This is a genomic window from Pseudomonas sp. IT-P253, assembly GCF_949768125.1.
In the GTDB taxonomy this organism is placed as follows: Bacteria; Pseudomonadota; Gammaproteobacteria; order Pseudomonadales; family Pseudomonadaceae; genus Aquipseudomonas.
Genome location: NZ_CATKPT010000021.1, coordinates 1 through 56,118 on the forward strand (window position 1 = coordinate 1; position 56,118 = coordinate 56,118).

The 56,118-nt window shown below is 57.6% G+C and carries 55 protein-coding genes and 1 pseudogene; 24 read left to right on the forward strand and 32 right to left on the reverse strand.

Going from position 1 to position 56,118, the window contains the following annotated elements; translation table 11 throughout:
* Positions 1-105: 105 nt before the first annotated feature.
* The 3 genes and pseudogenes from ACM6IR_RS12495 to ACM6IR_RS12505 form a co-directional block, all read right to left on the reverse strand.
* On the reverse strand, positions 106-1,218 hold the full coding sequence (locus ACM6IR_RS12495) for a GlxA family transcriptional regulator (RefSeq protein WP_414908039.1): 1,113 nt from the start codon (positions 1,216-1,218) through the stop codon (positions 106-108).
* Positions 1,219-1,322: 104 nt separating this feature from the next.
* Positions 1,323-2,723, reverse strand: a complete 1,401-nt coding sequence (gabP, locus tag ACM6IR_RS12500; RefSeq protein WP_414907974.1) for a GABA permease — start codon at positions 2,721-2,723, stop codon at positions 1,323-1,325.
* 461 nt (positions 2,724-3,184) lie between these two features.
* Positions 3,185-3,337, reverse strand: a pseudogene (locus ACM6IR_RS12505) (ion channel); the annotation flags it as partial.
* A gap of 242 nt (positions 3,338-3,579) precedes the next feature.
* Between ACM6IR_RS12505 and ACM6IR_RS12510 the strand changes: the two are divergent.
* Complete coding sequence (locus ACM6IR_RS12510; RefSeq protein WP_414907975.1) at positions 3,580-5,262, forward strand: SulP family inorganic anion transporter; 1,683 nt, start codon at positions 3,580-3,582, stop codon at positions 5,260-5,262.
* 414 nt (positions 5,263-5,676) lie between these two features.
* The gene (locus tag ACM6IR_RS12515; RefSeq protein WP_414907976.1) at positions 5,677-7,086 is read left to right on the forward strand and encodes an IS1182 family transposase; all 1,410 of its coding nucleotides are present in this window, start codon (positions 5,677-5,679) and stop codon (positions 7,084-7,086) included.
* Positions 7,087-7,348: 262 nt separating this feature from the next.
* Here ACM6IR_RS12515 and ACM6IR_RS12520 read toward each other — a convergent pair whose 3' ends face one another.
* The gene (locus tag ACM6IR_RS12520) at positions 7,349-7,732 is read right to left on the reverse strand and encodes a hypothetical protein (RefSeq protein WP_414907977.1); all 384 of its coding nucleotides are present in this window, start codon (positions 7,730-7,732) and stop codon (positions 7,349-7,351) included.
* 377 nt (positions 7,733-8,109) lie between these two features.
* Between ACM6IR_RS12520 and ACM6IR_RS12525 the strand changes: the two genes are divergently transcribed.
* A complete protein-coding gene (locus ACM6IR_RS12525) occupies positions 8,110-8,682 on the forward strand; it encodes a DUF4157 domain-containing protein (protein ID WP_414907978.1) in 573 nt (190 codons plus the stop codon).
* 44 nt (positions 8,683-8,726) lie between these two features.
* On the opposite strand, the gene ACM6IR_RS12530 is transcribed toward ACM6IR_RS12525, so the two are convergent.
* Positions 8,727-9,629 carry a LysR family transcriptional regulator gene (locus tag ACM6IR_RS12530; RefSeq protein ID WP_414907979.1) on the reverse strand — a complete coding sequence of 301 codons (903 nt, stop codon included), beginning with the start codon at positions 9,627-9,629 and terminating at the stop codon, positions 8,727-8,729.
* A 165-nt stretch (positions 9,630-9,794) separates the two neighbouring features.
* On the opposite strand from ACM6IR_RS12530, the gene ACM6IR_RS12535 reads away from it, so the two are divergent.
* Both ACM6IR_RS12535 and ACM6IR_RS12540 read left to right on the forward strand, forming a co-directional pair.
* Entirely contained in the window at positions 9,795-10,232 is a 438-nt protein-coding gene (locus ACM6IR_RS12535) for a DoxX family protein (RefSeq protein WP_414907980.1), read from the forward strand.
* Positions 10,233-10,308: 76 nt separating this feature from the next.
* Entirely contained in the window at positions 10,309-11,232 is a 924-nt protein-coding gene (locus ACM6IR_RS12540) for an NADP-dependent oxidoreductase (protein ID WP_414907981.1), read from the forward strand.
* Between the two features lie 51 nt (positions 11,233-11,283).
* On the opposite strand, the gene ACM6IR_RS12545 is transcribed toward ACM6IR_RS12540, so the two are convergent.
* Positions 11,284-11,904: an isochorismatase family protein gene (locus ACM6IR_RS12545; RefSeq protein WP_414907982.1), complete on the reverse strand. Its 621-nt coding sequence runs from the start codon at positions 11,902-11,904 to the stop codon at positions 11,284-11,286.
* A gap of 149 nt (positions 11,905-12,053) precedes the next feature.
* Between ACM6IR_RS12545 and ACM6IR_RS12550 the strand changes: the two genes are divergently transcribed.
* Positions 12,054-12,191: a LysR family transcriptional regulator gene (locus ACM6IR_RS12550; RefSeq protein ID WP_414907983.1), complete on the forward strand. Its 138-nt coding sequence runs from the start codon at positions 12,054-12,056 to the stop codon at positions 12,189-12,191.
* A 298-nt stretch (positions 12,192-12,489) separates the two neighbouring features.
* On the forward strand, positions 12,490-13,395 hold the full coding sequence (locus ACM6IR_RS12555) for an NmrA/HSCARG family protein (protein WP_414907984.1): 906 nt from the start codon (positions 12,490-12,492) through the stop codon (positions 13,393-13,395).
* 18 nt (positions 13,396-13,413) lie between these two features.
* Here ACM6IR_RS12555 and ACM6IR_RS12560 read toward each other — a convergent pair whose 3' ends face one another.
* A complete protein-coding gene (locus tag ACM6IR_RS12560) occupies positions 13,414-14,325 on the reverse strand; it encodes a LysR family transcriptional regulator (protein ID WP_414907985.1) in 912 nt (303 codons plus the stop codon).
* Between the two features lie 127 nt (positions 14,326-14,452).
* Between ACM6IR_RS12560 and ACM6IR_RS12565 the strand changes: the two genes are divergently transcribed.
* From ACM6IR_RS12565 to ACM6IR_RS12575, 3 genes are all read left to right on the forward strand, one after another.
* Complete coding sequence (locus ACM6IR_RS12565; protein ID WP_414907986.1) at positions 14,453-15,367, forward strand: pirin family protein; 915 nt, start codon at positions 14,453-14,455, stop codon at positions 15,365-15,367.
* Positions 15,368-15,623: 256 nt separating this feature from the next.
* Positions 15,624-15,929: a panthothenate synthetase gene (locus tag ACM6IR_RS12570; RefSeq protein ID WP_414907987.1), complete on the forward strand. Its 306-nt coding sequence runs from the start codon at positions 15,624-15,626 to the stop codon at positions 15,927-15,929.
* A 441-nt stretch (positions 15,930-16,370) separates the two neighbouring features.
* Positions 16,371-16,730: a DUF6124 family protein gene (locus tag ACM6IR_RS12575; RefSeq protein WP_414907988.1), complete on the forward strand. Its 360-nt coding sequence runs from the start codon at positions 16,371-16,373 to the stop codon at positions 16,728-16,730.
* A gap of 102 nt (positions 16,731-16,832) precedes the next feature.
* Here the strand turns inward: ACM6IR_RS12575 and ACM6IR_RS12580 are convergent, their stop codons facing one another.
* The 6 genes from ACM6IR_RS12580 to ACM6IR_RS12605 all read right to left on the reverse strand — a co-directional run bounded on the left by ACM6IR_RS12580 (position 16,833) and on the right by ACM6IR_RS12605 (position 24,208).
* Positions 16,833-17,993: an iron-containing alcohol dehydrogenase gene (locus ACM6IR_RS12580; RefSeq protein WP_414907989.1), complete on the reverse strand. Its 1,161-nt coding sequence runs from the start codon at positions 17,991-17,993 to the stop codon at positions 16,833-16,835.
* Between the two features lie 3 nt (positions 17,994-17,996).
* A complete protein-coding gene (locus ACM6IR_RS12585; RefSeq protein WP_414907990.1) occupies positions 17,997-19,388 on the reverse strand; it encodes an aldehyde dehydrogenase family protein in 1,392 nt (463 codons plus the stop codon).
* 22 nt (positions 19,389-19,410) lie between these two features.
* The gene (locus tag ACM6IR_RS12590; RefSeq protein ID WP_414907991.1) at positions 19,411-20,784 is read right to left on the reverse strand and encodes a glutamine synthetase family protein; all 1,374 of its coding nucleotides are present in this window, start codon (positions 20,782-20,784) and stop codon (positions 19,411-19,413) included.
* A gap of 377 nt (positions 20,785-21,161) precedes the next feature.
* Complete coding sequence (locus tag ACM6IR_RS12595) at positions 21,162-21,512, reverse strand: RidA family protein (protein ID WP_414907992.1); 351 nt, start codon at positions 21,510-21,512, stop codon at positions 21,162-21,164.
* A 28-nt stretch (positions 21,513-21,540) separates the two neighbouring features.
* Positions 21,541-22,785, reverse strand: a complete 1,245-nt coding sequence (locus ACM6IR_RS12600; protein ID WP_414907993.1) for an NAD(P)/FAD-dependent oxidoreductase — start codon at positions 22,783-22,785, stop codon at positions 21,541-21,543.
* A 4-nt stretch (positions 22,786-22,789) separates the two neighbouring features.
* Positions 22,790-24,208, reverse strand: a complete 1,419-nt coding sequence (locus ACM6IR_RS12605) for a PLP-dependent aminotransferase family protein (protein ID WP_414907994.1) — start codon at positions 24,206-24,208, stop codon at positions 22,790-22,792.
* A gap of 339 nt (positions 24,209-24,547) precedes the next feature.
* Between ACM6IR_RS12605 and ACM6IR_RS12610 the strand changes: the two genes are divergently transcribed.
* The 5 genes from ACM6IR_RS12610 to ACM6IR_RS12630 all read left to right on the forward strand — a co-directional run bounded on the left by ACM6IR_RS12610 (position 24,548) and on the right by ACM6IR_RS12630 (position 29,190).
* Positions 24,548-25,981: an amino acid permease gene (locus ACM6IR_RS12610; RefSeq protein WP_414907995.1), complete on the forward strand. Its 1,434-nt coding sequence runs from the start codon at positions 24,548-24,550 to the stop codon at positions 25,979-25,981.
* An 85-nt stretch (positions 25,982-26,066) separates the two neighbouring features.
* Positions 26,067-27,032, forward strand: a complete 966-nt coding sequence (locus ACM6IR_RS12615; protein WP_414907996.1) for a substrate-binding periplasmic protein — start codon at positions 26,067-26,069, stop codon at positions 27,030-27,032.
* A gap of 48 nt (positions 27,033-27,080) precedes the next feature.
* Positions 27,081-27,857 (forward strand): amino acid ABC transporter ATP-binding protein, encoded by a 777-nt coding sequence (locus tag ACM6IR_RS12620; RefSeq protein WP_414907997.1) that lies wholly within the window; start codon positions 27,081-27,083, stop codon positions 27,855-27,857.
* Between the two features lie 3 nt (positions 27,858-27,860).
* Positions 27,861-28,541: an amino acid ABC transporter permease gene (locus ACM6IR_RS12625; RefSeq protein ID WP_414907998.1), complete on the forward strand. Its 681-nt coding sequence runs from the start codon at positions 27,861-27,863 to the stop codon at positions 28,539-28,541.
* A gap of 1 nt (position 28,542) precedes the next feature.
* Positions 28,543-29,190, forward strand: a complete 648-nt coding sequence (locus ACM6IR_RS12630) for an amino acid ABC transporter permease (RefSeq protein ID WP_414907999.1) — start codon at positions 28,543-28,545, stop codon at positions 29,188-29,190.
* Positions 29,191-29,262: 72 nt separating this feature from the next.
* On the opposite strand, the gene ACM6IR_RS12635 is transcribed toward ACM6IR_RS12630, so the two are convergent.
* The gene (locus ACM6IR_RS12635; RefSeq protein WP_414908000.1) at positions 29,263-30,177 is read right to left on the reverse strand and encodes a LysR family transcriptional regulator; all 915 of its coding nucleotides are present in this window, start codon (positions 30,175-30,177) and stop codon (positions 29,263-29,265) included.
* A gap of 109 nt (positions 30,178-30,286) precedes the next feature.
* Between ACM6IR_RS12635 and ACM6IR_RS12640 the strand changes: the two genes are divergently transcribed.
* Together ACM6IR_RS12640 and ACM6IR_RS12645 are read left to right on the forward strand one after the other, a co-directional pair.
* Positions 30,287-31,099: a phytanoyl-CoA dioxygenase family protein gene (locus tag ACM6IR_RS12640; protein WP_414908001.1), complete on the forward strand. Its 813-nt coding sequence runs from the start codon at positions 30,287-30,289 to the stop codon at positions 31,097-31,099.
* Positions 31,100-31,186: 87 nt separating this feature from the next.
* Positions 31,187-32,158: an ABC transporter substrate-binding protein gene (locus ACM6IR_RS12645; RefSeq protein ID WP_414908002.1), complete on the forward strand. Its 972-nt coding sequence runs from the start codon at positions 31,187-31,189 to the stop codon at positions 32,156-32,158.
* A gap of 66 nt (positions 32,159-32,224) precedes the next feature.
* Here ACM6IR_RS12645 and ACM6IR_RS12650 read toward each other — a convergent pair whose 3' ends face one another.
* Positions 32,225-32,491, reverse strand: a complete 267-nt coding sequence (locus ACM6IR_RS12650; protein WP_414908003.1) for a DUF1652 domain-containing protein — start codon at positions 32,489-32,491, stop codon at positions 32,225-32,227.
* 265 nt (positions 32,492-32,756) lie between these two features.
* Positions 32,757-33,200 carry a hypothetical protein gene (locus ACM6IR_RS12655; protein WP_414908004.1) on the reverse strand — a complete coding sequence of 148 codons (444 nt, stop codon included), beginning with the start codon at positions 33,198-33,200 and terminating at the stop codon, positions 32,757-32,759.
* A gap of 202 nt (positions 33,201-33,402) precedes the next feature.
* Between ACM6IR_RS12655 and ACM6IR_RS12660 the strand changes: the two genes are divergently transcribed.
* The gene (locus ACM6IR_RS12660) at positions 33,403-33,624 is read left to right on the forward strand and encodes a hypothetical protein (protein ID WP_414908005.1); all 222 of its coding nucleotides are present in this window, start codon (positions 33,403-33,405) and stop codon (positions 33,622-33,624) included.
* A 96-nt stretch (positions 33,625-33,720) separates the two neighbouring features.
* Here the strand turns inward: ACM6IR_RS12660 and ACM6IR_RS12665 are convergent, their stop codons facing one another.
* The 5 genes from ACM6IR_RS12665 to ACM6IR_RS12685 all read right to left on the reverse strand — a co-directional run bounded on the left by ACM6IR_RS12665 (position 33,721) and on the right by ACM6IR_RS12685 (position 37,863).
* The gene (locus ACM6IR_RS12665; RefSeq protein WP_414908006.1) at positions 33,721-35,085 is read right to left on the reverse strand and encodes a purine-cytosine permease family protein; all 1,365 of its coding nucleotides are present in this window, start codon (positions 35,083-35,085) and stop codon (positions 33,721-33,723) included.
* 5 nt (positions 35,086-35,090) lie between these two features.
* Positions 35,091-35,768 (reverse strand): isochorismatase family cysteine hydrolase, encoded by a 678-nt coding sequence (locus tag ACM6IR_RS12670; protein ID WP_414908007.1) that lies wholly within the window; start codon positions 35,766-35,768, stop codon positions 35,091-35,093.
* Positions 35,769-35,861: 93 nt separating this feature from the next.
* Positions 35,862-36,014 carry a hypothetical protein gene (locus ACM6IR_RS12675; protein ID WP_414908008.1) on the reverse strand — a complete coding sequence of 51 codons (153 nt, stop codon included), beginning with the start codon at positions 36,012-36,014 and terminating at the stop codon, positions 35,862-35,864.
* Between the two features lie 63 nt (positions 36,015-36,077).
* On the reverse strand, positions 36,078-37,121 hold the full coding sequence (locus ACM6IR_RS12680; RefSeq protein WP_414908009.1) for an LLM class flavin-dependent oxidoreductase: 1,044 nt from the start codon (positions 37,119-37,121) through the stop codon (positions 36,078-36,080).
* Between the two features lie 256 nt (positions 37,122-37,377).
* A complete protein-coding gene (locus ACM6IR_RS12685; RefSeq protein ID WP_056740501.1) occupies positions 37,378-37,863 on the reverse strand; it encodes a flavin reductase family protein in 486 nt (161 codons plus the stop codon).
* A 323-nt stretch (positions 37,864-38,186) separates the two neighbouring features.
* Between ACM6IR_RS12685 and ACM6IR_RS12690 the strand changes: the two genes are divergently transcribed.
* Positions 38,187-39,593: a purine-cytosine permease family protein gene (locus ACM6IR_RS12690; protein WP_414908010.1), complete on the forward strand. Its 1,407-nt coding sequence runs from the start codon at positions 38,187-38,189 to the stop codon at positions 39,591-39,593.
* 251 nt (positions 39,594-39,844) lie between these two features.
* Here the strand turns inward: ACM6IR_RS12690 and ACM6IR_RS12695 are convergent, their stop codons facing one another.
* From ACM6IR_RS12695 to ACM6IR_RS12720, 6 genes are all read right to left on the reverse strand, one after another.
* Entirely contained in the window at positions 39,845-40,777 is a 933-nt protein-coding gene (locus ACM6IR_RS12695) for a transporter (RefSeq protein ID WP_414908011.1), read from the reverse strand.
* 189 nt (positions 40,778-40,966) lie between these two features.
* The gene (locus ACM6IR_RS12700; RefSeq protein WP_414908012.1) at positions 40,967-41,713 is read right to left on the reverse strand and encodes a hypothetical protein; all 747 of its coding nucleotides are present in this window, start codon (positions 41,711-41,713) and stop codon (positions 40,967-40,969) included.
* Between the two features lie 438 nt (positions 41,714-42,151).
* Complete coding sequence (locus ACM6IR_RS12705; RefSeq protein ID WP_414908013.1) at positions 42,152-42,442, reverse strand: hypothetical protein; 291 nt, start codon at positions 42,440-42,442, stop codon at positions 42,152-42,154.
* Positions 42,443-42,635: 193 nt separating this feature from the next.
* A complete protein-coding gene (locus ACM6IR_RS12710; RefSeq protein WP_414908014.1) occupies positions 42,636-43,484 on the reverse strand; it encodes a phytanoyl-CoA dioxygenase family protein in 849 nt (282 codons plus the stop codon).
* 10 nt (positions 43,485-43,494) lie between these two features.
* The gene (locus ACM6IR_RS12715; protein ID WP_414908015.1) at positions 43,495-44,274 is read right to left on the reverse strand and encodes an ABC transporter substrate-binding protein; all 780 of its coding nucleotides are present in this window, start codon (positions 44,272-44,274) and stop codon (positions 43,495-43,497) included.
* A 46-nt stretch (positions 44,275-44,320) separates the two neighbouring features.
* On the reverse strand, positions 44,321-45,496 hold the full coding sequence (locus tag ACM6IR_RS12720; protein ID WP_414908016.1) for a M20 aminoacylase family protein: 1,176 nt from the start codon (positions 45,494-45,496) through the stop codon (positions 44,321-44,323).
* A 235-nt stretch (positions 45,497-45,731) separates the two neighbouring features.
* Between ACM6IR_RS12720 and ACM6IR_RS12725 the strand changes: the two genes are divergently transcribed.
* A complete protein-coding gene (locus ACM6IR_RS12725; protein WP_414908017.1) occupies positions 45,732-46,646 on the forward strand; it encodes a LysR family transcriptional regulator in 915 nt (304 codons plus the stop codon).
* A 127-nt stretch (positions 46,647-46,773) separates the two neighbouring features.
* Here the strand turns inward: ACM6IR_RS12725 and ACM6IR_RS12730 are convergent, their stop codons facing one another.
* Together ACM6IR_RS12730 and ACM6IR_RS12735 are read right to left on the reverse strand one after the other, a co-directional pair.
* Entirely contained in the window at positions 46,774-47,499 is a 726-nt protein-coding gene (locus ACM6IR_RS12730) for an alpha/beta fold hydrolase (RefSeq protein WP_414908018.1), read from the reverse strand.
* A 143-nt stretch (positions 47,500-47,642) separates the two neighbouring features.
* Positions 47,643-48,566: a LysR family transcriptional regulator gene (locus tag ACM6IR_RS12735; protein ID WP_414908019.1), complete on the reverse strand. Its 924-nt coding sequence runs from the start codon at positions 48,564-48,566 to the stop codon at positions 47,643-47,645.
* A gap of 309 nt (positions 48,567-48,875) precedes the next feature.
* Here ACM6IR_RS12735 and ACM6IR_RS12740 point away from each other — a divergent pair, with 309 nt between their 5' ends.
* The 4 genes from ACM6IR_RS12740 (at position 48,876) to ACM6IR_RS12755 (ending at position 53,568) form a co-directional block, all read left to right on the forward strand.
* On the forward strand, positions 48,876-49,097 hold the full coding sequence (locus ACM6IR_RS12740; RefSeq protein ID WP_414908020.1) for a hypothetical protein: 222 nt from the start codon (positions 48,876-48,878) through the stop codon (positions 49,095-49,097).
* A 10-nt stretch (positions 49,098-49,107) separates the two neighbouring features.
* Complete coding sequence (locus tag ACM6IR_RS12745; protein ID WP_414908021.1) at positions 49,108-49,974, forward strand: OST-HTH/LOTUS domain-containing protein; 867 nt, start codon at positions 49,108-49,110, stop codon at positions 49,972-49,974.
* Between the two features lie 132 nt (positions 49,975-50,106).
* Positions 50,107-51,480 carry a transposase gene (locus ACM6IR_RS12750; protein ID WP_414908022.1) on the forward strand — a complete coding sequence of 458 codons (1,374 nt, stop codon included), beginning with the start codon at positions 50,107-50,109 and terminating at the stop codon, positions 51,478-51,480.
* 486 nt (positions 51,481-51,966) lie between these two features.
* Positions 51,967-53,568, forward strand: a complete 1,602-nt coding sequence (locus ACM6IR_RS12755; RefSeq protein ID WP_414908023.1) for a diguanylate cyclase domain-containing protein — start codon at positions 51,967-51,969, stop codon at positions 53,566-53,568.
* Between the two features lie 86 nt (positions 53,569-53,654).
* Here the strand turns inward: ACM6IR_RS12755 and ACM6IR_RS12760 are convergent, their stop codons facing one another.
* The 3 genes from ACM6IR_RS12760 to ACM6IR_RS12770 form a co-directional block, all read right to left on the reverse strand.
* The gene (locus ACM6IR_RS12760; RefSeq protein WP_414908024.1) at positions 53,655-54,395 is read right to left on the reverse strand and encodes a Mut7-C RNAse domain-containing protein; all 741 of its coding nucleotides are present in this window, start codon (positions 54,393-54,395) and stop codon (positions 53,655-53,657) included.
* Positions 54,396-54,720: 325 nt separating this feature from the next.
* Positions 54,721-55,299, reverse strand: coding sequence for an S-(hydroxymethyl)glutathione synthase (gene gfa / locus ACM6IR_RS12765; RefSeq protein ID WP_414908025.1), 579 nt, complete (start codon positions 55,297-55,299; stop codon positions 54,721-54,723).
* 210 nt (positions 55,300-55,509) lie between these two features.
* Positions 55,510-55,944, reverse strand: a complete 435-nt coding sequence (locus ACM6IR_RS12770) for a VOC family protein (RefSeq protein WP_414908026.1) — start codon at positions 55,942-55,944, stop codon at positions 55,510-55,512.
* Positions 55,945-56,118 lie beyond the last annotated feature (174 nt).

The following is a 56,118-nucleotide window of genomic DNA, read 5'->3' on the forward strand; positions in this document are numbered from 1 at the left end:
CGTCTGGGTTTCGAGAGGAACACCAATGTGCACGTCAAATCTCCTGCGTGATCTTATTGAGTAAACCCAGGCACTACGGATGAATGGGGCGGCAGGGATGTCCTATCAGCACGATTCCGCCAAATCGAAACGATCAATCATTCGAACACTGGCAAAAGTCGATTCGTTTCGTGCTTGGTCGAGCGCTGTCAGTTGTTTAGTTGATGACTGCTGCGTAGTCGCAAGCGTTGCCGGTTTGCGACTCATTTCAGAGCCGGAACGCTCGTCGCTTGGTGGAACACCAAAGTACTCGCGATAGCATTTGGAAAAGTGTGGCGTGGATACGAAACCGCATACATACGCCAACTCTATGATCGACAATGATGTTTGCTTAAGCAGTTGTCGCGCTCGAATAAGACGTAACCTTAAGTAGTAGCGTGACGGCGTACAGTGAAGGTATTTCTGAAATAGCCGCTCTAGCTGTCGACGAGACAGATCAACGTATTCTGCGAGCTTATCCAGGTCGAGCGGTTCCTCGAGATTGGCTTCCATCAACGCGACGATCTCCTGAAGCTTGGGTTGATGAGTTCCTAGTACATGCCTAAGCGGAATGCGCTGATGGTCTTGTTCGTTGCGTATGCGCTCGTAAACAAACATCTCAGAGATGGCTGCGGATAATTCACGACCATGATCGCGACCAATCAGGTGCAGCATCATGTCCAGCGGCGCTGTTCCCCCGGAGCTTGTGAATCGGTTTCGGTCGAGGGTGAAGAGACTCGCGCTGATGCTGACTCGTGGGAAAGCCTCCTGCATGGCGGCCAAAAACTCCCAATGCACGCTGCACTCGTAGCCGTCGAGCAGCCCGGCTTTTGCGAGCGCCCAGCTACCGGTGCACACACCTCCCAACCGTCTGGATTGACGCGCCAGGGCTTGCAGCCAGGTAATGTGCTCGCGGGTAATCACGCTCTGGATTCCAACACCACCGCACACGATTACAGTGTCCGCCACTAATGGATTGTTCCACGAAGCATCCGGAGTGATCGGCACGCCGTCACTGGCCCAGACAGGCTCTCCATCGGGGCTGAACGTATGCCAGCGATATAGCTCTCGCCCCGACAACTGATTGGCCATGCGCAGTGGCTCTACTGCGGACGCCAGGGAAATAAGTGTGAATTTATCCAACAGCAGAAAACCAACGGATTGAGTCGTACCGTCGGACACGGTGGAGTTCGATGACATCGTGGTCATGTCCTCACAAAGAGCGATTACGGCCTGAGACGCAGGAGCCTGTAATACCCCACCTTGGCGTAGGGAGTAGGTTTGGCGCAAATACCTCCTTGGTTTTATCCCACTGACGTCACCCTCGCAGCCTGCGCAGGGTGACGCGACGTCACAAGACCGATAAAGGAAATCGCCAGCGCCAGTCCAATAGTCGAGCTCACTTCGGTACGGTGCTCTGGGGTGATCATCATGACCGCCAACGCTGCGCAAATGAATGCGATCACCAGCCACGTCAGCCATGGAAACAGCCACATGCGAAAGGTCAGCTCGACATTCTGCCGACGCAACATCCGGCGCATGCGCAGCTGTGACACCGCGATGGCCAGGTACACCAGCAAGGCAATCGCGCCGGAGCTGGCCAGCAGGAACTCAAACAGCCCGGAGGGCATGAAGTAGCTCCATACGGTGATCGCCGCGCCCAGCACGGTGCTGGCGATGACTGCTGCCCGCGGCACGCCTTCGGAGGAGGTCGCCTTCAGCGCCTTCGGCGCATCGCCACGACGGCCAAGCGAGTACAGCATGCGCGAGGCAATGTAGATCGAGGAGTTCATGCAACTGGCCACGGCGATCAGTACCACCACGTCCACCATGAACTTGGCGTGGGGAATGTTCATGATTTCGAGTGCCCGCTGGTAGGAGCCTACCTGGGCCAGCAGCGGATCGTTCCAAGGTACCACGGAGATGACCACGAAAATCGACAACAGGTAGAACACACCGATGCGCCAAATCACCGAACGCGTAGCTTTGGCAATGTTCTGCGACGGGTTGTCGGATTCGGCGGCGGCGATGGTGACCGCTTCAGTACCAATGAAGCTGAACATGATGGTGATGAAAGCGCCGACTACCGCCGACAGGCCGTTGGGGGCAAATCCGCCATGCTCGGCCATCAGTCCGCTCAATCCGCTGACTTCCCGATCGGGAACCCAGCCCATCAGCACGGCAAAACCCACGCCGATGAAACCGATGATCGCCACTACCTTGGCCATGGCGAACCAGAATTCGAATTCGCCGTACTTGGAGACACTGAACAGATTGGTGATTACCAACGCAATGATCGACACCAGGGCGAACATCCAGGCATCGATCTGGGGAAACCATTGGTTCAACACATGGCCAGCGGCCAGTGCTTCAATAGGGATCACCAGCACCCAGAACCACCAGTAAAGCCAACCGATGGTGAAGCCTGCCCATCGACCTATTGCCTGGTCGGCATAAGTGGAGAACGAGCCGGTGTCAGGGTTGGCCACCGCCATTTCACCGAGCATGCGCATGACCAGAACGACGAGCAGGCCTGAGAATAGATAGGCCAGTAGGACGGCCGGCCCAGCAGCTGCAATGGCATGTCCTGAGCCGACGAATAAACCGGCGCCGATGATACCGGCGATTGACAGCATTGTTACGTGACGAGGCTTGAAGCCCTGCGCCAATTGGCCATTCGAATCCTTGGAGCTCGGGCTAACCATTGGTTTTTTTCTCTGCTGATCGACATTTAAGCGAATTGATGGGGGGCAATGGATCATCATTATTGCCTGCTGCCGCTTCCTAAAAATGGCAACCTTCAATTGCTGCAGTTCTTATCAAACCCATCATCGCGATGTGGTTATTTCTATGAAAAGACGCGCCACCTTACCCGGCTAGTCCGACGATTCAGTTGCCTGATCACGCCACCTCCTTGCCTGATATCGACACGTGCCAATTTAACGTTCATAGCGAAGACCAATCAGTCACGAAATGGCGAGGTGGAATCATTTTGTTTTTTTGAGGATTCTGCTAAAGCAGCAACGGATGGGGATTGCTTGGAAGGTTTAAGCGGCCGAGAAGGTTTCGGGACGAGGGCCGCGAGATCTCTCCGGGAAGAGCGGATTGGATGATTACTGCCTGTCGCGACCGGCTGAAAACGGCCGTTGCGATGCTATAAGTCAGCTCAGTTCGACTCAGACGGGGTCAACGGATAGAGACCGGCAAGCCGCGCGATGAGGACACCTACGTAAAAGATGTCTGCAAACTCTTCGAGCATCACAAATGAGCGGGCATGGTTGGTTAATGGAATGACATCGCCGTAACCAGTGGTCGAAATTCACGCCCTGAATCGCCCCGGGTTTTCTAGACATTTTCCATAAATCATTGATGCAGATCATGACACCAGCTTTGCAATCTGCTTGACTGCAAGATGAGGCGAAATTTAGCCAAGAGGATGAGGGGTTTAAAGGTACACGTTGCACCGACCTTTCAATTGAGCTTATGTGTCAGTCAGGCCTCAGTGCGAATGCCGAGAGTCATTGGGCGTTCTAAGCAACTGAACCAAATAGGACAGGCCCTGTGAAACTGCATCTGAAAGGCTCGAACGCAGCTCACCCTGACACGGCTTCACTTCGCCTCAACGTAGTATCGGGCCTCACGGCTGCTGCTGTCGTACTGCCTAAAGCAATGGCCTACGCGACTGTCGCGGGCTTGCCTGTTGCCGTCGGTCTGTATACGGCCCTCGTCCCAATGTTGATTTACGCACTCCTGGGAACGTCGCGAGTGCTCAGCGTCAGCTCCACTGCCACTCTAGCGATTTTGGCCGGTGTACAGATCGGCTTGGCCGTACCCGATGGTGACCCTGGGAAGCTGATCACGGCAACGGCAACACTCACCGCGCTGGTTGGTGCCATGTTGCTACTGGCGCGACTGATACGCCTGGGATTTCTTGCGAACTTCATTTCCTCCCCGGTGTTGAGCGGCTTCAAAGCGGGAGTCGGCCTTGTGATCGTGTTGGACCAGGTGCCAAAACTCCTGGGCATTCACGTTGCCAAACAAGGTTTTTTTGTCGACTTCCTCAACATTGTGCATCACTTACCCGCGAGCTCTCTGATCACGCTCGTGGTTGCTGCAGCAGCGTTCCTGATTCTCATTGCAATGGAACGCCTGTGGCCACATTCGCCAGCACCGCTCGTTGTGGTGGGAGGAAGTATTGCCGCCTCATGGTACTTCGGCCTACAGGCTCTCGGCGCTTCGACAGTCGGTGTGATTCCAGAAGGCTTACCCCCTTTCACGCTGCCCGATCTCGCATTGATTGAACAGATGGTACCGGGTGCACTCGGGATCGCGCTGATGAGCTTTACCGAAACGATTGCGGCAGGTCGTGCTTTTGTCCGGCCAGGCGATCCACCGATCAATGCGAACCGCGAATTGATCGCTACCGGGCTGAGTAACCTCGGGGGCGCGCTGCTTGGCGCGATGCCCGCCGGTGGAGGTACTTCGCAGACGGCGGTTGTACGCGCCACCGGAGGACAGTCTCAAGTGGTCTCGGTTGTCACTGCCGGCATGGCTTTCGCCACGATGCTGCTGCTTTCCGGACTTCTTGGGTATCTGCCTCACGCCACATTGGCGGCTATTGTCATCTACTACTCGGTCGGGCTGATTCAACCACGAGAATTCCTGGCTATTCTCAAGGTGCGCCCGATGGAGTTCCGCTGGGCGCTCGTAGCCACGTTAGGCGTGCTTTTGTTTGGCACGCTGCAGGGAATCACTGTAGCGATCGTCGTATCGGTGATCGGTTTGGCCTCTCAGACTGCTCGACCGCATGTGTATGTCCTTGGTCGCAAATGTGGCACCGACGTACTGCGCCCTTTGTCGGATGAACACCCGGATGACGAGACTTTCCCGGGGCTGCTGGTCGTGCGACCGGAGGGACGTCTGTTTTTTTTTAACGCGGACTATGTGAATGAGCAGATCATCGCGCTGAAAGCGCAGTATCACCCGCGTGTAATTGTTTGCGACATGAGTGCGGTGCCCGACATTGAATACTCGGCACTGCAGGCACTGATTGAGACCGAGAAACACCTGACCGAACTGGGCACCAGTCTGTGGCTGGCGGGGTTGAATCCTGGCGTACTTGAAATGGTGCGACGTGCTGGGTTCGACGAAAAACTTGGGGATGAGCATATGTTGTTCAACGCCCACGCAGCGATCGAGCGCTTTCAAGCTCAGAAGCCAACCCTGATCAGGGCCGCACAGTAGTCAGGTCTTGGGGCCGCAGTACTTTAGGTTTTTTCGCCGTCGTTGTTTGTTTGGATGCTCTGGGGCAGCGAAGAGCTAGCCAGCCTCCTGTCGGTCGTTAACTGGGTCACTGCCGGCGCTATCGCCGGGCAGGTGCAACAAGCCGAGCCTTCCAGCAACAAGCACTGCGTACGTACCGGCAGTCGATTCAATCGGCGTTCAGGGACGTTGAAAATGCCTTGGTCACGTCGAGCAAATCCAGAGAGCAGATGGCCTACCAGTGCAGGCCGAGGCGCTGCGCACTTATGGACAGATCGTCGTCGACAGCTCTGGCACCGGCTATCCCGAAATAGTTTTGTGGTCTGATACCAGCCCTGATGTTGCGGAGATAGAAGTGCTTTTCAGATCTGGAAGCACTCTAAAAATCTGGAACGTTTGGAAAAGCACTTTTGGCATGAAAGTACCTTCCTTCCCGAGACCCTCGACGATTACGTCAGCGATACCAATCCGGTGCGCGTAGTCGATGTCTTCGTTGACGAACTTGACCTGATCTCCTTGGGTTTTGATGGCGCTGTTCCAGCTGACACAGGCCGGCCTGCTTACCACCCTGCAATCCTGCTGAAGATCTATATATACGGCTATCTCAACCGTATTCAGTCGAGCCGGCGCCTGGAGCGAGAGGCCCAGCGCAACGTCGAACTGATGTGGCTGACCGGCCGCTTGATGCCCGATTTCAAGACCATTGCCAACTTCCGAAAAGACAACAGCAAGGCCATCCGAGGCGTCTGCCGCCAGTTCGTGATGCTGTGCCAGCAGCTGGGATTATTCGGAGAAAATCTGGTCGCCATCGACAGCAGTAAATTCAAGGCCGTCAACAACCGCGACCGCAATTTCACCAGCGCCAAACTGAAGCGGCGAATGGAAGAAATTGAATCGAGTATCAATCGGTATCTGACTGCGCTCGACGAAGCCGATCGGCAAGAACCACCGATCGCACAGCCCAAGGCTGCTCATCTTCAAGAGAAAATCGACAAGCTCAAAACTCAGATGAAAGAGTTACAGGTCATTGAAACTCAGCTCAACGAATCGCCGGATAAACAGGTCTCACTGACCGATCCAGACGCCCGTTCCATGATGACGCGCGGCACGGGAATCGTCTGTTACAACGTGCAGACAGCGGTCGATACCCCGCACCATTTGATCGTTGCACATGAGGTCGGTTCCGACTGCGATCAACTCAGCTCGATGGCCAAGCAGGCCCGCGAAGCGATGGCGTTGGAAACGTTATCCATAGTGGCTGACCGAGGTTACTTCAAAAGCGAAGAAAACCTGGCTTGTCACGACGCTAACATCACCGCCTATGTGCCCAAGCCAATGACCTCTGGAGCCAAAGCAGACGGACGTTTCAATAACGATGCCTTCATCTATGACACAGCGAAAAACGAATACATTTGTCCGGCTGGAGAGGCGCTGATCTGGCGCTATACCAACATTGAAAAAGGCCTGACGTTGCACCGTTACTGGAGTTCGAAATGCCGGGGCTGCGCCTTGAAATCGCAGTGCACACCGAGTACGGAACGACGAGTTCGACGCTGGGAGCATGAAGCCGTATTAGAGGAAATGCAGGCCCGACTGAGCAACGCGCCGGACATGATGCGGATCCGAAAACGGACGGTTGAGCATCCCTTCGGGACGCTCAAGCAATGGATGGGTGCGACGCACTTCCTGACCCGAAAGCTTAACGGGGTGAGTGCGGAGATGAGTTTGAATGTGCTCGCCTACAACTTGAAACGGGTCATGAAAATCATCGGAACCACTGGTTTGATGAAAGCGTTAACGGCGTAAAAACCGGTCTTTTTTAACCCATCCAAAGAGCTTTAAGAGGCTGCTGAGCCGTTTTAACTGTTCCTGGAAGCGTCGTGACCTTGATCAGGTTGCGAAACGTGAGCACGGTCTCCTAGCGTCGATATAGAAAACCCAATCTGACGTTTTTACACACTCTGGGCCGGTAGCTGCCCTTGCCGGGTGTCCGAATTGGGTTGTGGATTCAACCTTTCTGGCGAGTTAGCAGCCAGTGCTGTCGGCGGATTTATCCCGCGGCTGCGCACTAGCGACGATAGTAGCGGTGATCGTCCTCGTAGCGGTGCTGCATGTCCCGATCATGATGGCGCTCCCAATCACGACGGCGTTCGGCTTCCCGGCGGTCTTGCTCTCTACGCCAGTTTTCTCGGCGCCAATCGTCTCTTCGATCATGCCAACGGCCGTCATGCCAGTACCCGTCGTCATGGGCAAGCAATGGTCCCGGCTGTTTGCCGACCATACTGGCCAAGGACGGCCAAGGGTTGCCGGCAGCCTGGACCGGAGCCTGAACGGCTGCGACTTCAGTTGCGAAAACAGGGTTTGAAGTCTTCATCTGTGTTGCTGATGCCGAGCTCACTGCCGCAAACGCGAACAGGCCGAGGAGCACCATCCGTGGGACATTAAATTTCATGAGCGAAGACAACCTCTGATTGATAACTGGACGTGTGGCCATCTGGTTGCGGGAAACCTTCGGGTCGCCCTTACCGAGCTTTTTGTGCTTATCCACATAGACCGATAAAGAAGAAAAAGTTCTAGCAAGCCGACACATAAATCGCCAACGGCCTTAACGCTTGGCACACTGCGCAGTCAATAATGATGGAGGCGAGAGGTACTCGCAGCAGCTGCCGCGCAAGCCTGTTTACAAAAGTGGAAGATTTGCAGGAAAGGTGGCCTGTCACTTCTTGCGATTATCCTGGGGGCGCCTGGTTCGGGACTACGCTAAAGGCATGCGGATCGTCGATTAATTGTGAGCCACTGTTCGCGCTGCGTCCGTCCCTGGAGCGCCCAATGCCGCCCATCACCACGCGCCTGGTGGCCCTGTTGGTTCTTTGCCTGACGTTTGAAGTGCCAGCCCAGACCAACGCCTGCCCAGCTGGCGAGAAACTAGTGTGCCTGGACGGCTGCATCTGTCTGGGAGTGCCTGATGGCATTTACCAGATCGCGGCACCTGCCCTGGCGCTGTGGCTGACTCAAGCCCGCGCTGAAGCAGCCAGCGCCGGCATCCAACCCATTCCACCGCACATCCGGGAGCAACTGCTGCGCTGGTACGACCCCAGCGTCCTTGATACCGCGCGCTACAACGTCAGCGACAACGGCCAATTCAGCGCCGCTACTGCCATGCTGCAAAATCCCGATGTCGGTGCCGTGACGCTGATCGACATCATCCTCTTCCGGGACGCTCAAACCGCAGAACAGAACATCGCGCTTTGGGCTCACGAATTAAAGCATGTGCAGCAGTATCAGGAATGGGGGGTAGAAGGATTTGCCCAGCGCTATACCCAAGATTTCAATGCTGTGGAGGCGCCGGCTTATGCCATACAGGCTGAGGTCAGGCGGGCGGTGCGGGAAGGGACTGACTGAAGGGCCGCGAAGCTGTCTGTCTTACAGGCCAGTGCGGATGCCTCCTACGCCGAGCTTTGTTGAACGAAGCGGTCAATCAACCACCTCGCGGCGGGTCCCGGTGGCAAGTCCGTGCGGTAGATGACGTCGAAGGAATATTTTCCGCTTTTGTATTCCGGTATGTTCAGCAGCACGAGTCGGCCGCTGTCCAGATCTTCCTGGACCATCGGGGCTGGCATGTTCCCCCAACCAATGCCTTCACGCAGCAACATGTGCTTGGCTCCCAGGTCCGCCAGCCGCCATGTGCGGTTACTGAGAACGGCGAAATCCTTGTTTTTGGTCAGGAGTGAGCGATCGGACAGTACCAGTTGAGTGAACTCCCGCCCGGCGCCCGGAACATTCAAGTCGCTTGAAGCCAGCGGATGATTCGGGGCGGCCACCGGTATCAATTCGACACTGCCGACGCCAACTCTTTCGATGCCGCTGATTCCCTCATTCATGGGGCCGCTCACGCCGACGATCGCACCGCGGTTGATCACCAGCTCAGTGACGGCACCGAGTGCTTCCATGTGCAGGTGAAGTGCAACCGTAGGGAATTCTTCTCGAAAGGATTTGAGTGCGTCCACGACACGTTCGGCGGGAAGCATCACATCGAGCACGACGTGAACTTCGGCTTCGAGCCCCTGTAGCAGGCCTTTGACCTTGGCGCGCAATCCATGGACACCGTTGGCGATGGTTCTGGCTTCGGCCAGAACAGTGCGGCCGGCATCGGTGAGCTGGGGTTTGCGGGTCGTCTGGCGGTCAAACAGCGATACGCCGAGTTGCATTTCCAGGTTGGCGATCGAGTAACTGATGACGGAGGTGGCCCGGTGCAGTTTCCTGGCCGCGGCTGCAAAACTGCCGACTTCCACGACGGTCAGGAACACACGCAGTTGGTCCAGTGTCGGTGTTCCGGGGTCAGAGATCATGCCTGTTTCCTCGAGCGTAATGGTCAATGATTGCGGGCTAGCTTGTCTATTTTATCGAATCTAATGATCTAAATTAGCCAGCTATTCAGGTTAGCTGACGAGGCGCAAGATTTTCCTCACTAGGGCGGTTCATTTCGGATCGCACTCAATTGAAGGAAATACCCCATGTCTACTTCTTCCAACATCGCTCATTCAACTTCTGAACAGAACCGGTCTGACGTGACCCAAGCCTCGGCCTCGTTGATCGGGCGCATTCTGCTCAGCGCAATTTTCATCCTGTCCGGATTTTCGAAATTGGCCGCTCCCGCCATGATGATCGGCTACATCAGTTCCGTAGGCCTTCCGCTTCCGCAGTTGGCGCTGGCGGCGGCGATCATTGTTGAAATCGGTGGTGGCTTGGCGCTGATCGCTGGTTACCGCACCCGCACCGTAGCCGCAGTCCTGGCGTTGTTCAGCGTGTTTACTGCACTGGCTTTCCATAGCGCGCTGGGCGATCAAAACCAGTTCATCCACTTCTTCAAGAACATCGCGATGGCCGGTGGCCTGTTGCAGGTCGTGGCCTTCGGCGCCGGTCGCTTCAGCCTCGACGCTCGCCGTCGTTGATACCCCGGCGCTGCGAAGGCCGGTTCCCTTCCAGCGCGGTGTTTGTCTCCGGTTTTTTTCAATAGTCGAGGTCTCCATGAAAGCCATACGCGTGTACGAATACGGCAACCCTGAAGTTTTACGTCTGGAAGAAATTGCAGACCCAGTGGCCGGTGAAGGTGAGGTTCTGATCGATGTCGCCGGAGCAGGGGTCAACCCGATTGACTGGAAGATCCTTTCCGGGGCCATGAAAGCGTTCATCCCATTGCCGCTGCCTTTTACCCCGGGAGTTGAAGTGGCCGGTACCGTTGCCGCGGTAGGGAAGGGCGTCACTGAGTTCAGCATCGGCGATGAAGTGTTCGGCTTCATCAATATCGTCGGCGGTTATGCGACCAAAGCGGTTGCCCAGGTTTCAAAGCTGGCCTTGAAGCCGCATTCTCTGAGTGCGCTGCAGGCCAGTGCTGTGCCCGCAACCGCTTTGACGGCGTGGCAAGCGCTCACTGAACATGCCGGCGTGCAACGACGCCAGAAGGTATTGATTCACGCCGCCGCCGGTGGCGTGGGCAGCATGGCTGTGCAGATTGCCAAGTACCTGGGCGCTGAAGTCTACGCCACGGCCTCTGCACAGAATCATGCTTACTTGAAAGACCTCGGTGCCGATTACACCATCGACTATACGACTCAGGCCTTCGAGGAATGTGTATCCGGTGTCGATGTCGTACTGGATCTGGTGGGCGGCGAAACACAAACCCGTTCGTTTGCGGTCCTGAAAAGAAACGGTGTGTTGGTATCGCCTGTGAGCCTGCCGAACATGTCGCTGGCCAACGACTATGGTGTGACCCCGGCCAACTTTGCCACCCGCTCGGATGGCCGGCAGCTCGCGCTGATTGCCGAACTGTTCGACAAGGGGTACCTCACGGTCGATGTTGAGGCGTACCCCTTGAGTGAGGCGAAAGTGGCGATCGAGAAAAGCATGGGCCGTCATTTACGGGGCAGGCTTGTCCTCGATACCACCCAGTAAGTTATTGCCAGGTTATTAGGAGTGCCCCACCAGCACTACTGAACCCGGTAGTCAGTGGGGCGAGAAATACTGTTTCAAGCCAAAGACAAGACCGGCGAAGGGCATGCCGAGCGCGGCGTAGACGGCCTCGGCCTCGGGCGCGGCGTTGTCGGCCAGCATCTCGACGGCGACGTTCGAGTAACCGACAGGGATCACGCCGGCTTGCTGCATGCGCGCCACGCCCATGGCGACTTGCGTCTGGGAAAAACCGCCGGACGCATCGATCACGGCATAACTGTTGTAGCCATCGGCAAGCGCCGCGATCGCCGGGAAAGCGAGGCAAACATCGGTCGAAATACCCGCCACGATCAGGTGCTTGCGACCGGTTGCCTTGACTGCATCGACCACACGACGCTCATCCCAGGCGTTGACCGTGGTGCGTTCGATACGCTCCAGGTTTGGCAGCGCTTGCGCGAGTTCGGGAATCAGCGGGCCCCACATCGACTCGGTGGTCGTGGTCACGATGACCGGCACCTTCAACGCCAGCGCTGCCTTGGCCAGGCCGACGACGTTGTGCTTGAGCGTCAAGGTGTCGATGTCGCGTACGCCGGTGAAAAGGCCGACTTGATGGTCGACCAGAAGCACAACGGCATTGTCGCGAGTCAGGCGTTGGTAAAACTGTGATTGGTTCATGGCAAGGTGCTCCGGGGTGGGATGCCTAACCTTGGAATTGGGATGATCAGAGAACAATTAGGCAAAATGAGAACTATCGTCTACCCAGTGGAACGATATCTCGACGCAAGACTTCGATTGCCAATGGGCAGGGCCGGGGAGGTTTGGCAATGCTCGATCTTAACGACGTTTATTATTACGCCAAGGTCGTCGAACACCAAGGCAGAACGGCTGCCGCTCGGGCGCTCGACGTACCCAAATCCAGCATCAGTCGGCGCATTCTCGCGCTGGAGGCTCGCCTGATGTGATGTAGGAGCGAGCTTGCTCCGGGCGGCGTTCCGACGATGGTCGTTAACGATAACGCATGTTTATTGGCTAAACGCGGCGCTCTTAAGTCCATCGTCGGAACGCCGCCCGGAGCAAGCTCGCTCCTACAGCAGCATAACCCCCATGATCGGTCATTCCTGGCGCTGGTGGACGAGTGCAATCCAGTTGTGCCGGCTAGTCAACCAATCAGCCCAACCCTATTGTTTCAGCCATCGGGAGCGATCAATGCCGTTATGAGCATCCAGGCGAGCTTCGTAGCGGGTGAATTGGAGAACAACCATGTCAAACAGCAAAAAGCTCATCGCCGTCGTCGGCGCAACCGGTCATCAGGGCGGCGCCGTTGTGCGCGCGCTGCAGGCGAACGGTCAATTCAAGGTGCGTGCGTTGACGCGCAATCCAGCCAAGCATCCGCAGTTGGCTGACGAAGTCGTGCTGGCGGATTTGAATCGACCGGAAACACTGAAAGCCGCATTTGCCGGAGCACACGGGGTTTTTCTGGTCACCAATTTCCACGAAGCGGGTACTGACGAGCACAAGCAAGCACTCGCAGCCGTTCTCGCGGCTAAAGAGGCCGGCGTTCAACATTTCATCTGGTCGACGCTGCCGAACGTAGAGACGATCAGCCGCGGCAAGTTCGATGTCCCGCATTTCACGGACAAAGCAAAAATCGACCTTATCGTGAGTGAGGCCGGATTCGCGCACCACACCTTCGTGATAGCGCCGTTCTTCTATCAGAATCTGCTCGGCGTAATGGCTCCACAGAAGCAAGCGGATGGGACGATGGGGTGGGCGATGCCGCTCGATCCGGAGCCGCGCGTCATTCACATGGGCGATATCACCGAACTCGGCCACATCGTGGTCGGTGCGTTCGCGCAGCCGGAACTCGCAGGCAATGGCGAATATTTGCCGCTGGTCGGCGACTTCCTGAGCTTTAACGAGGTCATCACCGAACTGAATCGACCAGGGCACCATTTCTCGTACAAGCACATCCCGCAAGAAACGTTTGCCGGCGGGTTCCCTGGCGCCAAGGAAATCGCAGAGATGCTTGCCTACTTCGAGGCCCACACCTACCTCGGTGCGGATTCACGCGACGCAATCGCGCTGGCCAACAGAGTCGCCGGTCGACAGCCGACGAAATTTGCTGCGTGGGCTCGGGCTAACTTCGACATCCCGGCACTCGCCTGACGCATCGTTTGCCACTCGCTATCGATACACCTCGGGTGCGTCTGCGGCGTTCATCTTCTGGATCACCAACCCGATGAACGCCGACACCGCGAGCGGCAATTGCCGACGGCTTGGATACAGCACGTTCATGCCGTAGCCGTTGGGCTGGTATTGAGGCAGCACCGGGACGAGCACGCCAGCTTCTACCTCGAGCCTGGCCATCACGGGTGGCAGCAGCGCGATACCCAGCCCGGCCACGGTGGCCTTGCGCAGGGCTTGCGCAGTATTGCCGCTGAAGCGTCCGGCAACTTGCACTTCTTCCTCACCATTGGGGCCGACCAAACGCCATGTGGCGTGGCCGCTGGGATGCGCGGAGATCACACAATCGTGGTTCACCAGGTCCTGCAGCGTGTGGGGTGATCCGCGCGCCGCGAGGTAGGAGGGACTTGCCACCATCCCGACGCTGCGGGGGTCAAGGATCTGACGACCGACATAGCCTGAATCGCGCAAGGACCCGCCGCGAAAGGCAACGTCGATCTGCTCTGCGATCAAGTCGGCCTTCGCATCGCTGAGCACGAAGTCGAGCCGCACGCGCGGGTGCGCGGCCAGAAACTCGGTCACCCACTCCATCTGGAAGAAGTCGAAGAAGTCGGCCGGAGCCGCCACGCGCACCAGGCCACTGGGTTCATTGCTGCCCGTCAGCAACGCCTGTCCCGCTTCGAACAGACCGTCGACCGCTCCCGCGCAACGCTCATGAAAGTCTTGGCCGGCACTGGTAAGCGTGAGCTTGCGGGTGGAGCGTTGCAGCAGCCGCGTGCCGAGATGCACTTCGAGCTGCTGGACCCGGCGACTCACGGTATTGGGTGGCATGCCCATCCGTCGCGCCGCCTCTGCAAAGCTGCCGCTGCGTACCACCTGCACAAAAATGGCGATGTCATTGAGGTCGATCATGGCGGGTAATTCCTGGCGCTGGTGGACGAGTGCAATCCAATTGTATCGGCTAATCAAGCAATCGCCCCGGGCCTATTGTTTCAGGCATCGAGCCGCGAGGCGTCCAACTCTCCAATGAGTAATCATCATGACCGTTCAGCAACAACCACACATCGGTATCGATCTCGGCTATACACGCGAAACCGATACCCGTCGCGCAATCAGCTATCGCACCACAGGCAGCGGGCATGGCTCTATTGTCCGATTGATGAGTCCTTCCGATTTTGGCCACCTGATCAAGCCTTTCGTTTTTCTTGACCTGTTTGAAGGCGAGAGTTCATTCATCGGTGGTATGCCAATGCACCCTCACTCGGGAATCGCCACCGTCACCGTCATTACCGAAGGTAATTTGCACTTCGAGGATGCCGAGTCGGGCACAGGGACCCTTGATTATGGTGGTGTTGAATGGATGCGGGCGGGAGGCGGGGTCTGGCACGGGAAGGAGATGTCGGTGGGGACATCGAAGCGGATTCAAGGTTTTCAACTTTGGGTTGCACTACCGCCCGCGTTGGAAAACGCCAGTGTCGACAGCCAGTACCTGGAGTCGAGCGTGATGCCTGAAGTGGGGCCTGCACGTGTGATTCTTGGCACCTATCAGGATGTCAAAAGCCCGGTCCGTGCTCCCGCTGGAATGAACTACCTGTTGGTCACGCTGCGTGCCGGGGAATCCTGGACTTATGCTCCACCCCATGGGCATGAGTCATTGTGGTTGAGTGTCAGCCGGGGAGCTCTTTTCGCCCCCGGCCTGGTCAACGCGGGAGAACTGGTCATCTTCGAACCCGGTAGCGGTGCGGTTACGCTGAAGGCCATGCAAAAAGACACGGTCTTCGTGATCGGTTCAGCGGTCCCTCATCCTTATGAACTTGCGCTGGGAAATTACTCCGTGCACACCAACCCGCAAGCCTTGCGTGCGGGAGAGGCAAAAATTGCAGAGATTGGCGTTCGGTTGCGCGAGTACCTGCAAACGCCAAACAGGTCAGCTAACGTGCCCGTATTCAAATAACCCAGCCGACCCCGCCCTGAGTAGCCGCGGTCCCTGTGGCGAGGGAGCAAGCTCCCTCGCCACAGGTTACTTATCGTTCGTTCTTGGATACAGCACGTTCATGCCGTAGCCGTTCACCTTCATGACCGCTCGTAAGCCTGCACGAGGGTTAGTGCTCACTTGGCTATTCTTGACAACACGAATGTATGGCCGACGCCGGCAGAGCCAGAAGCAAAGGTCTGGCTACAGGGTTGCAAGTTGAACAGAGGATTGAATGATGAAGATGTTACTTATGGTTGAGTGCCCTAATGAACCCTTCAACTCCCTCGTCAAAGCCGGGAAGGTGGGCGAGGTTATTGAACGCATCCTGGAAAGCATCAAGCCGGAAGCGGCGTACTTTACCGAGCAAGATGGAAGGCGCGGCGGGATTTTTCTGGTCGACGTACAAGACTCAGCCGACATCCCCGCTTATGCGGAACCGTTTTTTCTCAACTTCAATGCCAGCTGCAAATTCCGTATTGTGATGAGCCCGCAGGATCTGCAAAAGGCCGGTCTGGAGACGCTCGGGCAAAAGTGGGCGTGATGAGTTCGTCCGTTGACCCTTCGTCATAAGACGCGTATCGAGGTCCTGACCCTCTGTAGGACGTGCGCGTACGATCAATCAACATTGCGAGAGGGCGCGTGTTTAAGCGCCCTCAAGCTTACTTCCTGAAAGCTACAAAACCTTGCGCCGTTGCCTACGGTTACGCCAGAATCCGCCGGCTTGTGCGCCTTGGGGTCGCCCGGTAACTTGATTCGTGTCACTGCTCATCAGTGATCGGGTTTAGTCGCCCGGGGTGATTCGAAGCGCATTTGCAATCCAAACAGTCAGGCCATTGTATGCCTGCACTTCATGGTAGCTGTGCGTAGGGCGCCTTCGGGCGCGCCGGTTTTGAGTCTCCCCCGGTCGACTAACCTGCGTACAGCTGCCACCCCTCGTTTAGTCGCAAGTCGGTGACGGCTCCACGTTTTTGGAGACTTCAAAATGATCAAGCCTTCACCTAACCCGCCAGACACCGATCCGGCATCCCCGTACGAACCCGACTCAAACAAACTCAACGAAGCCGCCGAACGCGCCCTCGACTTTCACTTCCCCTCGACCGCCGACATCAAAGCCAAACCGCGTACACCCAGCACCCTGTTTACCGTGGACCCGGAGGCCACGACCGAAACCCTGATGGTTTACCTGGTCGAAACGCTGGCCTCGGTCGATGTGATGGTCCATCACTTGGTGGATCTTCTAGAGGGTGGGTCGCGCAATGCCCTGCTGGGTATTTCAAACAGCATCATGCTGGCGGAGATCACGGCGAACCGGGTGCTGGATCAAATCGACCCACCTGAGTAACCGCTGTCGTAGGAGCCGAGCTTGCTCGCGATGGACTCAAGGGCGACGCGTTTATTCAAAGCACGCGTTATCGTTAACGTCCATCGCGAGCAAGCTCGGCTCCTACAGACGGCCGTGGAATGCCGCTTCGAAAATTTCTGCCGCGCCGGTCCGTGTCAATGGCAGCGGGTTGCCGCCGGCCGAGGGATCGACAATTGCCATGTCCGCGATCAGATCGGCTTGCCGATCATCCACCCCCAGTTCAAACAGCGTATGGGGCACGGCGATGTCCTTGCGCAATTTGAGGACGAAGGCCAGGAAACTGTCGAAGCCGGGAGAGGGCAGGCGCAAATAGGCCGCCAGGCGTGTGATGCGTTCTTCAATGGCCGGGCGATTGAATTTCAGTACATAGGGCATCAAGGTGGCGTTCGTCATGCCGTGATGGGTGTCGTACAGCGCGCCAATCGGATGCGCGAGGGCGTGCATCCCGCCCAGGCCTTTCTGGAAGGCGGTGGCGCCCATTGCGGCAGCCGCCAGCATTTGCCCTCGGGCATCCAGATCGGAAGGAGTGTGTACGGCCCGCACCAACGCATTGGCCACCAGGCGCATCCCTTCCACCGCGATGCCATCGGCCATGGGGTGGAAACCGGGCGCGCAGTAGGACTCCAGGCAATGCGCTAGCGCATCCATGCCCGTGCCCGCGGTGACTTTTGCCGGCATGCCAACGGTGAGGGCCGGGTCACTGATCACCACGCGCGGCATCATCTTCGGGTGGAAGATGATGCGTTTGGTGTGCGTACCTTCGTCGATGATCACCGCCGCACGGCCGACTTCGGAGCCGGTCCCTGCAGTGGTCGGCACCGCGATGATCGGGGCGATGCTGCTTTCGTCGGCACGGGTCCAGTAATCGCCGATGTCTTCGAAATCCCACACCGGTCGGGTCTGGCCGCTCATGAACGCGATGAGCTTGCCCATGTCCAGGCCACTGCCGCCACCGAAGGCGACCACGCCATCGTGTTTACCGGCGCGCCAGGCATCGAGCCCGCCTGCCAGGTTGGCTTCAATAGGATTGGGCTTGAGGTCACAAAACAGCGCTACGCCAAGGCCGGCAGCGCGCAGGGCGTCCAGCGCCGCCGTGGTGATTGGGGCACGCGCCAGGCCGCTGTCGGTGACCAGCAACGGTCGCTGGATACCCTGGCTGCGACAGACTTCGGCCAGTTCGGTGATGCGACCGACACCGAAACGAATGCTCGTGGGGTAGTTCCAGTTTCCAGTCAGGCTCATGGTCTATACCTCGTGGCGCAGATGGAAGGATTTGGCGCGGGTCAGGTGCTCGTAACCCAGGCGCGACAGCGTGACGCCGCGCCCACTGTTCTTCACCCCGGTCCAGGCCAATGTCGGGTCCAGGTAATCACAGCGGTTCATGAACACGGTGCCAGTGTCGATCTCGTTGCCCAGGCGTTCGGCGGCGGCGAGATCTTGCGTCCAAATGGACGCGCTAAGCCCAAACTCACTGTCGTTCATCAGGGCGATGGCTTCGTCGTCGCTGGCCACCGGCATGATGCCGACCACCGGACCAAAGCTTTCATCGCGCATGACCGACATTTGATGGGTGACGTCGACTAACACTTGCGGGGCGAGGTAAGCGCTGCCCGGCGCGTCAGCAGGAAAAGTCGATGGATCGATCAGCGCTTTGGCCCCCTTCGACAGCGCCTCGGCGATCTGCCCGCGAACGAATTCAGCTGCACCCGGTGACACCATCGGGCCCAGTGTGGTGGCTGGGTCCAGCGGGTTGCCCAGCACGTATTGGCGGGTCAGGGCGGCGAAGCGCTCGACAAAGATCGGGTAAATTTTTGCATCGACGTAAATGCGTTCGACGGCACAACAGCTTTGCCCGGAGTTGAAGAAACTGCCGTCCACCAGATTTTCCACCGCATGCTCGAGGTGAGCGTCTGCCCGGACATAGGCCGGGTCTTTGCCGCCGAGTTCCAGCCCCATGCCGAGGAAGTGTCCCGAGGCGGCGCTTTCCATGGCCCTGCCGGTGTCCACCGAACCGGTGAAGTTCACCTGTTGCACCCGTCCAGAGGTAATGATCGCCGCGGTATAGGTATGACTCAGCAGCAGGTTTTGGAATAGCCCTTCGGGCAGCTTGGCGCGGCGAAATGCCTCGGCGAAACGCTCACCGACCAGCAGCGTTTGCGAGGCGTGTTTGAGGATGACGCTGTTGCCGGCCATCAGCGCCGGGATGATCGTATTCACTGCCGTCAGGTACGGATAATTCCAGGGTGCGACGACCAGCACCGTTCCTAGCGGCTCGCGTTTGATACAGCGCCGAAAACCCGCGACAGGTGCGGGTTCTATCGCGGCCAACGCTTCAGGCGCAATGGCGATCATATGACGGGCCCGTTCTTCGAAACCGCGCAGCTCGCCGGCGCCAAAGCGTACCGGGCGGCCCATTTGCCAGGCCAGTTCCGGCACGATGTCGTCTTTCATCGCCAGCATCGCGTCCACGGCAGCGCTGCATAAGGCGGCGCGTTCGCTCAGCGGGCGGTGTTTCCATAATGCCTGGGCGGTGGCAGCAGCCGTCAGCGCCTGCTCGACCTGCGCAGCATTGGCACGCGGGCGTTCGACGTAGACCTGGCCATCGACCGGAGAGATGAGTTGAATCATTGCAGTCACGCTCTTCTGGATAATGAAAGTCTCAATAGCGCTCGAAGCCGCGCTGCAGTTCCCAGTCGGTGATCCGGCGGTCGTACTCTTTCTGCTCCCATTCGGCGGTGTGCACGTAGTGATCGATCACGTCATCACCGAACGCCTCGCGCAACATGGCCGAGGTTTTGAGTGCGGCGCAGGCATCGCGCAGGGTCTTCGACACTTCAGGCAGATGCTCATCCAGATAGGCATCGCCTTCAAAGGGCGGCGCCAGGCTGAGCTTTTCGTCGATGCCGGCCAGGCCTGCGGCGATCAACGCGGCGAAGGCCAGATAAGGGTTGAGGTCGGCGCCGCCGATACGACATTCGATGCGGATGGCTTTGCTGCCCTCTGCACACAAGCGAAAGCCCGCAGTGCGATTGTCCAGACTCCACACCGCCCGTGTCGGCGCGAAGGTGCCCGCCTGAAAACGCTTGTAGGAATTGATGTAAGGCGCGAGAAAACAGGTGATGTCGTTCGCGTATTTGAGCTGCCCGGCCACCCAGGAACGCATCAGTGCCGACATGCCGAATTCAGCCTTTGCGTCAAAGAACAGCGGCTTTTTGGCGTTCTTGTCCCACAGCGAATTATGGATATGGCTGCTGGAACCGGCGGCGTCATAGCGCCACTTGGCCATGAATGTGATGGCCTTGCCCTGCAATTGCGCGATCTCTTTGCAGGCGTGTTTGATGATGACGTGATGGTCGGCCATGGTCAGGGCATCGGCATAACGGATGTTGATTTCTTCCTGGCCCGGCCCCCATTCACCCTTGGAGTTTTCCACGGGAATGCCGGATGCCTGTAAATGCTTGCGAATTGCCCGCAGCACCGGTTCCTCGCGGGTGGTCTGCAGGATGTTGTAGTCCTCGATGTAATGACCGGCCGTTTTCGGTTTGTGGTAGTTGCGCTTGTGGATGGCCTCGTAGCTCTCGTCGAACAGATAGAACTCCAGTTCCGAGGCGAACATGCCGGTGTAGCCGCGCTCGCGCAGTCGCTCAATCTGTCTTTTCAGAATCGCTCGAGGGCTGTGCGGCAAATCCTGTCGATGGTGATGATCGAGCACGTCGCACAGCACCAGCGCCGTGCACTCCAGCCAGGGCACGCGGCGCAGCGTGGACATGTCCGGTTTGAGCACAAAATCGCCATAGCCTTTGCTCCAACTGGCCGCGGCATAACCCGGCACCGGTTCCATGTCGATGTCGTCGGCCAACAGGTAATTGCAGCAGTGGGTTTCCTCATGACCGCTGTCGATGAAAAACTCGACCTGGAATCGCTTGCCGACCAATCGCCCCTGCATATCGACCATGCAGACCAACACGGTATCGATCTCGCCGGACGCCGCGGCGCGCTTGAGTGCTTCGAAACTGAGAAGAGGCTCGGTCATCACGTCAATCCTGCGTGAATGATTTGGGATTCCTGAAATAGCTGTTGCAGATGCTCTTCAGAAAAAACCAAAACCTGCAGACGCGAGCATCGTGAGCAATAAGCTGCTCAAAGCTTAGCCTACTGTTGCTTTTCGCAAGTCTGGGTCATCAAAAACGGATGGGCCGGGTCGGGCAGTGCGCAGGGTGCAGCGAGGTATTTGCCGTGTGTCGCCTCAGTTTTGAAGGACAGCCCATTCAACATAAGCCTGGCTGCTGCCTCCCGTCGCAAGGGGCGACGAGAGGGAGCATAACGCGTGCGTAGCCGATTGCTGCCCGTCAATAAAGGCAGCTATCGGCTGTACTGGATAGTTGAAACGTATGAGAGTGCATTAAAAATTCACGCCCTCGCCGCACAGACAATCACCTCAACCAACAACCTCGGGTCCGCGAGTTTCGCCTCGCCACAGGCCCGCGCCGGGGCATGTCCTTTTGGTACCCAGGCGTCCCACACTGCATTCATGGCGTCGAAGTCCGCCATGTCTGCCAGCCAAATGGTGGTTTGCAGCAAGCGCTCCCGCGAGGAGCCGGCTTCCAGGAGCAAGGCATCGACTCGTGCCAAGGCATCGCGAGTCTGCTCGGCGACGTTGTGTTGGGCTTCACCGACCTGGCCAGCCAGAAACACTGTATTGCCATGAATAACAATCTGGCTCATGCGCGGTTTGGTGTGCTTGCGCTCGATGGTTGGCATCAATTGCTCTCCTGTGGAATGGCGTGGATTAGAAACGTTGCACGGAAAAACTGTCGAGCCAGGCCGGGGCCTTGCCGGCGATGCAGTCGGCCACCAATTGGCCGGTCGCCCCGGCGAGGGTGAGGCCCAAGTGCTGATGGCCGAAGGCGTAGATCAGTCGCGGCTCATTTGGTGATGGGCCGATTACCGGTAACGAGTCCGGCAGGGAAGGACGGAACCCGAGCCATTTGCGCGCCACCGGTTCGGTCAGGCCCATGACCCGGCGCACATGACGTTCCAGATAATCGAACCGCTCGGGATTGGCCGGGTCGTGGATCGAGCCGAGCTCCACCGTGCCCGCTACCCTCAGGCGTCCGGCCATGGGCGTCATATAGAAGGCGCTTTCCACCGGGCAGCAAGGGCGGTTGAGCAGGGTGTCTTGCAGATCGAACTCGATGTGATAGCCGCGCTCGGTATCCAGCGGAATGTGATCGCCGACCTGACGCGCCAGCGCTGCGGACCAGGCGCCGCCGCACAGTACAACCCGGTCAGCGCGGTAGGTCTGGCCTTCGGCACTGAGCAGATGCAGGCCATCGGTCTGGCGCTGCACGCCGGTGATCGTCGCCTGACGCAGAGCGCCCTCGGCAATCAGCGGCGCCGCGAGGGCTTCGATGAAGGCGCGCGGATCGTCCATGTGCGACGACTCGGGAAACAGAATACCGGCCACGGATTTACCCGCGAGAGCCGGCTCCAGTCGTTCGACTTCTCCCGCGCTCAATACCTGCTGCGCAATACCCAGGGAGCTGCGCAACGCAATGGCTGACTGCGCGCCTGCAAAGCCTTGTTCTGTGCCGTAGGCATAAAGGCAACCGTTGTGATGCAAATGTTGATCGGCTTGCGGGCAGTCGGCCAGCAACGGGGCATAACCGCTGTAGGTGTGCTGGAGTATTTTTGTCAGTGCCAGGGTGTTGGCTTCACAACGTGACGCGCGACATTCATTGAGAAACCGCAACAGCCAGGGCATCAACCGCGGCAAACGCGCCCAGTTGATGACGAAGGGTGACTCCTTCGAAAACAGCAACGACGGAATCGCTTTTAATAGTGAAGGCTGGGCGATCGGCATTACGCCATAAGGCGCCAGGGTGCCGGCGTTGCCGTAAGACGCGCCGGCGGCAATCGCTTCGCGCTCCAGCAGCAATACCTGGTAACCCTGACGACGTAGCCAGAGTGCGGTCGCCACCCCGACGACGCCTGCGCCGATAACGGCAATTTCGCAATGAACTGGCTGTGTCATGTCCTCAGATCCGGTTGTGCATATGGAGATGACCCTGACGCGCCAATTGGCTGATAACACCCAGGGCTTTGACAAGCTGCTCCCGTGACAGGGCAGCCGAGATGTTGATGCGTACCGCTTGCGGCGACAGTTCCGGGCGCAAGGTGAAAGCGCCTCCGGCCAGCAGCACCACGCCGCGGTCCTGACACAACCGCGCAAAACGCGAGCCGGTCCACGGTTCTGGCAGCACCAGCCAGGCGTGGGTGCCGGTGGCGCTGTGCTGGAATTCCAGCCCCTCAAGATGAGTGGCCAGCAGTGACTGGCGGATGCGCAATTCTTCGCGCTGTTCCGACACCAGTTGCTCGGCATGCCCGTCTTCGATCAGTCGGGTGGCGATCAGCGCGGTCAGTGGCGAGGTGCTCCAGCAGTCGATGCGCTGCATGGCGGCGATGTCTTGCACCAACGGCTGAGGTGCCATGACAAAGCCCATGCGCAGCCCCGGCGCGATGCATTTGGACAGGGCCGAAATATAAATCGTCCGTTCCGGCATCAGGGACACGAAGGAGGGCGGCGATTGATCCAGCAGCGGCCGGTATACGTCGTCCTCGATCACCAACAGGTTGGTTTCGCGAATCACCGCTGCCAATGCCTCGCGACGTTCGGCATCCAGGGTAATGGCGGTCGGGTTATGGATCGACGGCACCAGAAACAGCAGCCGTGGCTGATGTTCGGCGCAGGCCAGACGCAAGGCGTCGGGTGACATGCCGCGTGCGTCGGCGTCGACCCCGACCAGAATCAAACCCAGCGATCGGCACAGGGCGTTGATGCCTTGATAGGTCACGCTGTCGGCCAGCACGGTGTCACCGCTGTTGGTCAGGCTGCGCAAGGTATTGGCGATGCCATGCTGTGCGCCTTCGACGATCAGCATCTGACTGGCCTGGGCCTGGACGCCGGTGTGGCGCAGCCATTGCGCGGCGGCTTCACGGGCCCAGAGCGGACCTTCGGACGGGTGATAGTCCTTCATGTCACCAAAGCGTGGATCGCTGGAAAGCCGTGGCAGCAATTGCGCCAGTACCCGATTGAAACCATCGGTGGCCGGGCGGTTGACGCTCAGGTCGACGGTGCCCGGGTCATTGCTCGGCGCCGACTGGAACTGCGCGGCTGGATGCCGGGGCAGGGCGACTTGCGTGCCGCGACCGGGGCGGCTTTCCACCAGGCCTTTTTGCTGCAACACCGCCATGGCCTTGGTCACCGTGGTGATGTTCACCCCCAGTGCACTGGCGAACTCGCGATGCGGCGGCAGGCGCTCGCCCGGCTTGAGCTTGCCGTTGCTGATCGCCTCAGCCAGTGAATCGGCCAATTGGGCGTAAAGGGTTTCTGCTTTGTCGCGCTGCAAAGCGGCACTGGCTTTGAGCTCGTCCAGCAATTGTTCGAATTGACTCATGGCGCTTTATCCCTGCTTGTCATGCTTGTAGCAAGACAATAAGCAAATTTGTATTGCTTTTTATCCGATACAAAGCCCATTGACAAGCTAAAAAACCGTGATTAGTGTGTGAGTTGTAATGCTTGTCATGCAACACAATAAGAAAATGGCTGCCATGCTCAGCCCAACAGGTACGCAGATGACTATCAGAATCGTTCAGCCAGGCACGTCCCGGCACCACCGACTTATCAGCCAGGCAGCAGGCGGCACAGAGTATCCGGTGTGTTGTCCCCCTCGCGCAAAGTCTTCGATGAAATTATCCGGTCGATCGGCACTAGACCATGCAGCGGAGGTCATCCGATGAGCAACGCCCAGCCAACCCATACAAAACCAGGTCAACAACGCCTCAGCGGGGCCTTGCGCCAGCGCCATATCACCATGATTTCCCTCGGAGGGATCATTGGCGCGGGTCTGTTTGTCGGCAGTAGCGCGACGATTCAGGCGATTGGTCCAGCCGCTTTCCTCAGTTATCTCGCGGCAGGCGTTGTAGTGATGCTGGTCATGCGCATGCTCGGTGAAATGGCCGTGGCCTTGCCCGGTGTCGGCTCCTTTACCGAGTACGCCCGCATTGGCCTGGGTAATTGGGTCGGCTTCACCAGCGGCTGGTTGTACTGGTACTTCTGGGTGATCGTGGTGGCGGTGGAAGCGGTGGTCGGCGCCAATATCCTCCAACAATGGATACCGTTGCCGGCGTGGATGATCGGCCTGACGCTGTTGGCCGTGATGACGGCCATCAATTGCCTGTCGGTGAAGTCCTACGGTGAATTCGAATATTGGTTCGCTTCATTGAAAGTCTTCGCGATCATCGTCTTCATCTTTGTAGTCGGTGCCTATCTTTTTGGTTTCGCCCCGAGCACCAGCGCATTGCTGGGTAACCTGGTGAATGACCGCGGCTTCATGCCTTATGGCGTGAGCGCGATTCTGGCCGGTGTGCCGACAGTCATCTTTGCCGTGGGCGGTGCCGAGATCGCGACCATCGCCGCCGCTGAATCCGATGATCCGTCGAAGAACGTGGCGAACATGACCCGTTCGGTGATCTTCCGCGTCATCACCTTTTATGTGGGCTCGATTTTCCTGATTGTCTGCGTGGTGCCCTGGGGCCAGATCGTCGCCGGGCACTCGCCGTTCGTGGCGGCGCTGGACGTCCTGCACATTCCCGGCGCGGCAATGATCATGCAAGCGGTGGTGTTGGTGGCCGTGCTTTCGGCGCTGAACTCGGGTTTGTACGTGTCGTCGCGGATTCTGTTCGGCCTCAGTCAGCGCGGTGATGCACCCGCCAGATTGTCGACCCTCACCGGGCGCAAAGTGCCAAGGGCCGCCGTGCTGTTGAGCAGTGTGATCGGCTACATCGCGATCATGGCGGCAATCATTTCCCCCGAAGGCGTGTTCCTGTTTCTGGTCAACGCTTCCGGGGCGGTGATGCTGTTCGTGTACCTCGCGGTAGCGCTGGCGCAAATCCAGGTTCGTCGTCAAGTGGAAGCCACGGCACCGGCCCGGCTGACCCTCAAGATGTGGCTGTTTCCATGGCTGTCCTATGCTGTGGTGACAGTGATTGCGGGTGTTTTGGTCGCCATGGCCTTTCAAGAGTCCTTGCGCACGCAGTTCCTCGCCAGCCTCGTGAGTCTGGGCGTGGTTTCTGCGGCTTACCTGCTGCTCCAGCGTCGTCGACAGTCAGCCGGCAAGCCTCACGTCAATGCCATCGAGTTGTTGGCGGGGTTGTCGACACGGTCGTGAAGTGCAGGGAAATCGAGCCACGGATGGCGGTTGAGTTGTTTGTCTTGAAACGGTCCAAAACTATAATTTGCCCCACAGGTGATCTATGTCCGACTTCAAATTCGACTCCCAAGGCTTCTCCCGACGCGGGTTGCTCAAGGCCACTGGTTACGGTTCATTGGCCGCCTTAGTGGGCAGTGCGATGGGCCCGATGTCCTTTGCATTTGCCGCCGGGCAACCGATCAAGACCGTGCGCCCTGGCTACCTGACTGCCGCGTGCCTGGGCGACATGCCCTTGGGCGCGCTGCGCGAAGGCGTCCCGGTCGGCACCGATCTGGAATTATTGAAGATCATTGCCGATCGCCTCGAACTCAAGCTCGACGTGCTGACCATGGGCTTTCCGGCGGTGGTCGAAGCGGTGAGGTCCGGACGTGCCGACTGGTTCGGCGGCAACTTCGCCTGGAACCCCATGCGCTCGAAAATCCTGCTGTTGACCGACCCGGTGTTCTATACCGGTGCCTACGTGATCATGCGTGACAACGAGCCCTTCACTACTTCGATTGCCGTCAACGACGTGAAGGGCCGCACCATCGGCGCCATTACCGGGTATTTCACCATCCCGGACATGAAGAAAATCGAGGGCGTAAAGGAGGTCAAACTCTACGACAACACCGACTCCTGCCTGCGCGACGTACGCGCCGGGCGACTGGATTTTGCCGTGCTGGATGCCCCGACCATTGACTACATGATCCTTCAGGACCCAAGCCTGAAGCTCAAACAAATCCCCATGGCCTTCGATGAAAAATTCCCTAGCCTGACTGCCAAGTTCGAGGCGATCTGGGGCGTTCATCCGCAAAACCAGGATTTGTTCGATGGCGTGAACCAAGGCCTGCGCTGGCTCAAAAGCACCGATCAGATCAAACCGATCCTCGCCAAGTACGGGATCAAGAACCCCGACTACCTTGTGCCTCCAATCAAGGACCCGCGCATCGGCGTGGACCGCGACGAGAAGGGCAACCTCATCGGGCCGTTCGAGCACCCGCCACGAGATTTCAGCCAGGCCTTCGCCTGAGTCGACGTCGCGATCACAGTTTGCGTCATCCACTTACGGACATTGCTCATGGCTGAATCAACTCCACTGGTGCGGATCGAGGGACTGTACAAGTCCTTCGGTAGCCTCGACGTGCTCAAAGGCATCGACCTCAACGTACAGCAGGGGCAGAAGATCTCGCTCATCGGGCCCAGCGGCTCGGGCAAGACCACACTGCTGCGCTGCGTCAATTACCTCGAGGAGCCGACCAAAGGCGACATTTACATCGATAACGAACTGATCGGCCAGCGACTGGTGGGCACCCGCAAAGTGCCCATGAGCGACAAGGAGCTGGCACGGATGCGCACCGAGATCGGCATGGTATTCCAGCGCTTCAATCTGTTTCCACACCTCTCGGTGCTGGACAACATCATCCTTGGCCCGCTCAAAGTGCAACAACGCAGCCGCGCGGAAGCGGTGGAACTGGCCGAGGATCTGCTGAACAAGGTGGGCATGTTCGCCAAGCGTGACGTGTTCCCTGAACAACTCTCGGGCGGGCAACAGCAACGAATCGCCATCGCCCGGGCGCTGGCGATGCAACCCAAGCTGATGCTGTTCGATGAAGCTACCTCTGCACTGGACCCGGAACTGGTGGGCGAAGTGCTCACGGTCATGCGCAAGCTGGCGGAGGAGGGGATGACGATGATCATCGTGACCCACGAAATGCATTTCGCCGAAAGCGTGTCCGATCAGGTGATCTTCATGGCCGACGGCAATATTGTCGAACAGGGTCCGCCTCGGCAGATTTTCCGCGAGAGCCAGATCGAACGCACCCGAAACTTCATCCGCGCCGTGCAGGAGCATTGATCGATGTTCGATTCCCCTGCACTGCACAAAGCCATCGAGATGCTGCCGTACTTTTTGAACGTGCTGGGCATCGGTGCACTGACGACGGTCGGCCTGACGGCCGCCGCGTTTGTGGTGGCGACGTTGCTGGGATTTTGCCTGGCGTTGATGCGGCTCTCGCGCAGCCGGGTGCTGAGCCTGATTGCCAGCGTGTACCTGGAGGTGTTTCGCAACATACCGATCCTGACCCAGTTGTTCATCCTGTACTTCGGGTTGACCTACATCGGCATCACGCTGCCGGCGATCGGTGCGGCGATCATCGGTTTTGGCCTGAACGGTGCGGCGATCCTGTCGGAAGTGTTCCGTTCGAGCATCCGCACCATCGACCGAGGGCAAAGCGAGGCGGCGTTTTCCATCGGCATGACCCGGTCGTTGGCGATGCGCATTATCGTGCTGCCCCAGGCGTTCAAAGTGGCGATTCCGGGGATGGCCAACTTCGCCATCGGCCTGCTCAAGGACACTTCCCTTGCCTCGGCAGCGGCGGTTCCGGAGCTGACGTTCAAGGCGAAAATGCTGGTCAGCGAAACCTACCAGACCAACCTGATTTACTTCCTGTTGGCGGCCATCTACCTGGTGTTGAGCCTGGTGCTTTCCCACTGGGCGGCGCGCACTGAACGCCGTCTCAAAGTCGTCAAGGAGAACTGATATGGGCTATGGCGAGTTGTGGGAAGCAACCCATGTCGAGTTGATGGCGGCGGCGTGGGCCACGCTCCAGTTGGCGTTCGGGGCGCTCGTTATCGGTCTGGTCGTCGGTTTGCTGGTGGCGCTGGCGCGACTGTCGAAAAGCCGACCATTACGCCGCGCCGCACTGATCTACATCGAGGTCTTTCGCGGTACACCAGCGCTGGTGCAACTGTTCATCGTCTACTTCAGCCTGACTGAAGTCGGCGTCCAGTTCAGCTCGTTTCAAGCCGCCATGATCGGTTTGGGACTGAACGCCGCTGCGTACCTGTCGGAGATTTATCGCTCGGGTCTGGAGGCCGTGCCCAAGGGGCAAGTGGAAGCGGCGAAGGCGATTGGCATGCCGCATCTCAAGGTGTTGCGCTGGGTCGTGTTGCCCCAGGCGATTCGTATTGTGTTGGCACCCATCGGCAGCGTGGCGATCTCGCTATTGAAAGACACCTCGGTGGCCTCGCTGATCGCGGCGCCGGATTTGATGCTGCGGGCGCAGGATTTGAGTTCGGTGTATTTCATGCCGCTGGAGATCTACATCCTCGTCGGCGCCATCTACTTCGCGCTGTGCTACCCGCTGTCACTCGGTGTGCGTTTGCTGGAGCGCAAGACGAGGCATTGAACCCTTGGCTCGTCCGGTTTTCATCCGCACGAGCAGCGCGGGTTGGGGTTGGGGATGGGCCCTGCGCAATGTTCAATGTGAGGCAAACGGCAGCCGTTCCTTGAACCAGGTCACGGCTTGCTTTTTGAACGCTTCGGCAGGTGGCGTTAACGGGTAGCGCTGGTCATAGGCCAATACGATGCGCTGTGCGGGCAGCTCTTCGCGTATGGGACGACAGACCAGTGGCTGACCATCGTAACTATGGTCGCCGAAGGGCCTGGTGTAGGTCAGCGCCACGCCGAATCCGTTGGCAACGAGACTGCGCTGGAACTCGAAGCTGTGTGTGCGCTGGACGCTGTGGGGCGAGAGCCCATGGAAGTTGAACAGGTCCAGCACGTGCTGCCAGCTGTGGATTTGGTCAGTCACCACCAGATTGCATTCGCTGAGTTCTTGCAAACTGACATGGGTCTCGTTTGCCAATGGGTGATCGGCCGCCAACAGGGCATGGGCCGTCAGCTGGCGCAGTTCGGTGCATTCCATGTTTGCCGGCAATCCCAGGTCGTACGTCAGCGCCAACTCCAGGGTGCCTTCGGCGAGACGCTTACCGAGATATTCGAACCCGCCTTCGCGCATATCGACAGTGACCTGGGGATGGTCCTGCTGCAGACGCCTGAGGATCTGTGGCAGGCAATAAGGCGCCAGGTCCTCATAGCAACCCAGCACCAGTTCCCCGGAAAAGTCGCTGCTGTCAGTCCCGATATCCGAAAAGGTCCGAGCCTCGGCCAAGACGCGTTTTGCCTGAGCCATCACCGTGCGGCCGAAGGGCGTCAGGGACACGCCGAGCCCGCGTTGGCGAACAAACAGTGGCTGGCCGAAAAGCTGTTCCAGCTCGGTAATGGCCGTGGAGATCGAGGGTTGGGAAACGTGCAACTCCTCGGCCGCCAGCGTGAGGTTGCTGTGCTTGGCCGCAGCGAGTGCGTAACGGAGTTGTCGCAGGCTGAACTTCATAAGATTTTCGTAGGTGATAAATCAATACATATTATTTTATCTTAGTTGAGTGTCATGGAATATTTGTCCTGCGCCCACTTTTATTTCTTGCTTGAGGGAGTTTCAGGTCATGACACACAGCCCCTACACCATTAATGAGAAAGACATCGAGGCCTTTCAGCGCGATGGCGCAGTTTGCCTGCGCGGCATTTTCAGTGACTGGATCGAGACCGTTGCCGCCGGTATTGAGCGCAACCTGGCCGAGCCGGGCGTTTACGCCAGCCGATACGTCGAGAAGGATGACAAGCCGGGCGGCTTTTTCGATGACTATTGCAACTGGCAGCGGATCCCGGAGTTTCGCGCAATGGTTGAGGAGTCACCTGCGGCGTCCGTTGCGGCCGCCGTCATGCGGTCGAAATCGGCACAGTTCTTCCATGATCATGTGCTGGTCAAGGAACCGGGGGCGCAGAAAGCAACACCCTGGCATCAAGACATTCCCTACTACTTTGTCGAGGGCAACCAGAACGTCAGTTTCTGGATCCCCGTGGACCCGGTGCGCGAGTCGACGTTGCGGCTTCTTGCCGGCTCACATCGTTGGGATAAAGGGATAAAACCCGTCCACTGGGCTGATCAAAGTGATTTTTACAGGGACGCCGACGGATACCGCGATGCTCCCGATCCGGATTCGGAAGAGGGCATGCAAGTGCTTGAGTGGGAGATGCAACCTGGCGATGCGGTGCTGTTCGATTTCCGGACGGTACATGGCGCCAGAGGCAATGCGTCGGCGCAACGTCGACGTGTGTTGTCGCTTCGCTGGCTCGGCGACGACATCCGTTACATCGAGCGTCCAGGACGGACCTCGCCACCGTATCCAGGGCATGCGATGCAGACCGGTGAGAGACTGCGCGAGGATTGGTTCCCGACGATACATCAAGGAGCTTGAGTTCTACGTTGATGACAATTGTTCGCCACTGACGTGGCGAATACTTGCACTGCCATAACCCTGTTCACTGTGTTGGAGCGTGCGATTGTGAAAATCAAAAAAAAATACCTTACCGCCACACTGATTTCCCTCGGCCTGTTGGCCGGTAGTGCAACGAGTCAGGCCGCCAGTTGGTGCGAGTCGGGTAAACCGGTGAAGTTCGCCGGGCTCAATTGGGAAAGCGGCATGTTGCTCACCGATGTGTTGCAGATAGTGCTCAAGGACGGTTACGGCTGTGAGATCGACACATTGCCGGGCAACTCCATCACCATGGAGAACGCCCTGAGCAGCAACGACATTCAAGTGTTGGCGGAAGAATGGGTCGGTCGAAGTGAAGTCTGGAACAAGGCGGCGGACACCGGGAAGGTAGTGGGTGTCGGCGCACCGATCATTGGCGCAACCGAAGGCTGGTACGTACCGCGTTATGTGGTCGAGGGCGACACCAAACGCAACCTTATACCCAAGGCTCCAGACCTGAAAAAAATCACCGACCTGACTCAGTACGCAGGACTCTTCAAAGATCAGGAAGAGCCAAAAAAGGGCCGTTTTTACAACTGCCCGGCCGGCTGGACCTGCGAGCTGGAAAACAGCGAAATGCTTAAAACCTATGGCCTCGAAGCAAGCTACACCAACTTCCGTCCAGGTACCGGCCCGGCCCTGGATGCCGCCGTCCTGTCGAGCTACAAGCGTGGCGAGCCGATTCTGTTCTATTACTGGTCACCGACGCCGTTAATGGGGCAGGTGGATCTGGTCAAGCTGGAAGAGAAGCCGGGGGGCGACAAAAAGATCAGCATCCAAGTGGGGCTCTCCCGCGTTTTTCATGAGCAAGCGCCAGAACTGGTAGGCGTGCTGGAGAAGGTCAATCTGCCGATCGACCTGTTAAACCAGAACTTGGCCCGGATGACCAAGGAGCACATTGACTCTCCCAAGCTGGCGAGGATCTTCTTCAAGGAACACCCGGAAATCTGGCACACCTGGGTGAGTGAAGCGGCTGCGAAAAAAATCGACGCGACGCTCTAGCTTGTTATAGGGCAGGGACGCCCTTTCCCTGGCCACCGAAGGTGGTTTGGAAATGACTACGGGCTGCTACCGTTTAACCGCGTGATTTATCGAGTAATGAGGCGTGGAACTGAAACGTTCCAGATCGCTTCGCAGATCCTCGATAAGGGTTGCGATTGCATGACCGTTGTTGAGCTGGGCAATGGAGATCCCGGTAACAGTGAGCACTTCTTGATTCGAGGTGCTTTTATAAAAACGAACGGTCAGCGCTGCGGGTGGATCGACAGTGCATTCGCAGCGGGTCGGGAGAAAGCTTTGCTCAACGAGGTGACGTAGTTCTAGAGTCGACAACATGGCGACATACCTCGACGGGAGTCAGCCAAATGACTTTTGTCAGACGTGAGTGAGGAAGCTCCTGAAATAGATGCTTGGCAGGCTCCTTAATCATTTTTGGCCATGAGCCCTGCATTGAGTGTAACCCCCAGCCCCTCTGACGGATTAGACCGTTTTCCTCTGGCTTCCCTGAAAGACGGCGCATTAGTCGTGGTCCATTGCGTTCGGTCGGGGCCTTTTTAGATGAGGGGAGCAAGCCGGCTGCAAGAGCTAGTGGCAGCCGCCACTAACCACAGGCATCTGCTACGGCCTTCGCGGCGCGTTCCATTTCCTGCTTGATGTCAGTGGTTATGCGCTGTTTTATGAGTTTCTGTTCGAGAAACTGCTGGTTTCCCTGGTTTTTTAATTCTGCGTCGGTTGCGGTGTCCTGCGCTTTCAGCTCGGCAGCGTGTGCGTCGATGACAGCCTCAACCTCGGCATCATTGGTGGCACTGTCCAGGGCGCTGACCAATTTGTGCACTTGTGTGTTCTCGGCCTCGGCGTAAGCCTCGACAGACAGTCCGGCAGCCATCGCTCGCGCTCGAACGTCAAGGATTTTGATATGTTCTTGTGCTGCCTTGCACAGCGCATCCTGCCGTGCGCTCTCGCCAGCTCTCCATTCCATAAACACATGCGCACTAACACCCACCACGGCCAGGGTGATGGCGGTACTTATCAAACCAATCGACAAGCCTCTCACACTCAGCAGCCTCAGCGGTCAAGGGAAACACTAGTTCGTGATTATCGCCCGATTCATTCAACGCATCAAAAGCGTAGCAGGGCTGGGCGATGTTGAAAAACTGCTGCCTGTGCCGCTTGCCGTACGTCGTCGCCGGTGAACGTCCCGATTTGCGAAGCGCTCTACCGCAAAACGGCCCTTTGGAGTTGTCGCCATGTATGAAGATCCGAAATCGCAAGCGCTTGCGGCCTGGCAACAATTGCTGGAACTGGCTGACGTTCGAATGACTGCGCAAGAGCAATACGAGGAACTGCTCCGACTTGCAGAGAAGTACCTGAAACAAGGTTTCATCGATCGCGATGAGCGTAAGCAACTCGTGACCGAGGCGACCAAGCGTTATGCGCGGGCAGTGGCAGGCGCGGGCGGCGGGACATAGTTTTATTCGACGACTGTCAGACCTGAGCGCGCTTGCATGGATAGGGCCACTGACAGCACAACGCCGACCCTGGGCCGGTGTTGTGCTTTTCAGTTTTTACCGTAACGCCACGCTGACCTCTGGCGTGTGCTTGCCCAGCTTCATCAGCCAGTAATAGCTCAGCGCCGGCATCAGGAGCCCGACGATCCAGGCCAGGTCCACACCGTCCAGCGCGTTGGCCACCGGTCCGACATACAACGTGGTGTTCATGAACGGAATTTCCAGAGCGATTGCCAGCAGGAAGCTGCCACAGGCGATCCAGTTGATACGCCCGTAGATCCCGTTCAGGTTGAAGATGTCATCAATCTGGTACCGGCCTTTGCGCAAGCAGTAATAGTCCACCAGATTGATCGCCGTCCAGGGGATCAGGAAGTAGCTCATGAAGAAGATAAAGTTGAGGAAGAAGCTAATGAAGTTGTCCTGACTGATGGTGCACAACGCCGTGGCCAGCAGGCTGATCAGCAGCATGAACAGTCCGCGCACCCGAGGCGTTACCTTGAGTCGGGCAAAGGGTTCGATCACGGTGATGGTCGACATGAACGCGCCGTACAGGTTGAAGACGTTGATCGACACCTGGCCATACAGGATGAACACGAACAACAACACAGCGCCACCGCCGAACAGCCCGGCGACATGACCTCCGACGTTGCCGGAAAAATCAGTGATACCTACGCTGAGGATCGCGCCGAGGATCATCATCCATGCGCCGCCACTGACCGTGCCGGCGTAGCTGTACCAAAACACTTTGGCGGTGGGTGTTGTGCTCGGCAGGTAGCGTGAGTAATCGGCGACGTAAGGTGCGTACGACAGCTGCCAGGTGACCGCGATGCTCACCGCCACGAGGAACTTCGACAGTGAGAAACCGGTTGGCAGCCATTGTTCCGCGGGTATCGGCAGCTGCAGCGCCAGCAGTGTGGCGGCAAAGAACACCACCAACGACAGCAGCGACAGCCACTTCTGCAAACGGTGGATCAGGCGATAACCGTACAGCGCAACGACGAAGCACAAGGCCCCGATCAGGTAGACATTAGCCGTCGCCGACAGTGGGCTGACGGATTCTATTGCCTGGGCGGCGAGCAAGGTATTGCTGACGAAGAATCCCAGGTAGATCAGCATCACAAACAGCAGCGGCAACACTGCGCCCAACACGCCGAACTGTGCACGGCTCTGGATCATTTGCGGGATGCCCAGTTTCGGTCCTTGGGCGGAGTGGGAAGCCATGAAAATCGCCCCCGACAGTGAGCCGATAATGATCGCCAGCGCACTCCAGAACAGATTGAGCCCCATCACCACCGGCAATACGCCGGAAGCGATGGTCGTAATGTTCATGTTGGCGCCGAACCAGATGAAAAACAGTGAGCCGGGGTGGCCATGGCGTTCGGATTCAGGGATGAAATCAATGCTTCTTTTTTCGACTTGCATGGCGATTACTCCTGAGTCCGGGCGAGGTGGGTTTGCAGACGGGCGATGGTGCTTTCGAACTCATGCGGTTGATGAGCGAACAAGTCCGGGCTCTCGGGGATCAAGCTCAGGTAGTCGCGAGATGCGAGGGCGTGCGCACATTGAGCGCTGGTCAGGATCTCCAGTGAGTAAACCCAGTTGGCCATGATCAACAGTGCCGAGTAATGCCCTGACAGGGTGGTTGTGGTGCAGGCATCGCTGACCAGCCGAACGTGATAGCCCAAGGCGAAGGCGTCGAATACGCTGCTGAGTACGCAGACATCGGTCAATACGCCACAGACGATCAGCGTATCGACGCCTTGCGCCTTGAGTCGGGCATCCAGATCGGTGCGGTGGAAGGCGCTGTAGCGGCCCTTGTCCAGCACCTGCTCACCAGGCAGCGGTGCCAGTTGTTCGAGTATTTCCACTTGCCGGGTGCCGGCGCGGTAACTGCTCGGGCCGCCGTCGGCTGCCAATGGTTCGCCGCGCGGCAGGTCACTGCCGTCGGCCTGATTGATGTGACGGGTATAGATGACAGGTACCCGCTGACGGCGGGCGGAGTCGAGCAAGGCGGTCGTGTTAGCCACCACCGTGTCGAAGTTTTCCAGGACGAAACCGTCCTCCTGCTGCATGTCGATGATCAACAGCGCGTTGTTATTGTTCATTGAGCAAACCTGATCATGAGCCGAAGCGCAATGCACCGTGCACGTCGGCGCGATGGCGAGACGTGTGGTGCGTGAATGTCTGTTCGGGTGGGCTCAGTGAACTATTTGCCAGAAACCGTTCTGCTTGGCTGAAACGCTGGCACGCAGACGCTTGAAGTGGATATGCGAAGCGGTCCATTCGCCGCGCAGGTAAGCCTGCTCGGCGCCGGAGGGAGGGGCGAGTGATGGGAGACGACCGTTTTGCATTGGAATCGACCCTACACGTCAATCAGCCCCCCGGCTTCGCGTCCGGGGGACAGGGCTGCGGACTCAGCGAAACGCCGGGACCACGTGTTTGATAAACAGCTCCAGGGATTTTTTCTTTTCCGCATGGGGCAGGCTGTTATCGCACCAGAAGCTGAACTCGTCGACGCCCAGTTCCTGGTAATACTTGATGCGCGGGATGATTTCTTCCGGGGTGCCGATCATGGCGGTCTTGTGCAGACTCTCCAGCTCGAACTCCGGGCGACCGGCGAATTTTTCTTCCGGGCTCGGTGCCAGGAAACCGTTGACCGGTACTTCCTTGTTGCCGAACCAGGCGTCGAAGGTGCGGTAGAAACGCGAGATCGCCTTGGCCCCGACTTTCCAGCCCTCGGGGTCATCGACTGCATGGACGTGGGTGTGACGCAGCACCATCAACTGTGGGCGCGGCACGTCCGGGTTGTTATCCAGCGCAGCCTGGAACTTGTTCTTCAGGTCCAGAACTTCTTCATCGCCTTTCATCAGCGGCGTGACCATGACGTTGCAGCCGTTGGCCACCGCAAAGTTGTGGGAATCCGGGTCGCGGGCGGCGATCCACATCGGCGGGTTTGGCTTCTGAATCGGCTTCGGTACGCTGGTGGACGTCGGGAATTTCCAGATATCGCCGTCGTGGGCGTAATCGCCTTGCCACAGGGCCCGAACGACCGGAACCATTTCCCGCAGTGCCTGGCCGCCGGAAGAAGCAGGCATGCCGCCGGCCATCCGGTCGAACTCGACCTGATAGGCGCCACGTGCCAGGCCGACTTCCATGCGGCCATTGCTGATCACGTCCAGCAGCGCGCATTCACCGGCCACCCGCAACGGGTGCCAGAACGGCGCGATGATGGTGCCGGCGCCCAGGTGAATGGTGGTGGTCTTGGCTGCCAGGTAGGCCAACAATGGCATCGGGCTTGGCGAGATGGTGTATTCCATGGCGTGGTGTTCGCCGATCCAGACGGTGCTGAATCCACCGGCTTCGGCTATCAGGGTCAGTTCGGTCAGGTCTTCGAACAACTGACGGTGGCTGACGCTTTCGTCCCAGCGCTCCATGTGCACGAACAGGGAAAATTTCATGACGCTACCTCGAATCTTTTGTTGTCGGCCTGTCGACTGCGGGCCTGTTGCCTGGAATGAACGCTGAGCGCTCCCGGGTGTTCTCGCCGTGACGCGTTGCTGAGTGCGGCAGGTCGGCTGATGGGTTATTGGTATACCATAATACGGAATATCCGCAAAATATTTCTCTCCGACGGTCGCTTATCCGGCCGGGCACCCGCAGTTGCAGAACATTGATGTCAGCCTGGAACGCTATTGGGTGCGCCGTTTGATCGAATCAAGCGAGGACGGGCAGGGCGCCCATCTTGCCGTGGCAGTACACCAGTGGACCGGCGTTCTGCTGGGGCACGATCAGGTTCTTCACCGCGCCGACCATGATTGCGTGGTCGCCACCTTCATATTCACGCCACAGCTCGCATTCGATCACCGCTGTGGCATTGGCCAGAATCGGATTGCCCAGCTCACTTAATGTCCATTCGATGCCTTGCGCCTTGTCCTTACCTTTGCGCGCGAAGGCGTAGGCTTCACTTTGCTGGCCGCCGGACAGTACGTGAATGGCAAAGCGTTTGTTCTTGATCAGTACCGGATAGGAGTCGGAGCTGTAATTGGGGCAGAACAGCACCAGGGCCGGGTCCATGGATAACGAACTGAACGCGCTGGCGGTCAGGCCGACGATTTGTCCGTCGTCATCGAGCGTGGTGATCACGGTGACCCCGGACGGAAACGAACCCATCACTTGTTTGTAGATGGCGGCATCGATCATGGGACGGTCCTCTGGCGGTGAAACAGGTTTTTATGAGTTTGTAGGTATGATGGTATACCGTAATACGGTGTTTGCAAGGGCTTTTTCAATCACCCGATAAACGCACGCCTTGGGTCTTAAGCCCAATGATTACGGGGCTTTAAGCTAGGCGGCACAGGCGCCTGTTCGTCAAAATGGCGGATCAGATAGACATACAAAGACCGGATCAGCCTTGTTAAAAGTTTGGAATACCATAATATGACCTGCATCTGAGGGGAGGCCAAAGAGCACCCCCGGTTTGGCTTCATACAAATATAAGATCAGACAAACTCGAGTTCATGCACATGTCCCAGATGTCCCGGCAAGACCCCCTGATCGAGAATCACACGGTCGACTACGTCCCACTCGCAGAGCGCCACGGGAAGGCCCGCGATCTATTCACCTTATGGTTCAGTACCAACATTGCACCACTGCCTATCGTCACCGGTGCCATGGTGGTCCAGGTGTTCCACCTCAATCTGTTCTGGGGGTTACTGGCGATCGCGCTTGGGCACATGGTCGGCGGGTTGGTGATTGCCCTGGCGTCGGCTCAGGGGCCGCGGATGGGCATTCCGCAAATGGTGCAGAGTCGTGGTCAGTTCGGTCGTTATGGCGCGCTATTGATCGTGTTCTTTGCGGCACTGATCTACATCGGCTTTTTCATTTCCAATATCGTGTTGGCCGGCAAATCCATCGTCGGCATCGCGCCTTCGGTTCCCGTGCCGGCCAGCATCCTGATCGGAGCCCTCAGCGCCACTGCCATCGGGGTCATTGGTTACCGCTTTATTCATACCCTCAACCGCATTGGCACCTGGGTCATGGGCAGTGCCTTGCTCGCCGGGTTCCTGTTTATCTTTGCCCATGATCTACCGGCGGACTTCTTCACCCGCGGTGGTTTTAACCTGTCTGGCTGGTTGGCCACCGTGTCGCTGGGGATTATCTGGCAGATCAGCTTCTCGCCGTATGTGTCGGACTATTCGCGTTACCTGCCGGCGGATATCGGGATTGCACGTCCGTTCTTCGCCACTTACCTGGGCGCAACGCTTGGCACCATTCTGTCGTTCTCCTTCGGCGCGGTGGCCGTGTTGGCGACCCCGGAAGGCACTGAAGCGATGGTGGCGGTGAAGCAATCCACCGGTTGGCTGGGGCCTATTCTGATGGTGCTGTTTTTGCTCAATATCATCAGCCACAACGCCTTGAATCTGTATGGTGCGGTGCTGTCGATCATCACCTCGATCCAGACGTTTGCCAGTCAGTGGACGCCTGGCATCAAGCTGCGTGTGGTGTTGTCGGGTCTTGTTTTGGCGGGCTGCTGCCTGGTCGCGCTGAGTGCTTCGGCGGATTTCATTTCGCAGTTCATTGGGCTGATTCTGGCGCTGTTGCTGGTGTTGGTGCCGTGGGCTTCGATTAACCTGATCGACTTCTATTTGATCAAGCGCGGCAGCTATGACATTGCTTCGATCTTTAGTGCGGATGGCGGGATTTATGGGCGGTTCAACCTGCATGCGATCGTTGCGTATTTCATCGGGATTATCGTGCAGTTGCCGTTTGCCAATACGTCGTTGTATGTGGGGCCGTATGCCAATTGGGTGGAAGGCGCTGATTTGTCGTGGCTGGTGGGGTTGGTGGTGACGTGTCCGTTGTATTACTGCCTGGCGACGCGGGGGCAGGCTCAGGAGGTCCGGGCTTCTCGCCTTGGTTTTGCTGATTAGTTTTTGATGGGTGTTTGTCTGGAATGCCCGGGTTATACCGTAATGCTGTTCATTTGAGCGATGTGATCCACTGTAGGAGCGAGCTTGCTCGCGATGGTTGTTAAAGATAGCGCGTGTTTACAGGCTAAACGCAGCGCTCTTGAATCCATCGTCGGAACGCCGCCCGGAGCAAGCTCGCTCCTACAAAATCCTTAACAGTGGTTCACTTTTTTCACACACGCATACATGGAATGCAGCGCAAGTCCCAGGTTTCAAAGCCCTCCGCCGAAGCGATACTGCCAGACTATGCCAACCGCATTGTATTCGCTGCCTGTGCGGGTATGCCCGCCATTACTCGCATTCAGCTTTACCGAATGGTTCCTGTTCAACGGCAGTGTGAGGGTGCATCCGTAGCGTGTGTTTTCCTGAGAATCGTGGTTGCCGACGCCATCGATCGAGGTACTCCCGCCAGCGAAGTAGGTCGTATCCAGCGACGCCCAAATACCGTTGCTAAAGGCATAGATAAGATGCCCCTGTACCTGGTAAATCGGGTTCTGGGAAAGTGTGTGGTCGCGGAGGTACTCATCGTTGTCGGTGTAAAAGGTTCCCGCGCCGGAGAGTTCCAGGGTCACTGGCCCCACGCGTTTGGAAATCCCGAGTTCGGGCTTGAATGACCAGCGGTTGTTGCCGAGATTTACCAGCTTGCTCGCGTCGTATTGGCCGAGTGGTGCGGTGATCGCCAGGCTGGTGCCGATAATCAGATCCTGTTGATAGCTGGGGAATTCAGCCAGGGACATCGCCGGGGCGCCATATAAGTTGACCGAAAACCGGAATCTTGGATCGATCAACCCCGTAACATTACGCTCCTTGGGTTCACCGTCGAACAGAGCGGAGCCCGTCAATCTGGCCTCAGGCACGACGATATCGAACTTCCCGGAGCGGCCCCAGACGTCCAGCGATCTGGCAAAGGCAAACACGACAGTCTTGATGTTGAGCTTGGCATCCTGGAGCGGGACTGAGGGGTTGGCCGTCACGTTGCCATGGAGATCGCTGTAGCCCATGAGCAGGAAATTCATACCGACCGGGGTATTGGCGTAGGACCTGGGTTCGAGATCCTCTGCGACTGCAGCGGGAGCAACGATGATGAGCGAAGCGGATGCGAACCCAACCAGTCTGACGACGCAGAGTTTGTGTTTCATCCACATTCACTCGCTTCCTGTGAGGGAGTTCTATGTATTGTTGTAGCGCATCTGCATTCGTTTGGCACTTATAGCGGCCACACCTGGGTTTCCTCAGGCGAAATCGACGGGCAGCATTCGCCCCATAGCGGTCTGTCAGAAGTGCCTGCAGAGCCCGGGGCGATTCATTCAGGGTGTTGAAGATCCATCATTGCGTTAGAAGGCGAGGCCTAATTTTGCGCCATATTCTTCCCTGGTTTGTTTTTTGATATCGGTCACCGCAAATTGCCCATCCAGGTCATATTTGAAGCGGTTGTAGTATAGGGAGGCTATAACCGGAATCGAACCTTGCTGATTAAACAGGAAGCTCAGCTCGATATAAGGATTGGTGCTGTCTTTTAAATCCTGATTCTCGCTGCTGATTCCATGGAGTTTTAGCTGCGAATCACCATTTATGGATCTTCGAATTCCCGCTTCAAAACGCAGAACTGTAGTGTTGAACTGATGATTGTAGCCCGCAGCAATTTTAGCGAACGGAGTACGGCTCGTGAGATCAATGTTGTACTTGTCAGAGTCCGGTTCAAATCGATTCCATTTGTACCCTCCGCCCAATAAAACATCCATAAAATTGCGCGCATCAAAAGCCATCCTCCAGCCAACATCCAAGTCAGCTTGGCCATCCTTTACTTTCTGATTCTTTTTTTCAGAGTACTGCCCACTGATTTCTGCCTGATAAATAAGGCCAGTCTGAGCCGTCATTTTGTTGCCGAAGTTAAGAAATAATCCTCCTTCCGGCATGTGCTCGGTGTTCGAGCTTTTGCGCCCTGTGAATTCGAGAACGCTGTAGCTTCCCAGCAAGCCAAATGCAAAAAGCGGATCGGTAGAAGGTGCGGCGCTTGAAGTTGTTGGTAAGGATCCCGCGAATAGGAGGGTGACAACAGCAGTAAGATTGGTCCTTTTCATAAGAACTCCATCAGTACGCTACAGGTCCAGATTAGACCGGTCACTGACAACGATAGCTGCTTTTTCAAGCCTCTCATCAAAGCGAATTCACTCGACACGAGCGCTCAAGTCTGCAAGTCAGTGAGTTCTGTTCATCCTGGGTTGAATTTGTTGTCGTGGCACAATCCCGGCCCCCGTCCGATTTTTGCCGCCCTCTATCGATGGTTTGCTCTGCGACACGTCTTCATCTTGATGGTCGTGACAGGACGCTCCACTGAGGCAGATGGTAGCGGCAAGTAAAAAAACGGACTCAAATGCCCATCCATGAGCGCAGCTCATCTCGCCTTGGACGCTGATTCTGATCATGGGAGAGGCGCCTCTGGCGAGGCCATTGACGGCGAAGCAAATATACAAAACTTGCGACGGCGGTAGTGGCGTGAGATCACTCGGAAGGGCGCGCTAGTTGATCTGCACAAGAACCGGGCCTTCCGTTACGATCGGCGGGTTCGCGTGGATATGCGAGGCGTTTTTCTGAATCCAGTCGCGCGCGACTTTCAAGCTTGCATCGGTGCTGGTCTTGTCCGTGCAAACAGTCACCGCCGTACCGCCATCACCTGTATTCAGCAGTGTGTAGCTTACGAGGCCAGGCACTGTCCGCAGGGTAGCTTCGACGTCGGCCTTGCGCTCTTCTAAAAGCTCGAAAAGCTGCTTTGCTCCAACACCCAAGTAGGTTCTTATAACCGCGTACATCGTCGTCTCCTTCGGGAACTACCGTCTTGACGCCAATCCAGATCCGCTGATGGCCGCTATCACTCCGGTTTCAGTTCGTCCCAATATATTCATCTTAGCCAAACGCCGGCGACACGCGAAATGCAACGACCACCGGCCGCTACTGACTGATGTGTCTATAAAATCGGGAGCGATTCACCTATCGCTCGGACATTCAGGTCTGTCGATGCCAGAGTGTCGGAAAAAGCTCGTGTTCCATAGGTGCATCTGATGCCAGAGCATCTTTAAGCCCGGGAAAGTCGGGTGAGGTGGCCCACGGTCTCGGCGCGTGCCGCACGTCATCGCCTATGACCCTTACTGAAAACGCGCGGCGACGGTTATGCCCGCCCACGCCAGCAGAGGCGTGCAAGGTCAACATGTTGAAACACACCATGTCCCCCGGCGACAACGTCCATCCGAGAATGGGAAAGTCCTCGCGATGGCTTTCAATATCCGGTAGCTCGCCCAGTGTTCCCTCGGAAAACCATTTGGCCTGGCTGTCCATGAAGGACCGAGGCATCAACCAGGGACCCTTGTGTGAGCCGGCGATGAATTCGAGGGTCGATTCCCTGGGCACGGGATCAACCGGAATCCAGAAACTCACGGTGTCCGAACCTGTGATGTTGTAGTAAGGCTGGTCCTGGTGCCAAGGTGTGCGCTGGCGCGTATTGGGCTCTTTCACCAGCAAGTGATCATGGTGCAGGCGCACCTGTTGGCTGTTCAGCAGGGCGGCCGCGATGGGGGCGATGGCAGAGTTGAAGATGAAGTCGCGATAGTGTGCATTCTCTTGCCAGTTACAAAAGTCCTCGAAGAACCATCCCGGGTCCGTAGGGCTGCTCGCCACTTTTGCGCGAGGGCTGGGATGGGCAAGGTTGCGCTCGATGCCTAGCGTCAGTTCGCTGATTTGCTGCGCAGTAAACGCATTACGGATGCACACTGCACCATCAGTTTGAAAGGCACGCACAGTCTCGTCGCTGACGGGGAAGGCATAACGGGATTCACCGCGTTGTGTCATTTCGTTCATGGGAGTTGCCTCATTCGCCGTAAATATCGAAGTTGAAGTACTGCTTCGCGATCTGGTCGTATTGGCCTGATTGGCGAATGCCGGCAATGGCCGTGTTCAGCTGCTCTCTGAGATCAGGCTCGTTTTTTCGCACACCGATAGCGACGCCATCGCCAATGATGCTTTTGTCGGTGATGGGCTCACCGGCAAAGGCAAAGCCCTGGCCTTGAGGCTTTTGCAGTAATCCGATGTCGGCTTGTACCGAGGCCTGGAACGAGGCATCCAGGCGTCCGGTGATGAGGTCTGAAAACACCTGGTCCTGGGTTTGGTAGGAAAGGATCTCGACGCCTTGGCGGCCCCATTGCGACTTGGCATAACTTTCATGTAGCGAGCCTTGAACCACCCCAACCGACTTGCCTTTCAATGATGCTGCCGTCGGCAGCAATCCGGAGTCTTTTCTGGCAACGAGAGAAGACGGCGCGGTGTAGATTTTGTGGCTGAAATCGACCTGCTGGCGACGTGCCTCGGTGGCGCTGAATGCAGACAGGATGGCGTCGAATTTCTTCGCCTTTAACGCCGGGATCATGCTGTCGAAGGTCTGCTCGACCCAAATGCATTTGACCCGCAATTCGGCACATAGGGCATTGCCCAGATCGATATCAAAACCACTCAATGAACCATCTGGCTGCTTTTGCTCGAAAGGTGGGTAGCTAGGGTCGACACCGAATTTGATCACCGGTTCTGCCTGCGATAGCGGGGTGATGACCAGCCCGAACAGCAGGGTGATGTATTGAAGTTTGCGTAGTTGCATGATGACCTCGTTTTTTATTGGTTTTCACGGTTTGGCAGGTCTGTGGTCAAGCGTTGAGTGGCAAGAAGGCCTCAGTCAATTTGACCCAATAGCCAGCACCCCGAATCAGGATGTCGTCATTGAAGTCATAACGAGGGTCGTGAGCCATGCAGCTCTTTTCACCGTCGCCATTGCCGATGATCAGGTAGCTGCCAGGGCATTGCTGCAGGAAGTAGGCGAAATCCTCGCTGCCATTGAAGGGCACGATGTCGTTCAGCACCTCGTCCTCACCGAGCCAGTCGACGGCCACCTGACTGGCAAACCGGGTCATTTCTTCGTCATTCACCAGCAAGGGGTAGTCGGCACTGTAGTCGATGTCGGCGGTCGCGCCGAATGCCTGTGCCTGGGCGTGAATGAGGTGTTTTATCTGGCTCTCCAGGCGGTCCCGCACGGCGTTGTTCAGTGCGCGGACGGAAATCAGCATGTGCGCACTGTCCGGGATCACGTTGGACGCCTTGCCGGCGTTAATGGCCCCGACGGTGATAACGCTCATTTCCTGAGGTGAGATGTTGCGCGAGACGATGGTCTGCAAGGCCATGATGATGCTTGCGCAGACCACCACAGGGTCGACGCTCAGGTGCGGCATCGCGCCGTGGCCGCCTTTTCCGTGAATCGTGACACTGACCTGGTCGGCAGAGGCCATGAAGGGCCCGGCTCGGAACCCGAGTTTTCCGACAGGGTAGCCAGGCATGTTGTGTGCCGCGAACACTGCATCGCAGGGGAACCGTTGCAGCACGCCTTCCTGAATCATTCGTCGGGCGCCGGCCAGACCTTCTTCGGCTGGCTGGAAAATCAGGTGGACGGTGCCGTCGAACGGATGGCCATGGGCGAGGGCGTAGGCGGCGGCGAGGAGCATGACCGTATGTCCGTCATGGCCACATGCGTGCATCTTGCCCGGTATCCGGCTTGCATAGGGGAGCCCGGTTTTTTCCAGAATAGGCAGTGCGTCCATGTCAGCCCGTATGCCGATCACACGAAAACTGGTGCCTTTTTTCAGCGTGGCGATGACCGCGGTTTCGGCAAAGCCGCGCGTCACGTCATAACCCCATTTGATCAATCGTTCGGCTACCAGCTCGCTAGTCTCGACCTCCTGATAACCGAGTTCAGGGTTGGCATGGATCTGGTGGCGCAGTTCGCGCATTTCCTGCTCAATCTCTTTTAACAGCGTGATGGACTGTGTCATTGGCAGCGATTTTCCTTGGTGACCAAGAGGCGAAACCAATCTGTCGCAAGGGCCACATTCCACGATGGCTTACGGCATCATGCGTTTCATCAAAGTGCCCGGGCTTTTTCTGGTACGGTCTTTTGGTAAAGTTCGAAGCCCAGGTGGTGTTGGTCCGAGAGTAGAGGGCCAAGGCAGCAGCTGACAGGCAATCGAAAGTGAACAAGGCAACCCTGGGTTAACACCGGCGGACACTATGAAGTTCTATCAACTCAATGCACTGGTGGCGGTGGCCGACGCGGGCAGTATTCGCGGCGCTGCAAAAAGGCTCGACACTTCACCGGCAGCGGTCACCAAGGCCATCCAGAAGCTGGAGGCAGACACCGCCACACAATTGCTGATCCGTAATACCTCTGGGATTGTGTTTACCGAGCTCGGCAAGAAACTGTTGATTCAGGCACGTCTGCTGGTGGCACAGATGGTCAGTGCCCGTCAGGTGTTGGGGGATTGCAACGGGGAACTGGTGGGGCGCTTGTCGGTCGCCGTGACACCCTGGTTGGCGATGACGCTCATGCCAAAATCCGTCGTGCGTTTTCGCCAGCTGTTTCCAAAGGTGCAACTTGAGTTGTATGAGGGGCTTTCATCGGTCGCGTGTCCGCTGCTGCGGGATGCGAGCGTCGATCTGTTTATCGGACGGCTTGATACCCGGTTTTCAAGCACCGACCTGACCTATCTGCCACTGTTCACCGCCGATTGTGCGGTGGTGGCCCGTCAGCAACACCCGTTGTCGAACAGCAGGACCATGGAGGATCTGGCGTCGGCTGACTGGATACTGGCCTCGCAGCAAGACGGAGCGATTTCGACGCAGGGGCATGTGCATTTCGCCCATTCGCTCTCGATCATCTTGAGCTTGCTGCGTGAAACCGACATGTTGAGCATCTTTCCCTGGCCGCTGGTGGAGATATGCGCTCAGCGCGAAGGCTTGTGCGCCTTGCCTCTGCGCGAGCCGGTCGGCAGTGCCTCGGTGGGCGCCATCAGCCGAAGCGGGCAGCCCCTGCGGCCGGCGGCCGAGCGCTTTCTGGAATGTCTGATCGAAACCATTCACCTGGAGATGGGGCATGCGCACTCGCCTTATCGGCGCATGTTGCAGACCGTCGATTTACTGGTCTGAGTGGGTCGCTTACAGTCGCGTGCGCCCTCAGGTTCGCACTCTGCATGCCCCAATGAAGTAAAAAAAGCATCATTCAGCTCGCTGTTTATTTCCAGCGCAAACACTATCCACACCGGTGTGCATACGCTTAAAGCGATGCCCGCTCCAGAAACTTCCTGATCTCGAGAGAGTAGGCGCCAGGATGCGAGAACCTGAACATGTGGCCGGTGCGCGGCATGATGACTTCCTGCGAACCCTTTATGCCCTTCAGGAGGATCCCCGCGGCTTCCTCGCCGATCAGCTTGTCTTCCTCGGGAGTCAGGATCAGCGTGGGGACGTCAATGTTCTTCAGCAGGGCCGTATAGTTCACCTTCTCGATCGAGTGCATGCGGTTGACGTAGGCTTTGTGGGGCGTCTCCTTGACGAAGAAGGCGCGACTCTTTCCGGTTGACCAGGGGATCTCACCCTCCTTGTCAAACGACGAAGCCAACTGCGCTGCGTGGACCCGAAGGGTCGTCTGTCGGTAAAAGGGCCCGGGGAAGAACGGTACAAGCGCTGCCAGCGTCTTGAGCAGGGGCGAGGTGATCGGGTTCTTGGCAAAGCCCCCTGAGAGCACCAGGCCCTTAAGGCCCTTCGGCTGCCGCGTCGCCACCGCGATCGAGGACACCGCGCCGTAAGAATCGCCAACTAACACATAGCTCTCGAGGTCCTTCACCTGATGAGCGATGAAGTCGGCCAACGTTTCCAGCTCGCACACGTCGTCCGGCAAACGAAGGGTGCGCATGGGGCGGCCCTGCAAGTAGGTCAACTGGTCAAGCTGCCATGGGGCCCCTGCGAAGCAAGGGATCATGACCAGGGTGGGCTCTGTTTTCATGAGGTACTCCTAGCGGGTTGAATAAACAACGACCGAACTCTAGGAGGACCGAGGCATTCGATCCAATGGCATTAACGCACCCTGTCGATGCACGAGATTCATCGCACCGGGTCGCTCCGGCCGCGGCAAGTCCCCGCCGATGTTTAGCCGGCAATCATCATGTTGGTCATCCACTCAACGGCGGGCTCGTTGGCGCGCCCTCGTGCTCGAATAACGAGTACCTCCCAGGTGGGTAGCGCCAAGGGCAGCTCAAAAAGGCTCAGTTGCGCGGTCTCCTGCATCTGCAATGCGACCCGCTCGGCAATAACGGCAATCGATTGCGAAGCGCCGACCATGAACGGAACAGCCAGAAAACTGGGGCAGGTGACGTTCACCTTGCGGGTACGACCGAGGCTCTCCAGCGCATCGTCGACAACGCCCCGTGTATCGCCGCGCGGCGAGACCAGAATGTGGGGCAGGCGAGCGAAGTCATCCAAATCCATGTGCAGCTTCTTGCCTCGCTTGACCAGCGCTGGGTGGCCCTTGCGCGCGATGCCGACGAAACGCTCCTTATGGACAAGCTGGCAATCAAAGCGCTGCGGGATCTGGGCAAAAGAGCCCGACCCTAGCACGATGTCGATCTCGCCGGCGTCCAACATGCGCAGAGCGGATTCGACATCGGCTGGCCTGAGTCTCAGCACGGCGTCCGGCGCAGCGGCCTGGATCCTGGCCAGAACAGGGGCGATGACGGTCAATACGGCGTGATCGGTGGCCGCCACTGAGAGTGTCGCTTGCAAACGACTTGGATCGAACGGACCACGTGGACTGGCGACGAGCCTGACCGACTCGAGCACTGCCGCCACTCTCGGCATTAACTCTATGGCCAGCGGCGTCGGCGCGATCCCGCGGGGGTTACGAATGAAAAGCTGATCAGCAAAAGCTGTACGCAGCCTCGATAAGGCGTGGCTGGTTGCGGACTGGGACAAATGCAATCTTTCGGCCGCGCGGCCGACGTGCTTTTCGGCCCAAAGCGCCTCAAGTACAACCAGAAGGTTGAGATCGAAACGCGTCAGATCCAGGGGCTTCATGCTGTATTAGCCTCTTCGTTCATAATTGGAAGCACGGAATTCCCGTACAGCCCTTACGGGGCCGCTATCGCGCACGACAAAGACAAGGGGGGGCGTCTGGCATGCAGGCAAGCTTACCGCTAGCAGACAGAAGCACTTCGTGACGTCTCGGGGCCGCATCAAATTTTTCGGGATTTTGGAGGGGCGGTGTCTCTCAGCAGCGCCCGGCGCGACCTACGCCACGATAGCGTGAGCTCCTTGCAACTCGCAACTCCGAACCCGCCGGATCCGAAACGACGGGCGACGAGCAGTCCCAGCTCAGGAGCACCAATGCGCCTGGAGCAGTGTCCGGTTCCAGGCATGACCCCGTTTTTTGATGCCTCAAGGCAGACGCTCACGGACGACTGCTTGTGGCCGATTCTGTTGAAAAAGTCCGAGCGGATAGACTCAACCTACACTGAGCTTGAAATGCGTCCGATTTACGCGTTGCAAGCCTTCCTGGCAGGGCAAGCGTATTGCAGTGAACGCTCCAGCCCTACCACTTATGCCTGAGTCGTTAATCATGGATGAAGTCACTACCATGCCCTCGGATGATGTACCTGCTATTCAACATATAGTGCAGCGCAAACTCGGACGCTGTCTGTTGCGCTTGCAACAATACGAACGGCAGCTGAAAGCCATTGTCGCGCATGGCGAACTGAGCGGTCCTGCAGATCGGCTGTCTATCATCCGTGAGCAGAAGGTCGCATGTGCCCAGAAAAAGACCATGGGCACGTTGGTAGGGATGCTGACCGAAAGCTTTCTGACGCTGCCGCCCCCAAATGGAGAAGAATCACAGACGGAAGCCGATGCCGGTGACCAGATCTGGTTCAGCTATCGACATCAGTTGGAAATGCCAGCCGAGCACTATGAGGCAACGAAGGTCGCCCTCAAGGAGCTGGTCGACCTGCGCAATGAGCTAGTTCACCACTTCCTTGAGCGTTTCGATCTCTGGTCTAAATCAGGCTGCCAGGCGGCGGATGGCTTCCTGGAGGAAAGCTACGAAACCATCAATTGGCATTACCTAAATCTGCAATGCTGGGCCAAACCCATGGATGAGGCACGAGTTGAAATAGCTTCGTTTATGCAAAGCCAAGCATTTTCAGATGTGCTCATCGATGGTATCCGTGTAGATGGCTCAGTCAATTGGCCTGGCAGTGGAATATGTCGCTGTTTACGTGAAGCAGAAACCAAGTTTGCCGAAGATGGCTGGACTCGACTGGAAGTAGCCATCCGCTGGATCGGTAGTACCTATCCAGAACAGACGCCCAAGCGCTACGGTTGCAGCAGCTGGAGGCATGCCCTGCACGAATCATGGCAGTTCGAAATACGAAAATCCCAAGCTGATAATGAGCGTACTGCCGTCTGGTATCGCAGCAAGGTCAGCTGATTGGGAAACTGAATCGTCCCTCCTTTTGTAAGCGTGCTGAGTGACCGCTTCTGGCCGATTCTGTTGAAAAAGTAGCTCCCCTGTCTGGCCTGCGGCAAAATCTCTGCATTGGCCAGCAGGGAAGCACGCAGCATGATGGGACAGTTATCGAGTGGGCAGGAGCGGCTGTTTTACTCGTTCAACCTTGAAGATCACATTCCAGCCAATCACCTTCTGCGCAGCATTGATCAATGTCTCGATCTGAGCGACCTGCGCCATTACCTCGCCGATTTCTATAGCCCGATTGGGCGTCCGTCGATTGATCCCGAACTGATGATCCGCATGCTGATCGTCGGCTATTGCTACGGCATTCGCTCAGAGCGGCGGTTGTGCGAAGAGGCCCATTTGAACCTGGCGTATCGCTGGTTCTGCCGATTGAGCCTTGAAGATGAAGTCCCCAATCACTCGACCTTTTCCAAAAACCGACACGGCCGTTTTCGGGACAGCGATCTCTTTCGCTGGTTGTTCAATGAAGTGCTGCGTCGCTGCATGGACGCCGGCCTGGTTAAAGGCGAAGGCTTTGCCGTGGACGCCAGCATCATCAAAGCGGATGCGAGTCGGCAGCGCGGCGTACCGGGTGATGAACCGGTCAACTGGAGCGATCCGGCCCTGAGCACCCGCGCCGTGCGTGAGTACCTTGAAGCCCTCGATGAAGAGGCTTTGGCCGAAACGCTACCGAAGCGCCTGTCGCTGACGGATCCTCAGGCCCGCTGGACCGCTGCTCCAGGCGGCCCAGCGTTCTACGCTTACTCCACGAACTATCTGATCGATACCGAGCACGGCGTGATCATGGATGTGGAACCCACACCGGCTCATCGAACCGCAGAAGTCGAGAGCACCAAGACCATGATCGATCGGGTCGAAGCGCAGTTCGACATCAAACCGGAACGCCTCATTGGCGACACCGCTTACGGTACCGCGCCGATGCTGGCCTGGATGGTGGAGGAAAAAGACATCGAACCGCATGTGCCGGTCAGGGACAAAACCGAGCGCAAGAACGACTGCTTTTCGAGTAACGATTTCCACTGGAATGAAGAGTCCGAGGAATACCGCTGCCCAGCCGGCAACGTATTACGCAGCGAATGGCGAGCCTTCAAGAACGAGCGTTCGCACGTCACCAAAGCCAACACCATCATCTTCCGATCCCGGCAGACCGACTGCGCGACATGTCCGATGAAAGCCAAGTGCTGCCCGAACACTGCGTTCCGCAAGATCGCTCGCAGCGTCCATGAAGCCGCGCGTGATGTGGCTCGGCGAATCGCAGCAACACCTGCGTACGTGCGCTCTCGCCACGAACGTAAAAAGGTCGAAATGTTGTTTGCCCACCTCAAGCGCATCCTGAAATTGGATCGCCTGCGACTACGTGGCCTGAGTGGCGCGACTGATGAATTCACGCTGGCCGCTGCGGTGCAGAACCTGCGACGACTGGCCAAATTTACCTCTCAAGGGCCACCGGTCACGGGATAGGTGCGCCTGCGCCAAGCAAAAAACTTCAAACTAACCCACTAACAGAGCAGCAAAGGTCACCGAAGGGCCGAAAAACCACTCAACGTGGTGAGTAGGTTCTCCAATGGTGGTCGTGCCTGAGTCCAGGCGATCTGAAAATCCGACTTTTTCAACAGAATCGGCCGGTTGCCGTCCTTCGCGTCAGGCAAAAAACGCCCCGAAGCTGACGGTGGAGACAGGCAGAAATCGGCCAAAAGGGGAGCGAAGTGAACGAATGAGACTTTGTCCTTGTCATCCGGATAGAGCCCTGAAGGTTCTGCAAATCCACCTGGCTAGTTGAGAGTTCCACCCCCATGACATCAATGAATGGGTCGGTTGCTGCCTGTCATTTGTGACAGGCAGCAACAGGGCCGCCGCATCATGACAATTGAGGTAGTCCTTGAGTGACTGGAAAAACGCAGTGCAGGGGCCTCGTCACATTGGCGGGGTTGAATGCATGCAAGCATAATGGCCGCCTTCAACTACACGTTAACGGAGACGACGATGAGGGCGGAGCCCGAACTCAGGCAAGTAAAAAGGCTGCGTCAGTTCATAACTTATGCCCGATTGGCCGCCTCCACTGTGATGATAGTCGGCATCAGTGTGCTGGCTGGTTGGTTGCTTGATGTACCCGTGCTAAGAACTGTGCTTCCTGGCTGGACTGCGATGATGGTCAATACCGCCAGTATGTTCACTGTCCTCGGAGTGGCGCTGTGGTGCGCTACGTTCAGAGCGTCTCAGGCCGGAAGCTTGATCAGGCGGCTTGGCGCTATCTTGGCGATACTGGTTGGTGGGTTGACCCTCGTTGAGTATGTCCTGTCGGTTGATCTAGCGATTGATTTGCTACTTCCTTTCGAGCTTCAACACACTCAGCCTGTTCTTTTTCCGGGGCGAATGGCGCCGGCGACAGCGCTGTGTTTTCTGCTTTCTGGTTTTGGCTTGCTGCTTGAGGACAGGCCGTCACTGCCGCAATTTTTTGCGTCGTCAGCACTATTTATAAGCCTGATGGCGCTAGCTGGTTATTTGTTCAGCGTCAGTGCGCTCTATTCGGTTGGCCTCTATAGCTCTATGGCCATCCATACGGCTATTGCGCTGATCCTGTTCAATTCCGGACTGCTGGTTATCCAGGAACGCTCGGGATTCGTCGAATTGCTGACAAGCGATACAGCGGGTGGCAAGGTAGCGAGAAGCTTACTGGCTAGTATCCCGGTGGTAATTCTCAGCATCGGAGGCGCCCTGATAGCCGGAGAAAAGCTGGGTTATTACGACAACCGGTTCAGCTTAGCGTGGATGGCTACTCTGAGCATCGCCACGCTCGTTGCGGTAATCCTGAGAACTGCGAGGCATATCCATCGGATTGATAAGTCTAGAGGGAATGCCCAGGCGGAACTGGCTGCCCTGAATGCGGCCCTTGAATTGCGGGTGGCCGAGCGAACCATTGCACTAGAAACGGCGAACAGGACGCTAATGAGCGAAATGTTGCAGCGACAAAAGGTCGAAGATGATGTGCGCCAACTGTCGCTGACGGATGAACTGACTGGCTTGCACAATCGCCGCAGTTTTTTCCTTTTGGCGGACCAGCTATTGCGCTCAACTCGCCGTAATGATCAATCCTGCTTGTTGTTTTTTATTGATCTCGATGGTCTGAAAAAGATCAATGATGTCCACGGTCATGAGGCGGGTGACTTGGCGATCATAGCCGCCACGCAGGTGCTCAAAGCAGCTTTTAGAAATAGCGATGTTGTCGCTAGGATCGGCGGTGATGAGTTTGTAGTCCTAGCTGTCGACACGGGGGAGTCGTCGGATGCCCTCTCTGCTCGTGTGCAAGCGCTGGTCGATGAATTCAATGGTAGTGATCGCTGCCGTTATCCTATCGGCTTAAGCATCGGCTCTGTTCGTTGTTCGCCAAAGGAGCTGAAGCCTCTGGGTGAGCTGCTTGCTTCTGCTGATGCCGCGATGTACGCCAATAAGCAGCTTCGTCGTCAGCAGGCTTCTTATTGTGATGGGTGCGCACTACGTGTACCGCCCAAGCACGTAGGCCGGCAACTTGAATCGCCCTCGGTCTCGTAGAGCTTTCGTGTGGCTGCTTTTGGCCGTTATCTACCAGATGCAAAAGCGAGTTATCCCTGGCAACGCAGCCGACCTGATGTGCCCGGCTATCGGTCCAGCAGAGGTGCCAGCAGTGCACACATGCCGCGCCAGTGCGAACCCTCCCAGTAAACCCGTTGGCAGGCGTCGCAGTGCAGGAAGTGCGAATAGAGGGCGCCAACGCGTGGCGGCACCTGCGGCCGGGCCAGATCCGGGCTGATCTCGCGCAGCGGCAGGTTGCAATGGAGGCACAGGCTGAATGGTCGCGCGCTACGCGCCAGGTCGAGGCGTTCGTACAATTCGCGCAGCTGCAGCGACGGTTTCAGGGCATGCACGTAACAGCCGTGGCTGATGATCCGCCGCTTGAGCAGTTCGCGGTCGCGGGTTAGCACAATGCGTCCTTGCTGCGCAGCGATCTCGGCGATCTCGCCATCCTCGAAGCCATTGTCGTAGAGGGTGTCGAAGCCGCTCATGCGCAGCAGGCTGGCCAGCCCGCCCAGGTGCGCGTCAGCGACGAAGCGCAGCACCCGTAAAGGTTGCGCACGAACCTTGAGCAGCGGGCTGATGTCCAGCGCTTCGAACTTGGGATACACCGCCAGCCGGTCACCGTCGAGAATCACCCGCTCGAAACCCACCGACTCGCCGTTGAGCAGCACCAGTTCGACCTCCGTGTGCGGTATTCCGAGCGCCTCGATCATGTGCTTGACCGTTGCCCCGCGCGCGCACTCACAGGTGAACGAATGCCATCGCCGTTCGGCTGGCAGGAAATCGTTGAGCTCCTCGTAGAAGCGGAAGGTTGCACTGGTCATGCTGAACAGTATGGCAGGGCTGCAGGATGAGCGAGTCTAGTCCGGACATCTTCTCCGGCAGGCCCCAAACTACGATCGTAATCCAGTTGAAATTGACTATGCCATGGAACATCGATGCTGGATGTATTGCTTGAAATTGTTATCCGCGTCATGTGCTGCCCAGCAGGCTGGGCGTTCATCAAGATCGTAATATCGGGAAGGCGACCGGATAGAGCGGTAAGGTGCGCGGATACACCAGAAACGAGTCCATCGCCGAGTGGGGCGCACAACATCAAAGGTGAATCGAAGCCGCGGTCCGGAAAAAGAAACCGCGGCGACCGATCAATCAGGCGGCGGGGAGCAGGCCTTTCTGTTTGGCGACGTGAGTCGCCAGTGCGTCCATCAAGTCTGGGGACAGGCAGTCATAGGGTTCCAGGCCGATTGAGCGCAGGCGCTCGCGGATAGCCTTCATTTGCGCTGGCGGTGTGCCAGTTTCGATGATGGAGGACACGAACGCCGCGAATCCTGGCGCAGCCCATCCGCTCTGTGGCGAAAGCTCGGTGTGGACGAAGTCCAGGCCATAAAACGCATGGTCCTTGTTCTCGATGCGCCCAAAGAGATGGGCGTGACACTGCTTGCAGGCGTGGCGCTGGATGGTGGCGGTTTCGTCGACAATCGCCAGTTTCTCGCCGTGGGCAATGACGCTTACCTTATCTCGAGGCACCACGGCGATGACCGCGAATGTAGCGTTTTGTGGTTTCCAGCATTTGCTGCAGCCGCACGCGTGGTTATGCAGTGTTTGTGCGTCGATCTTGACCTCGACCTTGTCGGTCGCACACAGGCATTGCAGGGTGCCACCTGCGAAATTCGCGGCGGTGGGTTGGATACCATTGTCCAGTGCAGGGTGAAGTTGCAAGGTGCTCATGCTGGCGTCTCCGTTTCAGGGTGTCAGGCAAAGGTGCCTGGGGTCGTGCCCCAGACCGGTAGTTCATCGGAACTCGATTTCGAAAAGGACACATTGCATAAACGAGTGGCCTCCTTCGGTGCGACCGGTCGGTTACCCAGATCAAGAATAGTCTGCGATGACGCCTTGAGCGCGGCTCGGACCAGCGCACGGGCGAGTGTGCCGCCGCCCCTAGCCGAGTTGCTCGGCAAGCCCGACGATGATGCCCTCAGGCCCACGAATATAGGCAAGCCGGTACGATTTCTCGTACTGCATCTGGCCCATGAGTTCTGCGCCATGGGCCTGCATCCGTGCAACGACAGCATCGATATCATCGACGGCAAACATGATGCGACGAAGACCCAAAGTGTTTACTGGTGCGTCCACGGGCCCAAACCTGACTGCGTTTGGTGTGTGAAATTTGTCCAGTTCAATTCCCTGCCCATCGGGAGTCCGCAGCATCGCGAGGGTGGCCCGGACGTCTCCAAGCCCTATAAGTCTCCCGACAGCAGGCCCTTCAACCGTGGATTGGCCTTCAAGCTCGAGGCCCAACTCGATAAAGAACGCCTTCACCGTTTCGAGATCGTCGACAACTATCAGGACGTTGTCCATTCGCTTGACTGTCATGTCCTTCGGTCCCTCTTTCAACGGTGTCGCGTATTTGGGGGGAATTGGCGTCTGGGTCGAGCAGGGCGGTTGATTATACCGAGGAAACAGCCTACCCGAGAGTTGCCCTTGGCAACTGGCTGCTTCTGGCCGTTTTTGGCCCGTCGCGAGAGGTAAGAAACGATGCAAAGCTGA

Coding starts and splice junctions, on each gene's coding strand:
- ACM6IR_RS12495 (WP_414908039.1), bottom strand. CDS start 1,218: ATGTCATCGAACTCCACCGTGTCCGACGGTACGACTCAATCCGTTGGT.
- gabP (WP_414907974.1), bottom strand. CDS start 2,723: ATGGTTAGCCCGAGCTCCAAGGATTCGAATGGCCAATTGGCGCAGGGC.
- ACM6IR_RS12520 (WP_414907977.1), bottom strand. CDS start 7,732: ATGAAATTTAATGTCCCACGGATGGTGCTCCTCGGCCTGTTCGCGTTT.
- ACM6IR_RS12525 (WP_414907978.1), top strand. CDS start 8,110: ATGCCGCCCATCACCACGCGCCTGGTGGCCCTGTTGGTTCTTTGCCTG.
- ACM6IR_RS12530 (WP_414907979.1), bottom strand. CDS start 9,629: ATGATCTCTGACCCCGGAACACCGACACTGGACCAACTGCGTGTGTTC.
- ACM6IR_RS12535 (WP_414907980.1), top strand. CDS start 9,795: ATGTCTACTTCTTCCAACATCGCTCATTCAACTTCTGAACAGAACCGG.
- ACM6IR_RS12540 (WP_414907981.1), top strand. CDS start 10,309: ATGAAAGCCATACGCGTGTACGAATACGGCAACCCTGAAGTTTTACGT.
- ACM6IR_RS12545 (WP_414907982.1), bottom strand. CDS start 11,904: ATGAACCAATCACAGTTTTACCAACGCCTGACTCGCGACAATGCCGTT.
- ACM6IR_RS12550 (WP_414907983.1), top strand. CDS start 12,054: ATGCTCGATCTTAACGACGTTTATTATTACGCCAAGGTCGTCGAACAC.
- ACM6IR_RS12555 (WP_414907984.1), top strand. CDS start 12,490: ATGTCAAACAGCAAAAAGCTCATCGCCGTCGTCGGCGCAACCGGTCAT.
- ACM6IR_RS12560 (WP_414907985.1), bottom strand. CDS start 14,325: ATGATCGACCTCAATGACATCGCCATTTTTGTGCAGGTGGTACGCAGC.
- ACM6IR_RS12565 (WP_414907986.1), top strand. CDS start 14,453: ATGACCGTTCAGCAACAACCACACATCGGTATCGATCTCGGCTATACA.
- ACM6IR_RS12570 (WP_414907987.1), top strand. CDS start 15,624: ATGAAGATGTTACTTATGGTTGAGTGCCCTAATGAACCCTTCAACTCC.
- ACM6IR_RS12575 (WP_414907988.1), top strand. CDS start 16,371: ATGATCAAGCCTTCACCTAACCCGCCAGACACCGATCCGGCATCCCCG.
- ACM6IR_RS12580 (WP_414907989.1), bottom strand. CDS start 17,993: ATGAGCCTGACTGGAAACTGGAACTACCCCACGAGCATTCGTTTCGGT.
- ACM6IR_RS12590 (WP_414907991.1), bottom strand. CDS start 20,784: ATGACCGAGCCTCTTCTCAGTTTCGAAGCACTCAAGCGCGCCGCGGCG.
- ACM6IR_RS12595 (WP_414907992.1), bottom strand. CDS start 21,512: ATGCCAACCATCGAGCGCAAGCACACCAAACCGCGCATGAGCCAGATT.
- ACM6IR_RS12600 (WP_414907993.1), bottom strand. CDS start 22,785: ATGACACAGCCAGTTCATTGCGAAATTGCCGTTATCGGCGCAGGCGTC.
- ACM6IR_RS12605 (WP_414907994.1), bottom strand. CDS start 24,208: ATGAGTCAATTCGAACAATTGCTGGACGAGCTCAAAGCCAGTGCCGCT.
- ACM6IR_RS12610 (WP_414907995.1), top strand. CDS start 24,548: ATGAGCAACGCCCAGCCAACCCATACAAAACCAGGTCAACAACGCCTC.
- ACM6IR_RS12615 (WP_414907996.1), top strand. CDS start 26,067: ATGTCCGACTTCAAATTCGACTCCCAAGGCTTCTCCCGACGCGGGTTG.
- ACM6IR_RS12620 (WP_414907997.1), top strand. CDS start 27,081: ATGGCTGAATCAACTCCACTGGTGCGGATCGAGGGACTGTACAAGTCC.
- ACM6IR_RS12625 (WP_414907998.1), top strand. CDS start 27,861: ATGTTCGATTCCCCTGCACTGCACAAAGCCATCGAGATGCTGCCGTAC.
- ACM6IR_RS12630 (WP_414907999.1), top strand. CDS start 28,543: ATGGGCTATGGCGAGTTGTGGGAAGCAACCCATGTCGAGTTGATGGCG.
- ACM6IR_RS12635 (WP_414908000.1), bottom strand. CDS start 30,177: ATGAAGTTCAGCCTGCGACAACTCCGTTACGCACTCGCTGCGGCCAAG.
- ACM6IR_RS12640 (WP_414908001.1), top strand. CDS start 30,287: ATGACACACAGCCCCTACACCATTAATGAGAAAGACATCGAGGCCTTT.
- ACM6IR_RS12650 (WP_414908003.1), bottom strand. CDS start 32,491: ATGTTGTCGACTCTAGAACTACGTCACCTCGTTGAGCAAAGCTTTCTC.
- ACM6IR_RS12660 (WP_414908005.1), top strand. CDS start 33,403: ATGTATGAAGATCCGAAATCGCAAGCGCTTGCGGCCTGGCAACAATTG.
- ACM6IR_RS12665 (WP_414908006.1), bottom strand. CDS start 35,085: ATGCAAGTCGAAAAAAGAAGCATTGATTTCATCCCTGAATCCGAACGC.
- ACM6IR_RS12670 (WP_414908007.1), bottom strand. CDS start 35,768: ATGAACAATAACAACGCGCTGTTGATCATCGACATGCAGCAGGAGGAC.
- ACM6IR_RS12675 (WP_414908008.1), bottom strand. CDS start 36,014: ATGCAAAACGGTCGTCTCCCATCACTCGCCCCTCCCTCCGGCGCCGAG.
- ACM6IR_RS12680 (WP_414908009.1), bottom strand. CDS start 37,121: ATGAAATTTTCCCTGTTCGTGCACATGGAGCGCTGGGACGAAAGCGTC.
- ACM6IR_RS12685 (WP_056740501.1), bottom strand. CDS start 37,863: ATGATCGATGCCGCCATCTACAAACAAGTGATGGGTTCGTTTCCGTCC.
- ACM6IR_RS12690 (WP_414908010.1), top strand. CDS start 38,187: ATGTCCCAGATGTCCCGGCAAGACCCCCTGATCGAGAATCACACGGTC.
- ACM6IR_RS12695 (WP_414908011.1), bottom strand. CDS start 40,777: ATGTGGATGAAACACAAACTCTGCGTCGTCAGACTGGTTGGGTTCGCA.
- ACM6IR_RS12700 (WP_414908012.1), bottom strand. CDS start 41,713: ATGAAAAGGACCAATCTTACTGCTGTTGTCACCCTCCTATTCGCGGGA.
- ACM6IR_RS12705 (WP_414908013.1), bottom strand. CDS start 42,442: ATGTACGCGGTTATAAGAACCTACTTGGGTGTTGGAGCAAAGCAGCTT.
- ACM6IR_RS12710 (WP_414908014.1), bottom strand. CDS start 43,484: ATGAACGAAATGACACAACGCGGTGAATCCCGTTATGCCTTCCCCGTC.
- ACM6IR_RS12715 (WP_414908015.1), bottom strand. CDS start 44,274: ATGCAACTACGCAAACTTCAATACATCACCCTGCTGTTCGGGCTGGTC.
- ACM6IR_RS12720 (WP_414908016.1), bottom strand. CDS start 45,496: ATGACACAGTCCATCACGCTGTTAAAAGAGATTGAGCAGGAAATGCGC.
- ACM6IR_RS12725 (WP_414908017.1), top strand. CDS start 45,732: ATGAAGTTCTATCAACTCAATGCACTGGTGGCGGTGGCCGACGCGGGC.
- ACM6IR_RS12730 (WP_414908018.1), bottom strand. CDS start 47,499: ATGAAAACAGAGCCCACCCTGGTCATGATCCCTTGCTTCGCAGGGGCC.
- ACM6IR_RS12735 (WP_414908019.1), bottom strand. CDS start 48,566: ATGAAGCCCCTGGATCTGACGCGTTTCGATCTCAACCTTCTGGTTGTA.
- ACM6IR_RS12740 (WP_414908020.1), top strand. CDS start 48,876: ATGCGCCTGGAGCAGTGTCCGGTTCCAGGCATGACCCCGTTTTTTGAT.
- ACM6IR_RS12745 (WP_414908021.1), top strand. CDS start 49,108: ATGGATGAAGTCACTACCATGCCCTCGGATGATGTACCTGCTATTCAA.
- ACM6IR_RS12750 (WP_414908022.1), top strand. CDS start 50,107: ATGATGGGACAGTTATCGAGTGGGCAGGAGCGGCTGTTTTACTCGTTC.
- ACM6IR_RS12755 (WP_414908023.1), top strand. CDS start 51,967: ATGGCCGCCTTCAACTACACGTTAACGGAGACGACGATGAGGGCGGAG.
- ACM6IR_RS12760 (WP_414908024.1), bottom strand. CDS start 54,395: ATGACCAGTGCAACCTTCCGCTTCTACGAGGAGCTCAACGATTTCCTG.
- gfa (WP_414908025.1), bottom strand. CDS start 55,299: ATGAGCACCTTGCAACTTCACCCTGCACTGGACAATGGTATCCAACCC.
- ACM6IR_RS12770 (WP_414908026.1), bottom strand. CDS start 55,944: ATGACAGTCAAGCGAATGGACAACGTCCTGATAGTTGTCGACGATCTC.